This window comes from Qipengyuania aquimaris, assembly GCF_009827445.1.
GTDB classification, from domain to species: Bacteria; Pseudomonadota; Alphaproteobacteria; order Sphingomonadales; family Sphingomonadaceae; genus Qipengyuania; species Qipengyuania aquimaris.
In genome coordinates, this window is the sequence record NZ_WTYI01000001.1 from 1,579,624 (window position 1) to 1,636,958 (window position 57,335).

Consider the following 57,335-nt stretch of genomic DNA (forward strand, 5'->3'; position numbering starts at 1 on the left):
CATCTCACCGGCAACATGGAACGTTACATGTGGAGCTTCGATGGCAAGAAGTTCACCGCCGTCACCGACGATCCGATCCGCTTTGGGTTCGACGAGCGGGTCCGCGTCAAGCTCGTCAACGACACGATGATGGCCCACCCGATCCATTTGCACGGCCATTTCTTCGAGCTGGTGAACGGGGCCGATCACATGCACCAGCCGCTGAAGCACACTGTCGTGGTCCAGCCGGGCGGGAACGCCACTTTCGACCTGACTGCCAACGAGCCGGGCGACTGGGCCTTCCACTGCCACCTCCTCTTCCACATGCACGCAGGCATGATGCAGGTGGTGACGGTGCGCCCCTTCCCCGCACCGGGAGAAGCATGATGCGCGTTGTCGCCCTCCCCCTCGTGCTACTTTCCGCGCCACTCGCCGCGCAGGATCATGCCGGCCATGCCGGCCATTCGGCAGAACCAACTCCTGCGGCACAGGAACCCGATCACTGCGCGATGGGGCACCTGCCGCCGGAAAAGTGTCCGCCAAAGAGTGAAGCTGAACCAGCCGCCGAGATGGACCACTCGGCGATGAATCATGCCCAGATGGACCAATCCGAGATGGACCACTCGACCATGGACCATTCGGCGACGAGCCAGCCATCGGTCGACCATTCCGCCCATGGCGCGATGACCGACAAATCCGCCCCCGGTGCCGCTCCCGAAAGTGCCGTCCCGCCCCGCGCCCTGGAAGGCCCGCGCCACGCGGCCGACCTGATCTGGGGCGAGAGCGCCATGGCCCCCAGCCGCGCGCAGCTGGCCCATGAAAACGGTGGCATGAAGACTGGCATGATCATGCTGGAGCGGCTTGAGGCGCGCGTTCCGACAGATGGCGGCGACACCGGCTATGTCTGGGATGCGCAGGGCTGGTATGGCGGCGATCTCAACCGTTTCGTCTTCAAGTCCGAAGGCGAAGGCGTGTTCGGGGCAGAGCTGGAGGATGCAGAAATCCAGGCGCTTTACAGCCGTGCGATCGGGCCGTTTTTCGACCTGCAGGCTGGCGTGCGCTACGATATCGAGCCCGACAGCCGCGCCCACGCCGTAATCGGCGTGCAGGGTCTCGCGCCCTACATGTTCCATGTCGACGGGGCGGTATTCCTGTCCGACCAGGGCGACCTGACGGCGCGGATCGAGGGCGAATACGACCAGAAGATCACGCAGCGCCTGATCCTGCAGCCGCGCGTGGAACTGGAACTGTCCGCGCAGGACATCCCTGAGCGCGAGATCGGCGCAGGCCTAACCAAGGTCGAGCCGGGCCTGCGCCTGCGTTACGAATTCACGCCCGAATTCGCGCCCTATGTCGGCGTCGAATACGAAGCCAAGCTGGGTGTGACGGCCGACATAGCAAAGGCCGCCGGGGAGGACCCCGACGGCCTTAAACTGTTGGTCGGCCTGAGAGCCTGGTTCTGATCGCTTAACGCGGAGCCATGCGAATAGCGCCGTCGAGACGGACGTCTTCGCCGTTGAAGTAGCCGGTCTCGATCATGCACATGGCGAGATTGGCATATTCTTCCGGATAACCCAGGCGCTTGGGGAACGGCACGCTGGCAGCCAGCGCTTCCTTCACCTGCGGCGGTGCGGCGTTCATCAGCGGGGTATTGAAGATACCCGGCAGGATGGTGTTCACGCGGATACCTTCGCGCATCAGGTCGCGCGCGATGGGAAGCGTCATACCGACCACGCCGCCCTTCGAGGCGGAGTAGGCAGCCTGGCCCATCTGGCCGTCTTCGGCAGCGACCGATGCGGTGTTGACGATCGCGCCGCGATCACCTTCGTCCGTCAGCGGGTCGAGGCTCATCATGCCTGCAGCCGACTTGGCGATGCAGCGGAAGGTGCCGATCAGGTTCACCTGGATCACGAAATCGAAGGCCGAGATCGGGAAGTGCTTGATTTCGCCGGTCTGCTTGTCGCGGCTGGCGGTCTTGATGGCGTTGCCGATACCGGCGCAGTTCACGAGGATGCGTTCCTGGCCGTGGGCCTCGCGCGCCTTGGCAAAGCCTGCGTCGACGTCTTCGTCGCTGGTCACGTTGACCTTGCAGAACACGCCGCCGATGTCTTTGGCGACCGCTTCACCTTTTTCCTCGTTCATGTCGAAGATGGCGACCTTCGCACCCTTGGCAGCGAGCGCACGCGCGGTGGCTTCGCCGAGGCCCGATGCACCGCCGGTGACGACTGCGGGGGTATTTGCTGAAACTTCCATGAAAAATCCTCTCGATTCAGATAATTAAAGCGCCTCGACGATGGTCACGTTGGCGACGCCGCCGCCTTCGCACATCGTCTGCAGACCGTATTTCTTGCCGCGCGCCTTCAGCGCATGGACCAGCGTGGCCATCAGCTTGGTCCCCGATGCACCGAGCGGGTGGCCAAGTGCAATAGCCCCGCCGTTAACGTTGAGCTTTTTCGGGTCGGCACCGGTATGCTTGAGCCATGCGAGCGGCACAGGCGCGAAGGCCTCGTTCACTTCGAACAGATCGATGTCCGAGATCTTCATGCCCGCGCGCTCTAGTGCACGGTCGGTCGCGAATAGCGGCTCTTCCAGCATGATGACCGGATCGCCTGCCGTCACGGTCAAATTGTGGATGCGCGCGAGAGGGGTGAGGCCGTATTCCTTCAGCGCCTTTTCGCTGACCACCAGCACTGCGCTGGAGCCATCGCAGATCTGGCTGCTGGAAGCGGCAGTAATGGTGCCTTCGGGGCTGAGCAGCTTTACCGACTGAATGCTTTCGAGCGTGGCGTCGAAGCGGATGCCCTCGTCCACCGTGTGCATTTCCGTGCCTTCCGGGGTCTCGATTTCCACCGGCACGATCTCGGCCTCGAAAGCGCCCGAACGCGTGGCTTCGATTGCCTTTTCGTGGCTCGACAGGGCGAAGCGGTCGAGATCGTCCTTGGTGAAGCCGTGCTTCTTGACGATCATTTCCGCGCCCATGAACTGCGACCACTGGATACCGGGATATTTCTCTTCCAGGCCCGGCGATTTGTAGTTCCCGAGGCCCTCCTTCATGTGAAACATCGCCGTCGAGCCCATCGGCACGCGGGTCATGCTTTCCACGCCGCTGGCGATGACGATATCCTGCGTCCCGCTCATCACGGCCTGCGCGGCGAACTGGATTGCCTGCTGCGACGAACCGCACTGGCGGTCGATCGTGACGGCGGGCACGCCCTCTCCAAGGTGCTTCGATGCGAGCACGGCGTTGCGCCCAACCTGCATCGCCTGCTCGCCGCCCTGGCTAACGCAGCCCATGACGACATCGTCGATCGCCTTGGCTTCAAGGCCCGAGCGTTCCATCACGGCATCGAGCGACTTCGCAGCCAGATCGACCGGGTGGACCCCGGCAAGCCGGCCCCCGCGCCTTCCGCCTGCAGTGCGTACGGCTTCAACGATATAGGCGGCGGGCATAGTCCATCTCCGGATTCGAGTTGCTGTTTGCCACTGGCTACGTTCCGTTGACGTAAAGGTCAATTGAGAAAGGCGGGTCGCCAAGCGGACGACTGCAGCCATTCGGCAAGTGAAGGTTCACATGCGCTGTCGCGCAAATTTCCGCCGATTCTGAGTGTGTAACATCAAAGTCACACACACTGCACCAAGATACCAAAAGCTAATGCCTATCGTTGCCTCGACAGGCGCACTGGACCATGAACCCTCTGTTTCGGAACCACCGGTCTGTCATAGCGCAGGCGAATGGGGTGCCCCACGGGGTCTCCCACGAAAATGGGGGGAACCGGACGGGTTTCAGCAACTAGAGAGGACAGGAACCTTGAAAATCTCTAATCTTACACGGCTTTCTGCCGCAAGCAGCGTACTGGCAGTAGCCATGGCCGCTGCTCCGGCACTGGCCCAGGATCAGGATGCGGAAGTTGACGCAGTCAGCGCCGCAGACCTGGAACAGGAAAACACGGACCGTTCCGGTGACGCGATCATCGTTACGGGTACCCGCATCAGCAACCCGAACCTCGAACTGGCAAGCCCGGTTGCAGTGGTCGGTGAAGAAGAACTCGCTCTGCAGGCAACTTCGACTGTCGAAGAAACCCTGCGTGAGATCCCGGGTGCAGTTGCGAGCCTTGGCTCGAACCTGAACAACGGTAACGGCGGTTCGACCTTCATCAACCTCCGCGGCGTCGGCTCCAACCGTAACATCACGCTGCTGAACGGCACGCGTCTTGTTCCGGCTGACACCAGCCTGCGCGTCAACCTTGACATCATCCCGACCGCCCTTCTCGAGCGTGTCGACGTCCTGACCGGCGGTGCCGGCTCGACCTACGGTGCCGACGCTGTTTCGGGCGTGATCAACTTCGTCACGAAGACTGACTTCGAAGGCGCAGAACTGACCGTCCTGAACTCGATCACCGAAGAAGGTGACGGTTATGTTGGACGTGCCGACCTTACCCTGGGTGCAAACCTGGAAGACGGTCGCGGTAACGTTGTCCTGAACCTCGGTTACACCAAGCGTGATCCGATCCGTCAGGGCCAGCGTGACTATTCCGAGTTCAACATCAGCTCGTTCTCGGGCAACCCGGGGGGTTCTTCGACCACCACGCCGATCCGTATTTCGGCTGCTGGCGGTGCGAGCGGTATCCTCGGCAACATCTCGACCGACCCGGACACCGGTGCAGAGTCGAACACGGGCTTCCTGCAGCTGGACCCGGATGCCGGCGTTCTGCGTCCCGGCTTCACGCCGTTCAACTTCAACCCGTTCAACTACTTCCAGCTTCCGCTGGAGCAGTACCGCATCTACGCACAGGGTAACTACGAAATCTCGCCTGCTTTCGAGGTTTTCGCAGAAGCCATGTACGTCGACAACGAAGTTCGCACCAACGGCGCGCCCTCGGGCACGTTCGGCGTGACCGCGCCGATCCCGCTGTCGAACCCGTTCCTGCCGCAGGGCATCGTCGACCAGATCTGTGCTGCCGACACGCTGCTTTACGTTCCGGCCATCCCGGACGATCCGGCTACCCCGGAAGACGAATCGGCACCGGCAGTCAGCGCTCCTGGCCAGGTCGAAGCTTTCCTTGACCCGGCAGCTTGCGCCGCGGCTCGTGCAGCAACCGATCCCGACGATCCGAACTTCACCACGGTCAACCTGACCCTGGGCCGTCGTCTTGTCGAATTCGGCGAGCGTCTGTCGGTTCGTGAAACGAAACAGTTCCAGATCAAGACCGGCGTTCGCGGCGAGATCTCTCCGACCCTGAACTACGAGGCATTTTTCTCGTATGGTGAGAGCGATCGTACTCGCAAGCAGTCGGGTAACGGTCTGCGTTCGCGCCTGCTTCAGTCGCTCAATTCGACCAGCACCGACCAGTGCCTCGACACGACCAACGGCTGTGTGCCGATCAACCTGTTCGGCCCGACCGGTTCGGTTCAGCCTGAAGCTCAGGCTTTCATCGACACGGGTAACCAGCAGTCGAACTTCAACCGTCTGACGCAGGCCGGTGCCTACATCGAAGGCGAACCGGGCTTCACTCTCCCCTGGGCGCTCAGCGGCGTGAGCTTCGTGCTTGGTACGGAATACCGCGAATACACCGCTGGTGCATCGTCGGACATTCTGTCGCAGACCCCGTCGGAAGTTCTCGGAAACGGTGCGGCAACGCCCGACTTCACCGGTTCGTACGACGTCAAGGAAGCATACGGCGAACTCGTTGTTCCGCTGGTAGAAGGCAAGTCGTTCTTCGACGAGCTTACTCTCCAGCTGGGTGGCCGTGTTTCGGACTACTCGACCACTGGTACGGAATACACTTGGAAGGTCGGCGCGACCTGGGCTCCGGTCCCCTCGCTGCTCTTCCGCGGTAACTACCAGAAGGTTACCCGTGCTCCGAACATCTTCGAACTGTTCAACCCGCAGGTTACCGGTCTCGCCAACTTCTCGGCTGATCCGTGCGCCGGCTCGGCTCCGCTGAGCAACGCTGACCTGCGTGCAATCTGTCTCGCACAGGGTGCAACGAGCGGTCAGATCGGTGGTATCATCATCGATCCGGCTGGTCAGGTGAACGTGACGAGTGGTGGTAACCCGAACCTTGATTCGGAAGATGCCAACACCTGGACGATCGGTGCGATCTTCTCGCCCGACTTCCTCCCGGGCTTCACGGCAACGATCGACTACTACAACATCGAAGTTACGGACGCGATCACGATCCCGACCGAAGATGACATCTTCGCAAACTGCTTCGGCGTAAACTACGCTGACGGCTCGCTTGCGATCGATGGCAGCTCGGCTTCGGATCCGGCGTGTACCGGTATCCGTCGTAACCCGGCGACCGGCAACCTCTTCGGCGAACTGGCAACGACTCCGGGTCTCCCGCAGGTCCGCACCAACCAGGGTAAGATCTTTACCGACGGTATCGACCTGACCATGGCCTACAGCGCGCCGCTGACGGACTCGATCGACTGGAACTCCTCGTTCCAGGGTAACTGGACGAATAGCTCGACCTTCCAGGCTTCGCCGAACGGTCTCGACCGTGAATGCGTGGGCTTCTACTCGTCGAACTGTGCGTCGCTCCAGCCTGAATTCTCGTTCAACTGGCGCAACACGTTCTCGTTCAACGATGTGTCGGTCTCGGTCGCATGGCGTTGGCTCGACAGCTTCGAGTACGAACCGATCTCCGATCCGTCGCGCTTCGTTGAAGAGTTCACCACCATCGACTCGTACAGCCTGGTCGACCTGAGCGCTCGCGCTAAGGTTCTCGACTCGCTGGACTTCATCTTTGGTATCCAGAACGTCTTCGACAAGACGCCGCCGCTGGTAGGTTCGAACATCGGTTCCACCGGGTTCAACTCGGGTAACACCTACCCGTCGAACTACGACGTGCGTGGCCGTAGCTACTCGCTCACTCTCAAGCTCGGCTTCTAATTTAGAGGCTTAGCAAGAAATCGGGGCGGCGGACGCAAGTCCTCCGCCCCTTTTTTGTGTCCGCCAGCAGGTCAGTCATCCGTGATCGTAAACAACAACTCTCCAGAATGATCAGCCTTCGCCTGACACAGGAACGCGCCTCGATCCCACGAGAAGCGGGTCATCGGCGCGCATGGATTTCTTGAGCGGAAAGCCTTAGCCCTGCAGCAAGTTGACCTCGCTTCCGTGCAGACAATGACTGACGCATGGCAGTGTTGAGACAGGGGAACTGCCTGGCCATAGCAGCTGCGATCCCGGTCCCTTTTGTCGCGAGGTAGCCGCCTCGCATATAATATTCGCAGATTCTGCGAGGTTTGCAGAGGCCTGCAAGGCGTATCATCAGCGAGCTCGTACTTAGCCTTGCCCTGATCGCGTAGAGGCGCAATTCAACCGGCGCTCATAAGAAAACGGCCGACACACCCAAAGGTATGCCGGCCGCTTTTGCATTAGTTTGTGAAGTTCAGATCAGAGGCCGCCGGGACCGCAGTCGTTCTTCAGGAAGTCGAACATCTTGGTGTAGAACTGCTGCTGATGCTCGAACATCAGGGTGTTCGAAAAGTGGTCGGCGCCCTTTAGAGTGAGGAACTGGGCATTCTGGATGCCAGCCTTCTCAATTGCGTCCTTGTAGTCCTCGTAGTGGAAGTAAAGCACGCGGGCATCGACATCGCCATGCACCATCAGGATCGGGATGTTGACCTTCGACACTTCCTTAATGGGATTGATGCCGATCATGCCGCGGCGCTGCGCCCACTCATCGATCGCCTTCGCACCATACGGATTGCGACGCTGCTTGTAGCTCTTCTCCGGATCGGAAACCGCTGCACCAGCAATTACGCACTGATACACGTTCGGCGAACGCGAAGCCGCTACCAGGGCTGAATAGCCGCCATAGGACCAGCCCATGAAGGCCACGCGATCAGGATCTACGAGACCTTTCTCGATGAGATAGAGTGCACCGTCATCTTTGTCGTCTTGCATGGCCAGACCATGTTCGCCATAGCCTGCATCGAAGTGCTTCTGGCCCCAGCCGGTCGAGATGCGGTTCTGCGGGCGAAGGACGGCATAGCCGGCATTCACGAGCATCTGGTCCCATTCATCGTAGCCCACGACGTTGTTGACGTGCGGACCGCCGTTGTGACGGACGATCAGCGGGTACGGGCCCTCGCCTTTCGGGCGCATGAAGTAGGCGGGGATGGTCAGCTTGCCGTCGCGCGAGGGGTAGCGGATGAACTCGACATCCGCCAGCTGCTCGGGCTGGATCAGCGGGTTACGGCTGCCGAGCTTGGTCATCGTGCCATTGTTGACGAGCCAATAGGAGCCCGGATCACGCGGACCACGGTTCGACACAATCATCGTACCGCCATCGGTCGAACGGCTGGTGATGCTGACCTGGTGCGCATTGGGGATCTGGGCCTCGAGCGCGTCGTAGAGCGCCTTTTCACCTTCATCGAACCAGATGGTGCGATATTTGTCCCACGGATAGATCGCGCCGACCAAGGTATCGTCGCCCGGCATCGAGCTGGTGCGAATGCCCATGATATCGGCGGAGTCCGTCGCGGCGAGCTTCTCACCGAACTGGCCGGTGTCGAAGTTGAACTCCCACAGCGCCGCCTTATCTTCGCCGCGGTTGTCGATGACGTAACCGATGCTCGGGTTAGCGGGGTCAAAGCCGTGAAGGCGCATGAAGCCCGACAGCGTACGATACAGGTTTTCGTGCTCGTCCTGGTCGTAGCGCATGAACTCGGTCCACGAATTCTCGCCAGGCTTGCGATAGTAAGTGATCGCTTCCTTGGAGGCACGATCATAGCCCACGGTCCAGCGCGGATTACCTTCGTTGTCGAAGCGAGCGGTCGGGTACTTTTCGCTACCCTTCAGCACCAGCTGCTTCGTGCCCTTGGCAAGGTTCACCTTGTAATAGGAACGCGGACGGAAGGCAGCGTAAGGATCGACACCCGAAGTATTGGGAATAGCCGTGCCGGTTTCGACAAGAATGCTGTCCGGTTCATTTGGCAGCACGTTGGCGACGCCGAAATTACCGTCGATCTTGCTGAACTTGTTGGCCTTCAGGTCGTAAGCGTATCCGGCGTAATCATAGGTGCCCTCTTCGGGCCCGTTCACGCGCGACCGGTTCTGCTGCCACGCCGATCCAAAGATGTAACGATCGCTGACCCACTGCGCGCTGATGATTTCCATCGGGTCCGCATTAAGGACGCGATAGGGCTTCGACATGTCCTCGGTCTTGTAGATCTTCAGGAGGTATTCGCCCTCCTTGCTCTCGACCACATGGACCAGGACGTGCTTGCCGTCTGGAGAAACCTGCACGGCGTTGACGACGTCACGCAGCGCCCAGACTTCGATCGGAACGCTCGGCATGCCGGTAGTATTCTGCTGGGACGCTGCCGGAGCGGCGACAATCCCGAGTGACGCTGCGGCACCGGCAGCGAGCAAGGCGGATTTGAAGATTTTCATGAAGCGACTCTCACAAGATATTCAAAAGGTAGGCCCTTAATAGCAAAGGGCGGCCCCATGTGAAAACACGGAACCGCCCCTTTCTATACTAACTCAGATGAACCGAGTTAGAACTGGTAGTTGACCGTTGCGAAGAATTCGCGACCGTCCAGGTTGTAACCACCACCGAGCGGAACGTTCGAGATCGAGAGGATCTCGTTGCCGTCCACGAGCGGGGGATCACGATCGAACAGGTTGGTCACACCGAGGCGGATCGACCAGTTCTCTGCACGGTAGCGGATCGAAGCCGCGTGCTCGAAATAGTCGTCCGCATATCCGATGTCGCGGCAGAAGATGCCGTCGGCAGGGATGGTGTCGGGACCCGTTCCATCGGGGCCAGCCGAACCGAAGCCGGTGCAGGTGTTACCCACGAAGCCGGTGTCTTCACCATCGGGTCCGAAACCGAATGCATCGGCGAACGGATCGATACCGTCGACGTCCTGCTCCTGCTCGCCGACCCAGCGGGTCTGCCAGGTGAATGCCCACTTGTCGATTTCAGCGGTGAACGTTGCACGGCCGGTCCAGCTCGGGAAGAAGAACTCGCCTTCGAAGCGCGAGATCGTTTCCACACCGAACGGATCGACGAACGAGTTCGAACGCTCGACCAGGTGGTTTGCACGAAGGTCGAGACCAAGATCGACGAGGGTGCCGAACAGTCCGACTTCCTTGCCGAAGTTGGCGTTGAAATCGAAACCACGCACGCTGTCTGCATCGAGGTTGATGAACTCCAGTGCAGCGTCGCTGATCAGGCCGAAGTTGGTCGGAGCCGGATCGATGAACAGCTGGTCACAGAACTGGCTGCGGACGCCGTCCTGGCGAGCGTAGCAGTCGTTGACCGAGAACTGCAGACCCGGACGAATGACCGAATCCTTCACCTTGATGTCGTAGTACGAAGTCGAGAGCGAGACGTCCCAACCGTCACCGAAGGTTTCTTCGAATGCGAAACCTGCAGTGATCGAACGCGACGTTTCCGGATCAAGGTCAAGCGAGCCACTGGTCGAAATTTCAACCGAGTTCGACTGGAACACGCGAGGCGTGTCTGGGTCGCTGTTGTCGATACCTACAGTCGTCGGATCACGACCTTCGCGCTCGCAGTTGGCAAAGATTGCCGGGTCGCGATTGTCGCGCGATGCGTCGTAAGCACCATTGACGAAGGCCTCGGTCGGGACCGCACAGGGATCGAAGACGCCAAGGAAGCCGGTCTGCCCGCGCAGGAAGTTCTCACGCAGGTTCGGAGCGCGGAACGACGTACCGTAGCTGAAGCGCAGCAGCAGTGGCGAAATCGGACGCCAGCCACCCTTGATCGAGAAGGTTCCGGCCGTACCGTAGAACTCTTCATCGGTAATACGACCAGAGACGTTGACCGTCAGTTCCTGAACGAACGGCTTGTTGGCGATCAGCGGAAGATCGATTTCAGCAAACGCCTCGCGGATCCACTTGCTGCCGACGGCACCAAGGTCCGAGATGATGTTGAACTGAAGACCGTTAGCCGCAACGAAGTTCGGCTGCGAGTCGATCGAGTCTTCACGCCATTCGACGCCGATAACGGCACCGACCGGACCAGCCGGCAGTTCGAAGAGGTCGCCGGTTGCGAAAGCCGAGAACAGCTTCTGTTCGTAGACCGTGCGGAACGAACGATCGTCAAACAGATAGGCTTCTTCTTCCGGCGTCAGGGTTGCACGGAACTGACCGATGATATCGTCGCGGAACGGATTGAACGCAATACAACCGTCGAACAGGCCAGGTGCGGCGAGTTCGGGGTTTGCGAGTTCTTCCGGCCCGGCACAAGGCGTCACCGGCGCATCGTAGCCAAACACCGACTGCACGAGCGGATCGGCGGCAAACCGAACACTGGGATCGTAGTCGTCGGCGATACCGTCGTTGTTGAAGTCGACGATGCCGTCGCCGTTGAAGTCACGCGTCGGGTCGATACCGAGCGACAGAGCGTACTTGTCTTCACGCAGACCGCGCGCCGAAGTCGTACCATCCGAACGCGTATAAACGCCGGTGACTTCGAAGCTCCAGCTCGGCGAGATGAACGGCAGGTCGCCGCGCACACCGATCACACCGCGATACTGCTCAAGGTTCGACTTGAAGTTGTCGCGGTCACCGATGAGCGAGAAGCGCGGCAGCACGGGCATGCCGATATTGAAGCCCGGGCTGAAGCCGTTGTTGAACACGAAGGATTCGTCGAAGCAGCTGACGCCGTTCGGCTGGTTCGGGTTACACGGGTTGAACGGGTTGTTGTCCGGAACAACTGCAACCGCCTGAGTGAGGCGCGAATCTTCCGAACGCACTTCCGAACGCGAGTACAGGAACTCGAAGAACGGCGTGATATTGGCTTCGCCCGGAAGGATGTATTCACCGTAGGCGAGCGCATTGTAACGCTTTTCCTTCGGGATGAAGACGCCCTGCGGGAATGCACCGTTGGTGCTGTAGTCGGCGAAGCGAATGTCCTGAATGCCGTCACCGTCGAGATCGACGGGATCGCCATTGAAGAAGGTCGATTCCGTGTAGCCCGGAACGGTCGTGTTGCCCGGCGGATCATAATAGATAACGCCAAACCGACCGAAGTCCGTGATTAGCGAGCGCCCGAGGCCTTGGCCACGGCGCTTACAAGCTTCCGGTGCCTGGGTGATGGTGCCGTCCGACGCAAGCTCTGCATCGATCTGGTCGAGCAGGCCGACAGTGCGGATCGAGCCATCGCTACCGAGTTCGTAGTGGGTTTCACAACCGGCGAGGAAATCGCGGTCCTTGAACCGAATTTCGTCACGGTAGTTGTATTCCGCACCGAAGCCGATGAAGCCGCGGTCGAAGTTGATGCCGTAAGCAGCGCTTACGTTGTAGTCGTTACCGCCGCCCTGTTCGTTCAGGTTGCCGCTGGCGAACAGTTCGAGGCCGTCGAAGTCCTTGCGCAGGATGACGTTAACAACGCCGGCGACAGCGTCAGAACCGTAGACCGACGAAGCGCCGTCGAGCAGCAGGTCGGTACGGTCGACCAGTGCCGAAGGCAGAAGGTTGGTCGACGGCGCGCTCGGAGCACCGGAAACACCGGCAGGCGCGAGACGGCGACCGTTCAGCAGCAGCAGCGTACGGTTTGCGCCGAGGCCGCGAAGGTCGACGGTCTGCTGACCCGGGCCGTTGTCGAGAACGAAGCCCTGGAAGGTAGCGTCGATCTGCTGGCCGGTTGCGGCTTCGTCGCGCTGAAGGATCTGCGAAGGATCGAACAGGCCGGCATCGCGCGTGCTTTCCGCGGTGATGACCTGAAGCGGCGAGATCGAGCTGTAGGTGTCGCGCTTGATGCGCGAACCGGTAACGACGATCGCACCGGGAGTGCTCTGTCCGGTCGCGCCAGTGTCGGTCACATCGACTACGTCCTGTGCGTTCGGATCGTTATTGGCAACGCCGTCAACGCCATCCGACTGAATGACGCATTCGCCTGCCACTTCTTCCTGACCTTCGGGGCATTCTGCGTCCTGCGCATATGCCTGGCTTCCGGCCGTCAGCGCGAGCGCCGACGCCGAGAAGGCGAGCCCCCGGATTGTTTTTGTGTGAATTTTTCGCATTGATTACTCCAGTCGCGACAACTGGAACTGCGTCTCCCATCCGGACGACGAAAAGGACGCACCCCTAGCGGCATCCGTTTCGCTCGAATTGTCCGGGTGGATCGACCCCCAGTCCCAACACACGGGTTTCTGCGGGATTAACGATGCAGTGTCAAAGCACTGGGGCGCTTTAGAATCTCTTGTTGCGCAAATCCCACACATTTGCCGATTGAGCGCAAAACTGTGAAATAATCAGTCGCGGCAAAGGTGAAGGCGAAGAATTTTGTTTCGCCTGCAATCCTATCCAGCGCTTTACACGTTTGAACGACAAGCGAATCACCAGCCCCAACGCGAGGAGAGGCGGGCCATTCTGACCCGCCCCAGATTGGATCGTCAGCTTACCTGCATTTCCAGTGAGCCATCGCCTTCGTCGATCTTGACGGTCGACCCGTCCGGCACTTTGCCCGACAGGATCATATCGGCCAGCGGGTCCTGGACATAGCGCTGGACGGCGCGCTTGAGCGGCCGCGCACCGTAGACAGGATCATAGCCCACACGGCCGAGCCACTTCTTCGCCGCTTCGGTCAGGTCCAGCACGATCTTGCGATCCTTCAGCAGCTTCTGCACGCGTGCGACCTGGATATCGACGATCGGCGCCATGTGTTCCTGCGCGAGGCGATGGAACAGGATGATCTCGTCAAGGCGGTTGAGGAACTCGGGGCGGAAGTGTCCACGCACCACATCCATGACCTGCGGCTCGACATCCTCGACCTTCTGATCGTCGTCCATGTTGGCAAGGTACTGGCTACCCAGGTTGGAGGTCAGGATGATCAGCGTGTTGCTGAAATCCACGACCCTGCCCTGCCCGTCGGTCAGGCGTCCGTCATCGAGCACTTGGAGCAGCACGTTGAATACGTCGCTGTGCGCCTTCTCGACCTCGTCGAACAGCACGACCTGGTATGGCCTGCGCCGCACGGCTTCGGTCAGGACGCCGCCTTCCTCGTATCCGACGTAGCCCGGAGGCGCACCGATCAGGCGAGCGACCGCGTGCTTTTCCATGAACTCGCTCATGTCGATGCGGACCATCGCCTGATCGTCATCGAACAGGAAACCGGCAAGCGCCTTGGTGAGCTCGGTCTTGCCGACGCCGGTCGGGCCAAGGAAAAGGAAGCTGCCGAGCGGACGGCCCGGATCCTGTAGGCCAGCGCGCGCACGGCGGACGGCCTTCGACACCGCGTCGATGGCCTGCGACTGGCCGATCACCCTCTTCGACAGGATATTCTCCATGTCGAGCAGCTTCTCGCGCTCGCCTTCCATCATCTTGTCGACCGGAATGCCGGTCCAGCGGCTCACGACGCCCGCGATGTCGTCTTCGGTCACTTCTTCCTTGAGCAGCGCATTGTCCGTGTGGCCACTCGCTTCCTCGAGACGCTTTTCGAGCTCGGGGATCTTGCCATATTGCAGCTCGCCCGCCTTCTGCAGGTCGCCGGCGCGCTGGGCCTGCTCCAGTTCGATCCGCGCCTGGTCAAGCTCTTCCTTGACCCGCGCTTCGGCGTGGATCTTGTCGCGCTCGTTCTGCCAGCGGGTGGTCAGTTCGGAGGACTGCTGTTCGAGCTCGGACAATTCCTTGCGCAAGGCTTCGAGGCGGTCCTTCGACGCGCTGTCGGTTTCCTTTTGCAGGGCCTGCTCTTCGATACGCAGCTGGATTATCCGGCGGTCGAGGCCTTCGATTTCCTCCGGCTTGCTCTCCACCTCCATGCGGATGCGCGAGGCGGCCTCGTCCATGAGGTCGATAGCCTTGTCCGGCAGGAAGCGGTTCTGGATATAACGGTTCGACAGCTGCGCCGCGGCGACGATTGCGCCATCGGTGATGCGCACGCCGTGATGCAGCTCGTACTTATCCTTGATGCCGCGCAGGATCGAGATCGTATCCTCGACGCTCGGCTCGTCGATGAAGACGGGCTGGAAACGCCGCTGCAGCGCCGGGTCTTTCTCGACATATTTCTGGTATTCGTCGAGCGTGGTCGCACCGATGCAGTGGAGTTCGCCGCGCGAGAGGGCGGGCTTGAGCAAATTGCCTGCATCCATGCTGCCTTCGGACGCACCGGCGCCGATTAGCGTGTGCATCTCGTCGATGAACAGGATGATCTGGCCTTCGGCGCCCTTCACCTCGTCCAGCACAGCCTTGAGGCGTTCCTCGAACTCACCGCGATATTTCGCGCCCGCGATCAGCGCGCCCATGTCGAGCGACATGAGCGTGCGGCCCTTCAGGCTGTCGGGCACGTCGCCATTGGCGATACGCAGCGCAAGGCCCTCGGCAATCGCAGTCTTGCCGGTCCCGGGTTCGCCGATAAGCGCAGGATTGTTCTTGGTGCGGCGGGCAAGGATCTGGACCGTGCGGCGGATTTCCTCGTCACGGCCGATTACGGGATCGAGCTTGCCGTCGCGCGCCGCCTGCGTGAGGTCGCGCGCGTACTTCTTCATTGCATCGTAGCTCTCTTCCGCGCCCGCACTGTCGGCGGTGCGGCCACCGGTAACTTCCTGGATCGCCGCTTCGAGCGACTTGGCGTCGATACCCGCCGACTTGAGCGCCTTGCCGGCATCGTTGTCCGCCAGCGCGAGCGCCTGCAGCAGGCGCTGCACGGGCACGAAGCTGTCTCCGGCCTTCTCTGCCAGCTGTTCTGCCTGGTCGAGTGCACGCACGGCATGGTTGTCGAGGCCGGGCGTCTGCTGCGCACCGCCGCCGGACACGGCCGGGATCTTGCCCAGTGCCGTATCGATTTCGGTAATCGCCACGCCCGGATTGCCGCCTGCACGCTGGATCAGCTGCGCGGCCATGCCCTCATTATCTTCGAGCAGGGCTTTCAGGATATGCGCCGACGTAATGCGCTGGTGGTTCATGCGAATGGCGACCGTCTGCGCGCTCTGCAGGAAGCCCTTGGCGCGATCGGTGAATTTCTCGAGATTCATGCTGGTCCCTCAAAAAGAATTGCCGCCCGGATATGGTGTTGCCAATTTGCAACACAAGCCCTACCCCGCAAAAATATGCGAGGTGTGTTAGTCGAATATAGGGGTGCCTGCGCGCTTGGCGAGGGGCAAGGCGAAATTTATTCCGCAGGGAGCCCTTCGAGGCCCGGCACCATGACCGTGCGGCCACCGCCGAAATCCTCGCGCACCACGATCAGGCCCTGCCGTTCGAGGTGGTCCAGCAGGCGGCGGATGCGTCCGGGCGAGCTGGTGCCGTAGGCGCGGGCCAGCTCGTCCTCGTCGACCTGCGTTTCGCCCGCATGGGCCGCCTTGGCGATCACCAGGAAAGGTCCGAGCAGGTCCTCGTCCACGGCGCTCGCGAGGTGCATGATTTGCGCCTGCAAATCCTCACCCAGATCGGCAAGGCCTGCACCTGCGATAGCAAAGCGGCGGCGGAAGGCGTGCATGTCCGGCATCGGCCCGATCAGCCGTTCGCGGCGGCAACGGGTGAGGAAGGTCTGGTATTGCGCGCTGGCCGACTGGAAGGCGATGCCCTCTTCGCCCGCAAGCTCGCCAATCAATTCCTCGATCCGCCGCGCGACGGCAGAGGTATCGGGCTTCTCCGCCGGCGCTTCGACCTGCCGCTCCTCGGCATGGGCGATGCTGTCCTCCATTTCCTCCATGCGCGGAGCAGGTGGAGGGGCCGGAGGCGGCGTCGGCGTTGCGACATCGCTGGCAAGATCGCGGGTCAGCAGGTCGGCCATGTCTTCGGGCGCGGTATCGGGCAGCGCCATCAGCCCTTCGCTGCGCGCTTGGTGGCCGGTCTTTACCGGGCCGATCTTGCAGGCGACCGGCAGCCGCGTGATCGCAGGCCCGAGGGCGAGGAAATGCCCGCGATCCAGCTCGCGGATACGTTCCGCCTGCCGGCGCTCCATGCCTAGCAGGTCGGCCGCGCGCACCATGTCGATGTCGAGGAAGGTGCGGCCCATAAGAAAGTTCGACGCTTCTGCCGCGACATTCTTGGCCAGTTTCGCCAGACGCTGGGTGGCCACGATGCCGGCCAGCCCGCGCTTGCGCCCGCGGCACATCAGGTTCGTCATCGCCGACAGAGTCATGCGGCGCGTGTCTTCCGCCATTTCGCCCGCTGCGGCAGGCGCGAACATCTGCGCTTCGTCCACCACGACCAGCGCGGGATACCAATGCTCGCGCGGGGCATCGAACAGGGCGGTGAGGAACTGCGCGGCGCAGCGGATCTGCTGTTCGACCTCCAAGCCGTCCAGGTCGAGTACCACGCTGGCACGGTGTTCGCGAATGCGACGGGCCAGCGCTTCTATCTCCGGCGGGGAATAGGCCGCCCCGTCGATCACCACATGGCCGAATTCTTCCGCAAGCGAGGGAAAGTCGCCTTCCGGATCGATCACCACCTGCTGCACCATCCCGGCGCTTTCTTCGAGCAGGCGGCGCAAAAGGTGCGACTTTCCGCTGCCCGAATTGCCCTGAACGAGCAGGCGGGTCGCGAGAAGCTCCTCGATATCGAACTCGACCGGCTTGCCGGACGTTTCATGGCCGATGGTGATCTTGGCAGTCACACGCACATGGCTAGACAGCCGAATCCCCAAAGCGGAATAGGCCGCGACAGGTTTTGCCCAGACCGATTGCACCGCTCGTCGCACGACGCTAGATCGGTTGCGAGAGAGGACTGGATTTCATGACCAAATGGTTCGGGCGCATCGGTTTCGCCCTTTTGTTGCTCGTGCTTGTCGCATTCGTCGCGCTGGCAACCTGGGAACCGCTGTGGGCAGAGCGCGACGATGTCGTCGAGCCGCAGCGCACCTACACCGCAGAGATCATTCGCGACGAATTCGGCGTGCCGCATATCTACGGCGATACCGACGCGGACGTCGCTTACGGCGTCGCCATCGCTCATTCGGAAGACGATTTCTCGACCCTGCAGGACGTGATCGCCATGGCCCGGGGCCGCTATGGCGCGATCGCCGGCCAGGACGGCGCGGCAATCGATTATGTCTACCACTTGCTCGATGCGCGCGGCACAGCAGAGCGCCACTATCCTGACCTGCCCGAAGACACCCGCGCGCTTTTCGATGCCTATGCGGCAGGGCTCAACCAGTTCGCCGAAGAAAACCCGGACGAGCTGAAGCTCGGCAATTTGTTTCCGGTTGAAGGCGAGGACGTGGCGGCAGGTTTCGCGCTGCGCCAGCCCTTCTTCTTCGGCCTCAACGGCGTGATCGAGCCGCTGGTGACAGGAGAGCCGCTGCGGCGCGAATACGGTCCTGACATTCCGGGCTTCCCGCGTTCCACTGATACCGTCGATGCCGCACTGCCCTCGCAAGAGGTGGCAATGTCTCCGCTTGGCAAGGACAACGGGATGAGCGGGTCGAACGCCTTTGCTGTCACGCCGGAGAAATCGGGCGGACCGACCATCCTCGTCTCCAACAGTCACCAGCCCTGGCGCGGCGGCGTGGCGTGGTACGAACTGGTCGTCGAGAGCGGCGAAGGCTGGCACTATGCCGGGGCCAATTTCCCCGGCTCACCCTTCCCCTTCCTCGGCCACAACCGCGATCTGGGCTGGACCAATACGGTCAACTCCCCCGACATGATCGACGTCTACCAGCTGGAAGTGGACGCCGATGGCAATCGCTATCGCTTCGGCGAGGAATGGCGCGAGCTCGAGCGCAAGACGGTGACCCTGCCCGTGCGGCTCGGCCCGCTCGTCCTGCCGATCCAGCGCGAGGTACTGCGCAGCGTCCACGGGCCGGTCATCAAGAACGACAATGGCTATTTCGCTTTTCGCTATGGCGGGATCGACAATCTCGGCCAGCTCGACGCCTATTACCGCCTCAACAAGGCCGAAACGCTGGAAGAGTGGGAGGGCATCCTTGCCCGGATGGACATCCCCTCGACCAACTTCATCTACGCCGACAAGACCGGCAACATCGCTTATGTCTACAACGCCGCCCTGCCCGACCGTAGCGAGGGGCCGAACTGGCGCACCGTGCTGGACGGGAGCGATCCGGCGCTCGTCTGGAACGGTCCTGTCGAATACGGCGAACTGCCTCGTTACCTGAACCCGGCATCGGGCTGGCTCTACAATGCCAACAACGCGCCCTACACCGCTGCAGGGGCGGGAAGCGATCTCTCGCCCGAAAAATTCGCGCCCGAACTCGGTGTCGAACTGAAACAGACCAACCGTTCGCGCAGGGCCTGGAAACTGCTGAGCGAAGCCGACCGGCTCGACCGCGCCACGCTGGAAGAGATCAAGTACGACACCGGCTATGCGCGCGAAGGTTACGTTGCGGACCTGTGGGACGAGTTGGAAGCACTCGACCTGTCGGACGAGCCGCGCCTTGCCGAGGCCCGCAAGCTACTCCTCGACTGGGATTTCACCGCCAACAATATAGGGCGCGGAGACAGCCTCGCCCTGCTGATGATCCGCGAATTCATGTCCTGCCGGTACCAGAACAAGGCCTGCCCCAGCGCACGCGACGAGTTGGTGAAATCGGTCGACCATCTCGAAACGCATTTCGGCCGGATCGACCCGCCGATGGGCGACTTGCTTCGCCTGCGCCAAGGCGATGTTGACCTGCCTCTGGACGGAGGTTCCGACACGCTGCGCGCATCGACGCTGTGGGACGTAGACGAGGATGGTAGGCTGTCGGTCCGCCACGGCGACAGCTTCATCCAGTGGGTCGAGTGGAATGCGGGCGAGCGGGTCACGTCGCGCTCGATCCAGCCCTTCGGTTCCGCCACCACGCGGCCCGATTCACCGCATTATGCCGATCAGTCTACGCTGTTCGTCCAGCACCGTTTGAAACCCGTCCATTTCTGGCGCGAAGACGTGCTGGAGAACGCGAAAAGCCGCAAGATCGTGACGAACCGTCGCTGACGCTCTAGGCTTTCCAAGAACAATACCCTTCGGAGCCCCCATGAAACGCATCCTTTCCGCCAGTGTTATCGCTCTCGCCGTCTCGGCGTGTTCGACCTATTCGCAAGAGCCGGTCGATACCGCTTCTGCCGATGTGGCCGTTGCACAGCAGTCAGTCAGCTTCGAGCCTGCCCCGCTGTCCCAACTGGTCGCGGAAGTGGACCTGCCCTTCGACAAGTTCGTCCTCGACAACGGCCTCACCGTGGTTGTGCACGAAGACCGCAAGGCGCCGCTGGTCGGCGTGTCGGTGTGGTACGACGTGGGCTCCAAGCATGAGCCCAAGGGCAAGACCGGCTTTGCCCACCTATTCGAACACCTGATGTTCAACGGCACCGAAAACGCGCCGGAAGACTGGTTCGAATATATCCAGCAGATGGGCGGCACCGACGTGAACGGGACCACCAACCCGGACCGGACCAACTACTTCCAGACCGTGCCGACCGGCGCGATCGACCGCGTGCTCATGCTGGAAAGCGACCGGATGGGTCATTTGCTCGATGCCGTGACGCAAGAGAAGCTCGATAACCAGCGCGGCGTCGTCCAGAACGAGAAACGCCAGGGCGACAACAATCCCTTCGGCCTGCTGCGCTACGAAATCTTCGAAAACCTGTTCCCCAAGGGCCATCGCTATCACCACTCCACCATCGGCTCGATGGGCGATCTCGATGCGGCGACGATGGACGATGTGCGCAACTGGTTCATCGACCACTACGGCCCGAACAACGCCGTGCTGGTACTGGCTGGCGACATCGACACGGCAACCGCGCGCGAGAAAGTGCAGAAGTGGTTCGGCGATATCGAACGCGGGCCGGAAGTGAACCATCCCGCCGTCGACATTCCGACGCTGGCCGAAGACAAGACGGTCGTCACTACCGATCAAATTTCGACCACGCGCCTTTATCGCATGTGGGCTGTGCCCGGTTCGAACTCTGCTGAATCGGTCCCCATGAACCTCGCCTCTGCCGTGCTGGGCGGACTGTCGAGTTCCCGGCTCGATAACGCACTCGTGCGCGAAGACCCGGTCGCGGTCTCGGTCAGCACTTTCAACTACACGCTGGAGGATGCCGGAATTTTCGTCGTCCAGGCCGATGTCAAGCCGGGCGTTGACCAAGGCGAGGTCGCAACCAAGCTCGACGCACAGATCGCCGATTTCCTCGCCACCGGCCCCACCGAAGACGAGCTTCAGCGCGCCAAGGTGTCGACCATGGCAGGGGTCATCCGCGGGCTGGAATCGGTTGGCGGCTTCGGCGGCAAGGCTCCGCAGCTTGCCGCTGGCGAGCTGTTCGCGAACGATCCCGGCTACGTCGAACGCCAGCTCGACCAGATGGCCGCCGCCACGCCGGAGCAGGTCCATGCGCTGGCTCGCAAATGGCTCTCGCGCCCTGTCTTCAACCTCGTCTTCAACCCGGGTGAGCGCACTGCGGGCGGCGAAGATCGCGGCGGTGCCGTGACCGGACCCGATTCCATAGAAGACATCGCGCAGGCCAATTACTGCGCCGAGGAAACCTGCGACCTGTCGCAGATCGCCACGCAGGCGCAGGCCGATCGCGATACCCTGCCGGAACTCCAGCCGCTGCAAGGCCTCGACTTCCCGGATATCGAGCGCGCGACCCTGTCGAATGGCATGGAAGTCTATTTCGCTCACCGCGATGCCGTCCCGACCGTTTCGGTCCGCGTCGAATTCGATGCCGGCAGAGCTGCCGAAACTGCGGAAACACTCGGCACGCAGCGCCTTTTGCTCAGCACGATGGGCGAAGGGACGGAGCGTCTCGATGCGACCGACTATGCAATCGCGCAGGAACGGCTGGGCGCGAACATCTTCAACGGCTTCGATGCCGACTACACCAACTTCTCGCTCGCCGCGCTGGCCCCGAACCTCGCGCCGTCGCTGGAACTGCTGGCCGAAACCATCCGCCAGCCGGGTCTTCGTGCCAATGTGATCGAGCGTGAGCGTGCGCAATTGCTCAACGCCCTCTCGTCGGAACTGAAGAACCCCAATTCCATCGCCGATCGCACCGGTCGCCGCGCGATTTTCGGACCGCACCCCTATGGCCTGCCGACCTCGGGCGTTGGTTCCGCAGCCCGGCTCGAGGCGTTGACCGAAGCGGACCTGCGCGCCTTCCATGAAACATGGCTGCGTCCCGACAATGCCCGCATCTTCGTGGTCGGCGACACTTCTTTGGCGGACGTCGTTCCCCTTCTCGAAGCGAGCTTCGCTGACTGGCAAGCCCCTGCCACCGCCAAGCCGGATCGCAACTACAGCGCCGCCATTCCCGAGCCGCGCCAGCGCATCATCCTGGTCAACCGCCCCAACTCGCCGCAATCGGTGATCTACGGCGGACAGGTGCTGGGCCTGACCGGCCGCGACGACCTCATCCCCCTCATCGCGTCGAACGAGGCGCTTGGCGGGGGCTTCCTTGCGCGCATCAACATGAACCTGCGCGAAGAAAAGGGCTGGTCCTATGGCGCGGGCAGCCAGATCGCGAGCGGCCTCGACCGCGTCTTCTACGGCGTGCGCGCTCCGGTCCAGTCGGACCGCACCGGGGATTCGATCAGCGAAATTCGCCGCGAAATCAACGATTTTGTGGATGCGCGCGGCGTCCAGCCCAACGAGCTGGAGCGGATCGTCAATTCCAACATGCGCGAATTGCCCGGCCAGTTCGAAACCGCGGGCGATGTGCTTGGCGGGCTCGTCAACATCGTGCGTTACGACCGCCCCGACGATTATTACGAGACGCTGGCCGCGCGTTACAAAACCCTCACCGCACCGCAACTCGATCTCGAAGCACGGCGGAACATAAACGAGGGTGATATCGTCTATATCGTAGTAGGCGACGCCGAAGTGGTCGCCCCGCAGCTCGACACCCTCGGCCTCGAAGTCGAGGTGATCGAACCGCAGGAATGAGCTTGTTGACATCGGTGTAAGTAACGCCGATGTCTGCACCACCAGATCCGGCCCGCACCAGCGGGTCACGCAAAAGGAGAATATGCATGTCCGTAGCCGGTACTTATGACACCGTCGTCAAGAGCCCCATGGGTGACCAAAAGGGCACCTTCACCGTCGTTCCGGGCGATGATGGCAAGACCTTCACCGGCTCGATGGCCGGCGGCATGGGTTCGATGGACGTGAAGGACGGCACCATCGACGGCAACGCGCTGAGCTGGAAGATGGACATGACCGTCCCCATGCCGATGACGCTGAACTGCAACGCCACCGTCGACGGTGACCAGCTGACCGGCACCGTCAATGCCGGCGCATTCGGCGACATGGCGCTGACCGGCGAACGCCAGGGCTAAGCCCGCAGGTCAAACCAGACAAGAAGAGGGCCGTCGGAGCGATCCGGCGGCCCTTTTTGGTGCGACGCGCCATCGCCGTTCGCAGCAATCCTTCGTGCGAACCACATTCCCGCCATCATTGATGATAGGTTGTTCGTGAAAACACGAGTTTCGGGTCGATTCGCTACCAACGGTTTTGCTCCCATTTCAGGGGCCAAGTGGAGGTTTTGCATGACTATCGGACTGAAGCACTTCGTCGCCGGCACCGCACTGGCTGCCATGACCGCCGTTCCGGTTCTGGCCGAGAAAGCCAGCGAACTGACCTATATCAACGGATCATACGGACGCGATGCTGAAAGCCAACTACGCGAACGCGGCTTCGCGCATATCTCCACCCACAAGAACGATATGGGCTACGTCTACAGCTACTGGTGGGACGAGCGTGACGACGACTGCGTGAACGTCGAGGTTTACGATGGCCGGGTGATGACCATCAACGATGCGAGCGACCAGGATTGCGGCCGTCACAAGGGCGATGCCGGAGCGGCAATTGCCGCCGTGGCAGGCGCGGCGATCCTCGGCGCGTTGCTGAGCCACAAGTCGCACCATCATGACGACAACAAACACCACGACGATCGCAACGACGAAGCCCACTACGAGCGCGGCTACCAGGACGGGCTCCACAACGCGGCCTATCACAATTACGACCGATCGGACGCCTATTCCAACGGCTACAGCGCCGGCGTGAACGAGCGCAATGCGAACCTTCGCCATCATCATGGCTACGGCGGTTATCGCCAGGTCGCCCAATTCAAGGATCTGAACGGCGCACGCGCGGCAGGGGGCATGAGCCAGCTGGAAAGGCGTGGTTTTCGCCAAGTCGATAATTTCACCAGCGGCAATACCCGCTATTCGATCCAGTGGCGCCCCCAGTCGCGGCAATGCTTGCAGGTGACCATCGCCGACGGTCGCTTCTACGACATTCGCGACATCGGCCAGCATCCGAATTGCCGCTGAGCGAGGGGGACGAGCGATGAAACTCAAGGCTATCGTGGCGGGCGCTTCGGCGCTCGCCCTTGCCGCATGCGGTGGAAGCACTTCCGAACCCGAGGCAGAACCCGCACCTGCCGAAGAGCTTGCCGTAATCCCGGAAAGCCTCGCCCCGTTCGGCGATGGCTATCCCAATGCGGGAGATCCGTGCCGCAACCTTGGCGAGAGCGTGGCGACTTCGAACTATTTGGACGACAGCGCAGTGCTGGTCGGCTGCCCAAGCGAAGCCTCCGCCGAGGCGCTGGGCGGCAATATCGTCGGCAATGTCGAAGGCGTCCGCCTCGTCAGCGTACCGATGGGCGATGCCAATGCGGGTTTGGAGAGCGATGCCATGGTCGCAGGCACCGATTACAATGCCACGACCATTCTCGACTGCGGCTTCGACAACGCACCGCCCACCCAGAGCTGCGAAGCGGGGGTGAAGCGCAACTGGGGCGAGGACGGCACGCATCTCGTGGAGGTGAGCAAGCCGGATGGAAGCAAGCGTGCGATCTTCTTCAACGGTACCGAACCTTACGCCGCCGACAGTGCGCAGGCGGACGGTTCGGCGGGCTGGGACTTCACCACGACGCGCGATGGAGACCAGGTGACGGTGAAATTCGGGCCTGAGACCTATGTCCTCGTCGACGCACTCATCACTGGTGGCTGAAGCGGATTAGCGCTTCCACAACCAGTAGAGGATGGCCGCATTGATCGTGGGCGCAAGGATCGCGACCCAAGCGCCCACCAGGCCCAGCCTGTCGGCAAGGATGTTCCACGGCAGGCCCAGCGGCATCAGGAACACGCCGGACAGCGGGTCCTGCTCCTGCCCGAACCAGCCGAAGGTGCCCACGGCAAGCAGGAAGAGCGCGATGGCATAAAGCGCTGTGAAGACGATGAAAGCCCACTTCATGTGGCGCAGGCTATCCACAATCCTTCAAAACGCAAAGGGCCGCCGGATCGTCTCCGGCGGCCCTTCGTTTTCGTGGTGTGGGACAGACGTCAGTCGACGATGTCCATTTCCTCGATCAGGCCCTCTGCCCCGTCGACCTTGTCCATCACCCACAGCATGTAGCGGGTGTCGACATGGATCGTGCGCGTGGTGCGCGGGTCGAAGTCCCAGTCCGAATTGACGCTTTCGAACGTGCCGTCGAACAGCAGGCCGACCAGCTCTGCACGCGCGTTGAGTGTGGCCGAGCCGCTATTGCCGCCCGTGCTGTCGAGGTCGGAGAGAAAGTTGACCGGAACCGAACCGATGCTGTCCAGCGCATAGGGCCCGTAATCCTTTTCACGGATTTCTTGCAGCTGCTTGGCCGGAGCGTTGAACGGATCTTCGCCGGTGTCCTTTTCAAGGATGCCTTCCAGCGTCGTGAACGGCAGGTAGGCCATGCCGTCCTTTGGCGATCCGCCCATCACATTGCCATAGGTCACGCGCAGCGTGGAATTGGCGTCGGGATAGGTCGAGAGGCCCTGCGACCGCTGCCACTGGGTGATCGCTTCCATATAGGCGGGGCGCAGCGCCTGCGCACGGCCTGCACGCTCTTCCGCTTCGGCTTCCTGCTCGCGCTCGTATTCGTAAAGCGCGACAGCAAGCTGGATGAACGGGTCTTCGCTCGCCTCGAAATCGGCCGGGCTCGCATCCATCAGCGCAAGGCGCGTTTCGCTGTCGTCCAGCGTGGTGCCTGCATAATAGCTGTCGAGCTTGGCCGAGAGGGCCGCCGCATCGACATCACCAGTGAGACCTAGCGCATCGTCGAAAACGGCCACGCGGTTTTGAGCCGGTTCTTCGAGATAGGTATCGAGGAACAGCAGCCACTGCGCCTTGTCGACCGAAGCCTCGTACCGGCGATCGAGCGCCTGCAGGCCTTGCGCAAAGAACGTCATGTCGCGGTCCTGGTATCCCGGCTCGCGCTGCGCATCGGGCTTCAGCCGCTCCTGTGACAGGCGATAAAGGCGCTGCGCTGCCGAAAGCAGCGAGGGGCGGGTCGCGAAATTGTACCAGAAGGCTTTTTTCGCTGCGGCTGCACCTTCTACCGTCAGTGCCTGAAGGCCGGAGATGGCATCCCCGTAGTTCGTCCGCGAGGGATCGGCCGCGATCCATGCTGCGAGTGCTTCTTCGCGGGCGCGGCGACGGTCGACAAGACCGACACGGCGTGCGCCTTCGAGCTGGCCGCGCGTGTTCTTTTCGAAGTTGTTGAGACCGGCGAGGAGCGATTCGTACTTCACGCGCGCATCCGAACCTTCGGGAGCGGCTTCTTCAATGGTGTCGATCCAGTCGTTCACCAGCGTGACGTAGGTCGGATAGGTCCAGCTGAAGGTGTTTTCCACCTCGGCCAGCGTGGCATAGCGCTGGGTCGATCCGGGATAGCCTGCAGCCATCACGAAATCGCCATCATCGAGACCGGCCGCACTTACCTTGAGATGGTGTTCAGGCTGGTAGGGCACGTTGTCTTCGGAATAGTCCGCTGCCGAACCGTCCGGTCCGACATAGGCGCGGTAGAAGGCGAAATCGCCCGTGTGGCGCGGCCACATCCAGTTATCGATATCGCCGCCATACTTGCCGATGGAATCGGCAGGCGCATAGACGAGGCGCACGTCGCGCACTTCGAGGCGCTTGATCAGCGTGTATTCCGCGCCGCCATAAAAGCTGGCGACCTGGCAACGCGATCCGGCATCCTGTTCGCACTCTGCCGTGATGTCCTTCATGCGCTGTTCGAGCGTGTCGTAACGCTCGGTCGCCGAAAGGGCATCGACGCCGTCGCGCATGCGGGCAGTCACATCGGTGATCTCGGTCGTCACATAGATGCGCGAGCCAGGTGCGGCAGGCAGTTCGTCGCCCTTCGCCTTGGCGAGAAAGCCGTTCTCGAGATAGTTGTTCTCGGCGGTGGAATTGTACTGGACCGAACCACGCGCACAGTGGTGGTTGGTCACCACCAGGCCTTCGGGCGAAACGAAGCTGGCGGAACAGCCGCCGAGCGACACGATCGCACCCATCGGGAAGCCGGTCAGGTCGGTCAGCGTTTCCGGATCGATTTCGAGGCCGGTTTCCTTCAGGTCCTCGGCGATTTCCGGCAGCTGGCCGGGCGTGAACATGCCTTCCTTGGCGGCAATCGGCGCGGTCGCGGTGCAAGCGAGCAGCGCCGCGATGGTGGCGGTCTTACGCATTGATTTTCAGTCCCTCACATGGCGCGCGAGAATGCGCGCGAAACGCGCAGAGGGCTAAGAGGTGGCAAGGTCTTGCGCAAGCAAGACTTCTGTCGGGGACATGGCCGACCGACGAACGGCGTTCAGATGTGGGTGCGAACCGCCTGGTAGGCTGCAGCCGCAACCGTGTTCGCAAGGTTGAGCGAACGCACCTTGTCCGACCGCATCGGCAGGCCCACCAGCTGCGCCTCGTGAGCGGAAACTATGTCGGCGGGCAACCCCTTCGTCTCGCGGCCGAAGACAAGATAGGCGTCCTCGGGATAGTCGGGCTCGTAAAAACTGCGCTTGGCGTATTCCTCGAACAGGAACATCTGGTCTTCGCGCGGGGCGCGCTCGGCAAGGAAGGCGTCCCAGCTGGCGAATTCGACCAGCCGGATATGCGGCCAGTAGTCGAGGCCAGAACGCTTCACTCGCTTGTCCGAAATCTCGAAGCCGAGCGGGTGGATCAGGATCAGCTCCATGTCGAGCGCCACACAGGTGCGCCCCACCGCGCCGGTGTTACCGGGTATCTCGGGATGGACGAGGACGATGGAGGTCATCGCCCTCCCCCTGTTTTTGGCCGGGTGATCAGCCCAGCTTGTCCTTGAGGATCTGGTTCACGACCGCCGGATTGGCCTTGCCCTGCATGGCCTTCATGGTCTGGCCCACGAAGAAACCGAACAGCTTGTCCTTGCCGCCGCGGTATTCTTCTACCTTGTCGGCGTTGGCAGCGATGATTTCGTCGATCGCCGCCTCGATGGCGCCGGTATCGCTGACCTGCTTGAGGCCCTTTTCGTCCGCGATGGCTTCAGGATCGTCGCCGGAGCGAAGGACGTGTTCGTAGATTTCCTTGGCCTGTCCGCCGGAGATCTCGCCCTTGTCCTGCATCGCCAGGATCTTCGCCTGCGCTTGGGCAGTGGCATTGGCCGGATCGGCTTCATCGCCCAGCGACTTCATGACGCCGGGAGCGACCGAAAGCGCCCAGTTCGCCACCTGCGTCGCGACCTTGGCTTCCGGCTTGCCGATCTGGCTGGCCGTTGCCGAAAGCAGCGTTTCGAAGCGGCCGAAGGTTTCGACCTCTGCCGTCAGTTCGCGCGCGTTGTAGGGCGTGAGGCCCAGCTCGTTCTCGTAACGCTGGCGCTTGGCGTCGGGCAGTTCCGGCAGGCTGGCGCGGCATTCCTCGATGAAGCTGTCTTCCAGCTCGAGCGGGAGGAGATCGGGATCGGGGAAGTAGCGATAATCGTGCGCGTCTTCCTTGCTGCGCATGGAGCGCGTTTCGTTGCGGTCCGGATCGTAGAGCCGCGTTTCCTGCACAACGCTGCCGCCGTCCTCGATCAGGTCGACCTGGCGGCGCGCTTCCTGTTCGATCACCGCCATCACGAAGCGGACCGAGTTCACGTTCTTGGTTTCGGTACGCGTGCCTAGCTCGCTGGAGCCGACCTTGCGAACCGAGACGTTGACGTCGGCGCGCATCGAGCCCTGCTCCATATTGCCGTCGCAGCTGCCGACATAGCGCAGGATCGAGCGCAGCTTGCGGACGTAGGCGCCCGCTTCCGCAGGCGAGGTCATGTCAGGCTTCGAGACGATCTCCATCAGGGCAATGCCCGTGCGATTGAGGTCGACATAGGACATGGTCGGATGCTGGTCGTGCATCAGCTTGCCCGCATCCTGTTCGACGTGGATACGCTCGATACCGATGACCTTGTCTTCGGGAATACCGGCCTTCTCGTCCGCCTCGATCACGAGCTGTCCCTCGCCCACAATGGGGTGGTAGAGCTGGCTGATCTGGTAGCCCTGCGGCAGGTCGGCGTAGAAGTAGTTCTTGCGGTCGAACCGGCTCCACTTGTTGATCTGCGCCTCGATCGCCATGCCGGTGCGCACGGCCTGGCGGATGCATTCGCGATTTGGCACGGGCAGCATGCCGGGCATGGCCGCATCGACCAGGCTCACCTGCGTATTGGGCTCGGCTCCGAAAGCGGTGGAGGCGCCGCTGAACAGCTTGGCGTTGGACGTGACCTGCGCATGGACTTCGAGGCCGATCACGACCTCCCATTCGCCCGTTGCGCCCTGAATTGTGTAGCTAGTCATGGTGCATGCCGATAAGCGTTTGCAGCGCACGATGGAAGGGGCTGGATGCGACCGATTGCAAAGTTTCTGGCACGCCGCCTGGCCGCCTTGGCCGGGAGAGAGCTGGTACCTGCCGGAACGCTTGCCGAAATGAGCGACAAGGTGCTGCTCGGTGAAAAGGCGTTGCTGCTCTCGATGGTGGAGGACGGGCGCTTGCGCGAAGCGCTGGATTTGCTCCCGCACAGTCCTTCGCAATTGAACCAGGACTTCTTCGCCCTGTCCGCAACCGGCTGGAAACACAGCGGGTTCTTCGTGGAATTCGGCGCGACCGACGGCGTCACGCTCAGCAACTCCTACCTCCTGGAGATTTACTTCGGGTGGCGCGGTATCCTTGCGGAACCGGGCCGGGTCTGGCGCGGGCGGCTGGAAAATTCCGGACGCAGCGCGGCCAAGGACTACGATTGCGTGTGGTCGAAGAGCGGCGAGACCCTGTCATTCTGCGAAACGGAATGGTCGGAAACGTCCACCATCGAAGCGTTCAGCGCGCGCGACCATCACGAGCGGCGAGCGGCGAGGCGCTATGACGTCAGCACCGTGTCCCTCGGCGACCTACTCGACCGGCATGATGCGCCTGCCACTATCGACTACCTGTCGATCGACACGGAAGGCAGCGAGTTCGCCATCCTTGAGGCCTACGACTTCGCGTCGCGTCCGATCGGCTGCATCACGGTCGAGCATAATTACACGCCCGACCGCGAGCGCATACACGCGCTCCTGACATCGCAGGGCTACGAACGGCGCTTCGAGGACCTGTCGCAGTTCGACGACTGGTACGTCCAAGTCCGCTAGGCGGTTACCACCACTTGTCCGGCTTGGCTTCGAACCCGGAACGCTGCTGGATCGCGAGACCGGCGTTGAGCACGCCCTGCTCGTCGAAGGGCTTGCCGACGATCTGCAGGCCGAGCGGGAGGCCGTCCTCGTTGATCGTGGCCGGCACGCTCATCGCGGGAAGGCCGGCCAGCGATGCGGGAACGGCGAAAACGTCGTTCAGATACATCGTCAGCGGATCTTCGTTGAGCGAACCCAGCGGGAAGCTGGCGGTCGGCGTCGTTGGCGCAAGGATCGCGTCGCACTGGCCGAAAGCTTTCTCGAAATCCTGTGCCACCAGCGTGCGGATCTTTTGCGCCTGCGTGTAATAGGCGTCGTAGAAACCGGCGCTGAGCACATAGGTGCCGATCAGCACGCGGCGCTTCACCTCGTCACCGAAACCGGCGGCGCGGGTGGCAGCATACATGTCCTGCAGGCCGGCGCCCTCGGGCAGGTCGCGCAAGCCGTAGCGCACGCCGTCATAACGCGCGAGGTTGGACGAGGCTTCTGCGGGGGCGATGATGTAATAGGCCGGCAGCGCATACTTGGTATGCGGCAGCGAGATATCGACGATTTCCGCCCCTGCATCGCGCAGCCATGCCTTGCCCTGTTCCCAGCTGTCGAGAATGGCCTGGTCGGTGCCGTCCATGCGGTATTCCTTCGGGATACCGACCTTCTTGCCCTTCAGGTCCGCATCGAGCGCGGCTTCCCAGTTCGGCACGTCCATCTTGAGGGACGTCGCATCCTTGGGGTCGAAACCGGCCATGGCTTCGAGCATGATCGCGCAATCTTCGACCGAGCGCGCCATCGGGCCTGCCTGGTCGAGGCTGCTGGCAAAGGCGACGACGCCCCAGCGGCTGCAACGGCCATAGGTCGGCTTGATGCCGCAAATGCCGGTGAAAGCTGCGGGCTGGCGGATCGAACCGCCCGTGTCGGTGCCGGTGGCGGCGGGCGCAATGCGCGCAGCGACGGCGGAGGAGGAACCGCCGGAAGAACCACCCGGGCTCATCGCGGCATTGGTGCCATCCTTCTTCCACGGCGAATTGACGTTGCCGAAGTAGCTGGTCTCGTTCGAGGAGCCCATCGCGAACTGGTCAAGGTTGAGCTTGCCCAGCATCCCTGCGCCTGCATCCCACAGGTTCTGGCTGACAGTGCTTTCGTACTGCGGCTTGAACCCTTCGAGGATGTGGCTGGCGGCCGTGGTCTGGACGCCGTGGGTTGCAAACAGGTCCTTCATGCCGATGGGCACGCCGCCCATCTTGCCGAGGTCTTCGCCCTTGGCACGCTTCGCATCGACTGCATCTGCCGCGGCAAGAGCATGATCGGGCGTGGTGACGATGAAGGCGTTGAGTTCGGCAGCGGCTGCGACGGCAACATTGAAGCTATCGGCCACTTCGCGCGCGGTGAAATCGCCGCCGGCCACGCCGTCGCGGATTTCCTTCACGCCGAGATTCGTAAGGTCGGTCATTACTCGATCACCTTGGGCACGCCGAAGAAGCCGTGTTCGGCCGCCGGGGCATTGGCCAGCACATCGTCGCGCCGTCCGCCGGACGTTTCGGGAATGGCGTCGACCACATCGTCGCGCAGGCGCAGCGTGTTCGGGATGACCGCGGTCATCGGCTCTACGCCGGAGGTGTCGACTTCGCCCAGCTGCTCCACCCAGTCGAGGATGTTGTTGAGCTCGGGCACCATGCGATCCAGCTCCGCATCCTCCATCCGGATGCGGGCCAGAGAGGCGATTTTCGCCACTTCTTCTCGGGTAACTGACATGGGCGCGCGTTAGCCGTGTGGCGCGCGCGCTTCAAGCAGGCTTTGCGCCTTATTCGACGGGCGCTTGCTGAGGGGCACCCTGGGGGCCGCCGGGACCGCCCTGCGCACCCATCTGGGCCTGCAATTGCATGAAGCGCTGCTGCGCTTCTTCAAGCGACATGATTTCCGTCACTTCGACCTCGAAGATGAGGTCGCTATTGGCCGGAATGTCCGATCCGGGAGGCGGCGTTGCGCCATAGGCCTGCTCTGCCGGAATTTCGATGCGGTACTTGCCGCCCTTCTGCGTCTGCATCAGGCCTTCGGCGAAGCCTTCGATGATGCCGCCCTGCTCGTCGAGCGGGAACGGCGTGCCCGCCGGGAAGATCTCGGGCGGGAACGGGCTCGGCTGCGAACGGTCGAATTCGGTGCCATCGGGCAGCGTGCCCACGTAGTTGGCAAAGACCACATCGCCGATCTGCGGCGAAGGACCGACACCCTCGGTCAGTGTTTCCACTTCCACGCCCTTGGGCACGGCAGCCCACGCCAGGCCTGCACCGAGCAGGATGGCGACGATGACGCCCAGCCAGAGCTTGGTGAGCGAGCCCTTCTTGATGGGGCGGAGCGGTACGCGGGTGATCTCGGTCATGTAAAATTCGCCTGTAATACGCAAAGGGCGCGGATTTCTCCGCGCCCTCATGGCTTAGCTTGCAGAAGCAATCAACGGCTTACTTGATGCCGTCACGCTCCATGCGCTTACGCTCCAGCTTGCGAGCGCGGCGAACTGCAGCAGCCTTTTCACGGGCGCGCTTTTCGCTCGGCTTTTCGTAGTGGCGGCGCAGCTTCATTTCGCGATAGACGCCTTCACGCTGCAGCTTCTTCTTGAGCGCGCGGAGGGCCTGGTCGACATTGTTATCGCGAACCATGATCTGCATAAAATTCAATACCTCGACTTACGGGCCAGAGCCCGCTTCTTGCGGGGTATGCCTCCTTGAATAGGGTTTCGCTTTATCAACGAAAAGCGCGCCGAATCCGTTCCGGACCGGCTCGAATGGCGGCCACATACGGATTCGAGCCATAAAAGGCAAGCGTGCAGTGCCGCCTTTCGCAAACCCGCGCGAGCGGCTAGGGGATCGCGCAATGTCCACCCTCTCCCCCCTTGCCGCAACCCTGCATGTCGCCATCGGCGGCGGTATCGGTGCGGCCATGCGTTACCAGACCGGGCGCGCTATGACGCAATGGCTCGGCGCACCGATCATGGGCGCCTTCCCCTTCGCCACCCTCGCCGTAAACGCGATCGGCAGCCTGCTGATGGGCTTGCTGGCCGGCTGGCTGGTGCGATCGGGAGCCGACACCAGCGAGCAGACGCGCCTGCTGCTTGGCGCTGGCGTTCTGGGCGGCTTCACCACTTTCAGCGCCTTCAGCCTGGAAATGGTGATGCTGATCGAGCGCGGACAATATCTCTTCGCAACGCTATATGCCGTCCTTTCCTTCGCGCTCGGCATCACCGGGCTGATGGTCGGGCTTGCAGTCATGAGGATGGCAGGATGAAAACCTCCGACGAAGTACGCCAGTTCACGGTCGAGGCCGACGATGACGGCATCCGTGTCGACCGCTGGTTCAAGCGGCATTTGCCGCAAGTGGGCTTCGGCACCGTCAGCAAGTGGGCGCGCACCGGCCAGGTCCGCGTCGACGGCAAGCGGGTGAAGCCCGACGACCGGCTCGCACAGGGCCAGCAGATCCGCGTGCCCCCGGGCGGCGACGCGGCGCACAAGAAGCCGAAGGCCAAGCGCGAGTTGAGCCAGGCCGAGATCGAACAGGCGCACGACATGGTCATCAAGAAGACCAAGTCCGCGATCGCGCTCAACAAGCCGGCGGGCCTCGCCACGCAGGGCGGCACGAATACTTTCAACCATGTCGACGGGCTGCTCGATGCCTTCGTCGAGGGCGAGGACGATGTCCGCCCGCGCCTCGTGCACCGGCTCGACAAGGATACCTCCGGCGTCCTGCTCGTGGCGCGGACGCCCGGTAGCGCGGCGTTCTTTTCCAAGCGGTTTTCCGGTCGCAGCGCCAAGAAGATCTACTGGGCGCTGGTGGTCGGTGTGCCGGACATCAAGCAGGGCGTTATCGAGGCACCATTGGCCAAGCAGCCCGGATCGGGCGGCGAGAAGATGCATGTCGACCATGAAGGCGGCGCCCCCGCCAAGACCAAGTATCGTGTCGTGGAGACGGCGGCCAAGACCGCCGCATGGCTCGAACTCCAGCCGATGACGGGCCGCACCCACCAGCTGCGCGTCCATTGTGCGGCCATGGGCCATCCCATCGTGGGCGACGGCAAATACGGCGGTCGCGACGCTTTCCTGACCGGTTCCATCAGCCGCAAGATGCACCTGCACGCGCGGCGCCTGATCATCGACAGCCCGGACGGCGGCAAGCTGGACGTGATCGCCGACCTGCCCGAACACTTCGCCGCCTCGCTCGAACAGCTTGGCTTCGACGAGAACGCCAGCGACGCCACGCCCATGCGTGACGATCCGCCGCCCAAATCGCGCGAAGAGAAGAAGCAGCAGGCCCGCCAGCACGCCAAGAACTACCGCAAGGCCCAGCGTGGCCCGCGCAGGGCGCGTGGCGGAACCGGCGGAAAGGGCCCGGCAAAGGGCAAGGGCAAGCGCTGATGCATCCCAATCCGCTCTTCCGAACCGACGACCGGGAGCTGATCGAGAGCATCGTGGCGGAGGCCGGTTTCGGGATGGTGTTCCTGACCACGCCGGACGGACCGCGCGTCGCCCATGTCCCGTTGATCGCGACCGGCGATGGCGCGTTCCAATTCCATATCGCGCGGTCGAACGCGCTGGCCACACATCTCGACGGGGCGAAAGCACTCATCGTCGTCAACGGGCCGCACGGGTATGTCAGTCCGCGCTGGTATGCCGATCGCGCTTCCGTCCCCACCTGGGATTACGTCGCGATCGAACTGGATGGCAGTGTAACGCGCCTCGATGACGAAGGGCTTGAGGCGTTGCTGCACACCTCCATCACGCAGTTCGAGAACGGTCTGGGCGGAGAGCAGTGGCTGGCGAGCGAAACGCCGGAAAGCCATTGGGCGAAACTGTTCAGGGCAATTGTCGGCTTCGAACTCACAGTGGAGACCATGCGCCCCACGCTCAAGCTTTCGCAAAAGCAGCCAGCCCCGGTGCGCGACCGCATCGCGCAGACGCATGAGGAACAGGGCAACCCGCATCTGGCGCGCTGGATGCGCAAGGTGTCTGCATGACGCGGCTTGCCGTATTCGATTGCGACGGCACTCTCGTCGATGGGCAGGCCGCCGTGTGCGAAACGATGGAGCGCGCCTTCGCGGCCATCGGCAGCCCGCCGCCCGAACGCAACGCCATCCGCCGCACCGTCGGCCTCAGCCTGCCGCTCGCCGTGCGCCAGCTCATGATGGACGGACGCGAAGTCGACCGGCTGCAGGTGGTCGAAGCCTACAAGCGCCTGTTTCGCGAAACGCGGCTGTCGGGAGCGCTGCACGAACCGCTTTACGACGGCATGGCCGACCTGCTTGCCCGGCTTGACGAGGATGGCTGGCTGCTCGGCGTGGCCACGGGAAAGAGCGACCGGGGGCTTCATTCCTGTCTCGAAACGCATGGGATCAAGCAGCGCTTCGTGACGCTGCACGGCGCGGATCGCTATCCCTCGAAACCCCATCCCGCCATGCTCGAAGCCGCTCTCGACGAAGCAGGCGTGGGTGCGGATGACGCAGTCATGATCGGCGACACAAGCTTCGATATCGAGATGGCCGGGGCTGCGGGCGTTCGCGCCATCGGCGTCGCCTGGGGCTATCACGATCCCGCAGAACTCATGGCGGCGGGCGCACAATCCGTCGCCTCCACCATGGAAGAACTGGAGAATATGATCCGTGGCTGATGAAGAGACTGTCGCCCGCCGTTTCTGGGTGATCCAGATGGCCCGCCTGAGCGCCTTCGTCATGGTGTTCATCGGCGCGCTGATCGTCAGCAAGATCATCGATCTGCCCGATTTCGTCGGCTACATCATCCTCGTGATCGGCCTCGCCGAGTTCTTCGTGGTGCCCGCGGTTCTATCCAAGCGCTGGAAATCGGGCGAGTGATGAAACGCTTCTACAAGGACGTGAGTGTCGCTGAGACCGACCTCGGCTGGACGGTCCATCTCGACGGGCGGCCGATCAAGACGCAAGGGGGCCAGCCGCAGGTCCTGCCGAGCGAGGCGATGGCCGAAATGCTCGCCGCCGAATGGCGCGCGCAGGGCGAAAAGATCGACCCGGCCTCCTTCCGCTTTCGCGACATGGCCGACTATGCGCTCGACGTGGTCGCGCGCGATGCGGAGAGCGTGATCGACAAGCTGGTCGGTTATGCCGAGACGGACACACTCTGCTACCGCGCCGATCCCGAAGAGCCGCTCTACCGCCGCCAGCAAGAGGTGTGGGAGCCGATCCTTGCCGCGATGGAAGCGCGCGAAGGCGTGACGCTGCACCGCGTCAGCGGGATCGTCCACAAGGCGCAGCCTGCGACCAGTCTCGACACATTGCGCCAGCGCCTCGCCGCGCTCGGCCCCTTCCACCTCGCCGCGCTGGAACAGCTCACCTCGCTCGCCGCATCACTATGCGTAGGCCTCGAAGCGCTGGAAGAGGCCGCCGACGGCGAAGGCCTATGGGCCGCGGCCAGCCTCGAAGAAGAATGGCAGGCAGACCTCTGGGGCCGCGAGGAAGAAGCCGAAGAACGTCGCGCCAGGCGCAGGGGCGATTTCCTCGCCGCGATGAAGTTTGCAGGGACTGCTGGAGAAGTGGCGCGCTGAAGTCTGAAAGTGGGGTGGAAAGCGGACATTCGCATGGTAAGCAGAGATCATGCGCTGCCTAGCTACGATCATCGCAGGCCTACTATCAGTCGGCGCCCTTCATAGCGGGTGCGCGGAAGACCGTCTTGAAACGCCTGAGTTTTTCCAGTCGAAAACAGGACTGGCGATTTGTCGAGACGCGGTAGTCAGAAATGTCCGTGTTGGTGACTATGATCACGAAACTGACTTCACCTATGGCGTGCGACTAAAAATGTCCGATGAATGCAAGGACAACTTTCTAGAAGAAATCGAAGAGCAGTTGGGTGTCCACTGCCCAACTGTGACCTGTTCGTTCATGGATGCAAACGCGTGGTCCTACGAGATTTCCACTCTGGCTGACGGAGAGATCAACTTCATTCTGCGGGCCACCTGATAGGAAATAAACCGTCCGCAATCGGGTCGTTAGCAGACGTTCGACAACCCTACGGCTTACCCAACCCACTCCGCGACCTGCACCGCGACGTCGTTCGCGGCGCGGTTAAGGGCGGGGCCGACGCCTTGGACGTCGGGCGTCACGCCCGGCACCACGGCTTCGAAGCGGCGGGTTTCGACTGCGCTGCCCTCGCCCGCGCGCACGGCGTCGAAGACGACCACAACGCTGGAAGTCGAGGCGTCATAGCCGAACTGGCGTAGCGTGCCCGAGATGCGGTTGACCGCCATCGCACCCGGATCGTCCCCGTCGACGACCACGCGGCCCGACTGCGTGCGGATGGTTTCCGCGATCAGGCGGCGGAACAGGCGGGCGGGCTTTTCCACCCACACCGCGTCCTTGAGATAGGCGAGTTCGGTGGCGTTGACCTGCACAGGGACGCGCGTCACGTCGAGCGCGGCCGGGGCCTCGAACTCGGTCAGCGCAAGGGCGCTGCCCGCATCGCTCAACCCGCCGGTTCCGGCAGGCGCCGTGGCCGTGGGCGTCAGGGTCAGCAGGCTTTCGGGCGGTTCGGCGCCAAAGCTGATGCAGCCGCCCAGCAACAGGGCCGGGGCAAGGATGGCGAGGGTCTTGGTCATGTTCATCGCGCGATCCCGTCTCATGGTTCGTATTCGGGCAACGGCTGGCTGGAAAGCAGCGAACCTGCGCCCTTCTCGTCGATCTTTTCGGTCACGCTGCGCAGCGCCTTGCTGGTTGCGCGCAGGTCGCGCAGCGTCGCTTCGGCGGCGGGCAGCGTGCTTTCGGTCAGCTGCTTGGTCGCCGGACGCGCTTCTTCGAGCGTCTGTTCCAGCGCCTTGGCCGCGCCGCCAGCCGACGCCAGCGTCTTGCGCAATTCCTGCGCCAGCTGCTCGCCCTCGGTATTGATCAGGCGGTCCGTGGAAGCGGTGACCTTCTCGAACTCGTCCAGCGCTTCGCTCGCTTCGCGCAAGGTGATCTGCAGTTCCGCCATCGTCCGCTCGATCTGCGGAGCGGTCTGCGCCAGGCTGCGCGTCATCTCGTTGGTATTGGCAAGGATACCCGCAATCTCGCCCTGGTTTTCCTCGTCCAGCAGCTGCGTCAGGCGCTCGGTCAGTGTCGCCAGCCGTTCCAGCAGCAGCGGCGCGTTTGAAAGCAGCGCATTCAGGCCACCGTCCTGCGGCGGAATGATCGGCACGCCTTCGGTGCAGGCCGTGGTTTCGCAGGTGATGGGCGGCGCACCGCTGCGCGCGCCATCCAGCAGGATTGTCGAGACACCGGTAAAGCTGCCCTGGATGGTCGCCGTGGTGCCGACCAGGATCGGCACTTCTTCTTTTACGCTGATGCGCACGCGGACGAATTCCGGATCCTTGTCCCACAGCACGATCTGGTTGACCTGCCCTACCGGAACGCCAGCAAAGCTGACCTGGCTGCCATTGGCGAGCCCGGCGACCGACTGCTTGAAGAAGATGTCGTAGTCTTTCTGGGCGCCTTCGCCCCAGCGTGCCAGCCAAACGATGAAGAGCGCTAGCGCGGCCAATACGGCCAGCGTCACAGCTCCCACCCAGATGTAATTTGCCCGCGTTTCCATTGGTTAGGCCTTATCCTTGCCCGGAGGCGTTTTGTCCAACGCTTTGACCGCGTGCGCGGCGACCGGCCGGTCCATGTGCCGGCGCAATTCGTCGAGCGCCTGCGCCGTCAGTGCGGCGCGTCCGCGCGGGCCGTTGAAATATTCCTGTATCCAGGGGTGATCGAGTTCCATCAGGTTCGGAACGGTATCGACGGCGATGACTTTCTTGTCGGCGAGTACCGCCACCCGGTCGCAAATCTCGTGAAGCGTATCGAGATCGTGGGTGATGAGAAACACAGTCAGCCCGAGCGTTTCCTTCAGTTCCTTGGTCAGGCGGTCGAATGCCGATGCACCGATCGGGTCGAGACCCGCGGTCGGTTCGTCCAGGAACAGCAGTTCCGGGTCGAGCGCCAACGCGCGAGCAAGGCCTGCACGTTTCTTCATGCCGCCGGAAAGTTCGCTCGGGTATTTGCTGACCGCTTCTTCGGGAAGGCCCGAGAGCATAACCTTGTAGCGCGCTATTTCGTGGCGCAGGTCGTCGGAGATGTCGGGGTAGAATTGCTTCAGCGGAACCTCGACGTTCTCGCCCACCGTGAGGGTTGAGAACAGCGCCCCGCCCTGGAACAGGACTCCCCAGCGATCGCGCACGCCAAGCACCTCGTCGGGCTCGGCTTCGGTTATCGACTGGTCGAATACATCGATATTGCCACCCGACGGCGGCTGGAGGCCGATGATCGAGCGCATCAGCACCGATTTGCCGGTTCCCGAACCGCCCACGACGCCGAGGATTTCGCCGCGCCGCACCTTGAGGTCGAGGTTCTCGTGTACGGTCTGCGTACCAAAGCGATTGACCAGCCCGTCGACGACGATGGGAAAATCGCCGCGATAGCGTTCGTGTTTAGGCTTGCTGGACCTGGCCATCACGCCCACCCGATTTCAGTGAAGAACACGGCGAAGAACGCGTCGAGCACGATGACGGCAAAGATGGCAGAGACCACGGACAGCGTAGTGCGCTTGCCCACCTCTTCGGAATTACCCTTCACCTGCATGCCGTTGTAACAACCCGCCAGCGCCACGATCAGACCGAATACGGGCGCCTTCACGAGGCCGACCCACAGATCGTAGGTCGGCACCACTTCCTGAATGCGGCTCAGGAATGTCCAGAAGGGAATGCCAAGCATCGTTTCCCCGATGACCGCGCCACCAATGATGGCCATGCAGGAGGCATAGAAGCCGAGCAGCGGCATCATAAGGACCGAGGCGAGGATGCGCGGGATGACCAGCGCTTCCATCGGCGAAATGCCGATCGTGCGCATGGCGTCGATCTCTTCGGTCAGCTTCATCGTGCCGATTTCGGCGGCGAAGGCGCTACCCGAACGGCCGGCAACCATGATCGCCGTCATCAGCACGCCGAGTTCTCGCAGGGTGATTCGCCCGACAAGGTTGATCGTCAGCGTTTCCGCGCCGAATTGTGCCAGCTGGACTGCACCCTGCTGGGCGATGACGATCCCGATAAGGAAGCTCATCAGGCCGATAATCGGCAGGGCAGACACGCCCACCAACTCCATCTGTCGAAACAGCGCTACGGTGCGGAACCGCCCGGGATTACGCAGGAGCGCTCCGGCAGAAATCAACAGCGCGCCGAGGAAGCTAATGACCCCGACGATGCCGGTGCGGGCATTGAAAATCTTTTCGCCCATGGCTTCGGGCACCCGGCTCCAGAACGGCAGGCGCGGCGCGGCGAGCTTTTCTTCGCCGCCAAGACCCGAAATTGCGTCCAGCAAGCGCTGCGCACGCGAGCTTGCCCCGGTGATTTCGGCATCGTGCTCGGTCGCGAGCGTGCAGGCCAGCCATGCACCCACCGTATCGATCTCCGACACGCCGGACAGGTCGATCGTCGCCACGTCGCCATCCATGTCGCGTAAGTCTTCGTCGATCGAGCCGATGGTGGACACGAGATAGGGCCCGGTGAGCACCAGCGCGGAGCCACCGTCCCCCTCGACGATCTCGAATTCTGCAAGCCCTGTCATTCGCCCTCCCGTATGGGCGGATTTCGATCGCCAAACAAGCACGTAAGCGCGCGAAGGCTATATCCCGTTGCATCGCACAATGCGCACTGGCATTGGCAATTGCATGACCACCGAGCTATCCAAGACCTTCGATCCCGCCGACATCGAGCAGCGCTGGTACGCGCATTGGGAGGAAAACGGACTTTTCCGTCCCGAACGCAAGGGTGCGGAACCCTTCACCATCGTGAACCCGCCGCCGAACGTGACGGGCTCGCTGCATATCGGCCATGCGCTCGACAACACGCTGCAGGACGTCGTGATCCGTTACGAACGGCTGCGCGGCAAGGATGCCCTGTGGGTGGTCGGCACCGACCATGCGGGCATCGCGACGCAAATGGTGGTCGAACGCCAGATGGAAGCGAAACAGGACAAGCGCACGAATTACTCGCGTGAGGATTTCGTGGGCAAGGTCTGGGAATGGAAAGAGGAAAGCGGCGGCACGATCACGCGCCAGCTGCGGCGTCTCGGCTGCTCGATGGACTGGTCCAGAGAGCAGTTCACGATGGACGAGCATTTTTCGAACGCCGTGCTCAAGACGTTCGTCGACCTCCATAAGGAAGGCCTCATCTACCGCGACAAGCGGCTGGTGAACTGGGACGTAAAGCTCAAGACCGCCATTTCCGACCTCGAGGTCGAGACGGTCGATGTGAAGGGCGCCTTCTGGCATTTCCGCTACCCGCTCGCCGATGGCGTCACGACGTCGGAAGGCAAGGATTACCTCGTCGTCGCCACCACGCGCCCCGAGACGATGCTGGCTGACATGGCGGTCGCGGTTCACCCCGATGACGAGCGCTACAAGTCGGTCGTGGGCAAGGACATCCTCCAGCCGATCACCGGTCGCCGCTTCAAGGTCGTGGCCGACGAACACGCCGATCCCGAACTGGGCTCGGGCTGCGTGAAGATCACGCCAGGCCACGACTTCAACGACTTCGATGTGGGCAAGCGCGCCGGTTTCGCCGCTGCCGAAATGCTCAACATGCTCGATGCGGAAGGCAATGTCTGCCAGACCGCAGACGGGCTGGTGCCCGACGAGTTCATCGGCCTGCATCGCTTCAAGCGTGACGGCGTCGATGGCGCACGCGAACTGGTCGTGGCGCGCATGAAGGAACTCGGCTTCCTCATTCCGCATGTCACCAAGGACAAGGAAGGCAACGAGCAAGAGCACGATGCCGAACCGCGTACCATCGCGACGCCTTTCGGCGACCGTGGCGGCGTGGTGATCGAGCCGTGGCTGACCGACCAGTGGTACGTTGACGCCGAAACCCTCGCCAAGGCCCCCATCCAGGCGGTCAAGGACGGTACGATCGAGATCGTCCCGAAGAGCTGGGAGAAGACCTTCTTCAATTGGATGGAAAACATCCAGCCATGGTGCGTCAGCCGCCAGCTGTGGTGGGGTCACCGCATTCCGGCGTGGTACGACGAGGACAGCAATCCCTATGTCGCAATGACCGAGGAGGAGGCACAGACGCAGGCAGGTGAAGGCGTCGCCCTCACTCGCGACGACGACGTCCTCGACACGTGGTTCTCTTCCGCGCTTTGGCCCTTCGCTACGCTCGGCTGGCCGGACAACACCGAGCTCTTCGACAAGCATTATCCTAACGACCTGCTGATTTCCGGCTTCGACATCCTGTTCTTCTGGGATGCGCGCATGATGATGCAGGGCATGCATCTGACCGGCAAGGCGCCATGGCCGCGGCTCTATCTCCATGGTCTCGTACGCGCCGCCGACGGAGCGAAGATGTCCAAGTCCAAGGGCAATGTCGTCGACCCGCTCGGCCTGATCGACCGGTACGGTGCCGATGCGCTGCGCTTCTTCATGTCGGCGATGGAAAGCCAGGGCCGCGACATCAAGATGGATGAACGCCGCGTCGAGGGCTATCGCAACTTCGCGACCAAGCTCTGGAATGCGACGCGCTTCTGTCAGTCGAACGGGATCGGCGCGAGCACCAGCATCGCCGCGCCCGCCGCGACGCAGGCGGTCAACAAGTGGATCATCGGCGAAGTCGTCGAGACGAAGAACGCGCTCGAACAGGCGATGGCCGACCTGCGCTTCGATGCCGCCGCGAATACGATCTACCACTTCGTGTGGGACCGGTTCTGCGACTGGTACATCGAGCTGATCAAAGGCAATTTCGACGAGGAAACCAAGGCGGTCGCCGGCTGGGCGCTCGACCAGATCCTCGTCATGCTCCACCCCTTCATGCCCTTCATCACCGAAGAGCTGTGGTCAAAGCAGGGCGACCGACCCGACTATCCGCTGATCACCGCCAAATGGCCCGATCCGCAGGCGGAGGTCGATGCGAGCGCCAAGGCCGAAATCGATTGGCTTATCGCGCTCACCAGCGCGGTCCGCACGGCGAAGAACGAACTCGGCATCGCGCCGGGGGCGAAGCTCGAAGCCTATTGCCCCGCCCCGTCGGCGCTCGGCCGCAAGGTCGTGGAAGAGAACGCCGCCGCTATCGAGCGTCTCGCGCGCCTCACGCCGGTCCGGTTCGAAGAGGCACCCGGAGGCGCGGCAATGCAGGTCGCAGCGGGCGACGATGCTTTCATCGTGCCGCTCGAAGGCGTGATCGACATCGAAGCGGAGAAGGCGCGCCTGTCCAAGGCGATGGAAGCCTCCACGAAGGAAGCCAAATCGCTCGAGGGTCGTCTGAACAACGCGAACTTCGTCGAACGCGCCAAGCCCGAGGCAGTCGAAAAGGCGCGCGCCGACTTCGCGCATCACACGGCCGAGATCGAACGGTTGAAGGCGGCACTGGCGCGGCTGGGCTAGGAAATTTTCCTACCCGGCCCGGCTGTGGCACAAGACAGGCATGAACACCGCTCGCACTCGAATTTCCTGCGCCAAGTGTCGCCCTGGCGGGGACGCTACATTTGCTCGCGAAAACAGAGCTTTGACGGCTGTTTCGCCGGGTGACACGGTGTCGCCTTCGTCGCCTTCGGGGATCGCCCGATGGCGCTAGTTCTCGCCACGGACGATACGGGCGGACCTGAAATCTTCGCTTCCGTGCAGGGCGAGGGGCCGAGCGTGGGCCGGCCCGTCGCCTTCATGCGCCTGTCGCGCTGCAACCTTGCCTGCTTGTGGTGCGACACGGCTTACACCTGGCATTTCGAAGGGGACAACCGCCCGCACCGCGACGATCGGACTTTCGAGCGAAAAGCCAACCAGGTCACTCTGGACGAGGCCGAGGTCGCCGAGCGCATCCTGGCGCTGGGTCAGGACCGGCTGGTCATTACCGGCGGGGAGCCGCTGCTGCAGGCACCGGCGCTCGCCAAGCTGCTTGACCACCTGCCCGATATCAGCGTGGAGATCGAAACCAACGGCACGACCAAGGCTCCGGTCCCGCTCGACATCCGCATTGACCAGTTCAACGTCAGCCCCAAGCTGGCGCATAGCGGCAATTCGGCGGACCTCGCGCTGGTCCCCGAGCGGCTCGACGCTTACGCCACCGACCCGCGCGCCTTCTTCAAATTCGTGATCGCGGAGCCTTCCGACGTGGACGAGGTGCTGGCGCTCCACGAACGCTATCGCTTCCGCCCCGGCCATGTCTTCCTGATGCCCGAGGGCACCGACAGCGAAACGCTGCGCACCCGCGAGAAATGGCTGGCCGATCTATGCTTGAAGCACGGCTTCCGCATGAGCGACCGCCTGCATATTCATTTGTTCGGCGATACCCGTGGAACGTGACTGACGTGCACCGGTCCGTCCGCGACCAGCGGACGCAAGGACGACCGCCCGCCCGCAGCGGGTGCGGCTTGCCGCACGTCTAGCGAGGACGCACCCGCGGAGGCGGGTGCGAAAAGCAAGAAACACTACCCCTGCGAGCGCCAGCGCTGGACGGTCCGCTGGACGATGTCTTCCTCGCCGCCGCTCTGGCTCCACATCTCGACGAAGCTCGGGTCTTCCGACGCCGGGCGCTTGACCTCTTCAAGATTGTCGAAGCTGACGCGGATCGGGATGGCGACACCCTCGCCGCAGATGATGCACTCGCGGTTGCGGAGCGCGGGGATGGCATCGAGGAAACCGCGTGCACCTTCGGGCATCGCGGCGCGCACGAAGTCCTGGTCGCGATCGTTGTTGAGACGCATGGAAATGATCGTACCGCACTGCGACAGCACGCCTTCGGCAAGGTCGGACGGACGCTGCGTGATGAGACCAAGGCTGATGCCGTACTTACGACCTTCCTTCGCGATGCGCGACAGGATCGTGCCGACAGAGTTGCCGTCGGCGTTCTTCTCGCTCGGCACATAGCGGTGCGCTTCCTCGCAGACGAGGAGGATCGGCGTGGTCTTTTCCTCGCGGCCCCAGATCGCGAAGTCGAACACGAGGCGGCTGAGCACGGCAACCACGGTCGAGGTGATGTCCGAAGGCACGCCCGACACGTCGATGATCGAGATCGGCTTTCCGCCTGCGGGCATGCGGAAGATCTTGGAGATGAAGTCGGCCATGGTGTCGGCGACCAGCATGCCGGAGAACATGAACTGGTAACGCGGGTCGGTCTTGAGCTCTTCGAGCTTGTTCTTGATCCGCATATACGGAGCGGAGTTCGTTGCCTTGTCGAGCTTGCCCATCGCGTCCTGGATCGCGTTCGACAGGTCCGACAGCAGGTAGGGAATGGGCGAATCCACCGTGATCTTGCCCATCTGTTCGGCAAGACGGCTCTTTTGGCGTGCTTTAAGCAGGCAGCGGGCCAGAATATCCGCATCGATCTGGCGGTCGTTGCCGTTGCTGGTGAGCAGGACTTCGCAGTGCTCTTCGAAGTTCATGATCCAGTACGGCATCTGAAGGTTCGAGACGTCGAGGATGACACCGGTCTGACGGAACGCGGAAGCGTATTCGCCGTGCGGGTCGATCATGACGATGTGACCTTCGGGCGCAGCCTCGCAGATCCGGTGCAGGATCAGGGCGGCGCTGGTCGATTTCCCCGTACCGGTCGAACCGAGGAGGGCGAAGTGCTTGCCCAGCATGGCATCGACATAGATGCCGGCGCGGATGTCCTTGGTGGGATAGACCTTGCCGATGGTGACCGCGCTGCGGCCATCGCTGGCATAGACCTGTTTGAGGTCGGCGGTGCTGGCGGGGTAGACCAACGCGCCGGGCACCGGGTAACGGGTCACACCGCGGCGGAAACCGTGGAGCCTGCCGGTTAGCTTCTCTTCCACGCCTTCACCGAGGAAGTCGATATTGGCGAGAATGCTGCCAGCCTTGCGGTCGCGCTTCTGGTTGCGAACGCTGGCGAGGAGCCAGCTGTTGCCGACGCGGATCTTGATCTGCGAGCCGACCTGGCCGGCCATGGCAACGGAAGGATCCTTGTCGTCGGCGCATTCGGTCAGGCGCTGTAAATCAATGGCGACCTGCGAGCCGGAGCCGGCGATTTCGAGGACCACGCCGATGGGCTGAATGGCGTTGTCGCCATCGCTTGCCTGCTGGGGCGAATCTTCGGGGTTGGGCTGCTTTTCGGCCTGAGCGGCGACGGGTGCATTTGCCGCCTCTTCCCGGGGAGAAGGTTGCGGCGCGGGCCGTTCGGTCTGTTCCTGGGCGGGAGCGGGCGAGTGGTCCTGCTGGGGAGCGGCAGCTTCCTGCGGGGCCTCCTGCTGGGCGCTGGCCGAAGGAGGCTCGAGCTCCGGCTGCGCTTGCGGCTGGTGCACATAGCCCGAGCGCGAGGTAGCGGGAGCGGGCTGCTGGGCCTGTTCGGACCGGCGGATGCGGTCGCGCAGGCTGTTACCGCGCGGCTGCGGCGGTTCTGCGCCGTCTTCCTTCGCCGGGTCGAAAGTCCGGAAATTGCCCTTGCTCATGTCGTTCATAACTCGGCCCACATCCCTCGTGCAGATCACGCAAAATTGCAGAGGTGGAATGCCGCAGAACGGTTAAAATCGTGTCAACGATGAATGGGATTGTGGCCCTAGAGGCGAGCGAAGAGGCGCCCTGCACCCCAGCCCATCCCGACTGACAGGAGTACCGCGATGAGGCCATAAGCAAGACCCCACTCGTTAGCGCTGTCCTCCACGAAACGCTCGAAGCCGACCTTTTTTACCTCGACCTCCGAGACGGCTGAGGCGATCACGCGGCCCCGTGTCACGGCGAAGGTCTCGGCGGTATAGGTGCCCGTTGTCACGTTGGACGGCAGTTCGATACGCGCCTGGTAGAGCACGCTTTCGCTGATCTGCACGCCGCCGAAATCCTCGCGGTAGAGGCCGAGCCTGCGCTTCAGATCGACGAGACCTGCCGCGAAACGTCGCTGTTCTTCGGGATTGATCGACCCGCTGGGCGACAGCTGGATATAGTCCGTGCCGAATTCGTAGATCGCGGCCGTCTTGTCGTCGACGATTTCGGTGATCGGGCGAGAAGATGCGACGGCGAAATAGCTCGGCACCGAGCGAAAATCACTGCTTTCGGCGTTGGCCCATACGCCGATGAACCGCTCCTTCTCGCGCAGGCGGATCGGCTCGCTCGGCCCCTTGAGGACTACCACGATGTCATAGTCCTGACCCGCACGTCCTGCCGGATCGAGTACTGCGCCGAACAGCAGCAGTTCCTGTCCGACAAAGCCCTGCCTCACCTGCACCTCGTGCTGCGAGATTTCCGGAACGAGGACCGGGTCACGCTGCCCCATCAGGAAGAAAGCAGCGACGAGAAGCAACGCTGCCCTCACAGCGGGTAGACCGTGTAAATTTCATCAGGCCGGTAGAAGAGGCCGAGGAACATGCGGAACGCAACCAGAAGAACGATGGCGGCAAGGACAAGGCGCAGTGCCTCCGGCTTGGCCTTGACCGCGAATTGCGAGCCGATCTGTGCACCCGAGACCGATCCCAGCAGCAACAGCGCGACCAGCACGATGTCTACCGCGCGAGTGGTGACCGAGTGCATGATCGTGGTCGCGATCGTCACGAAAAGAATGTTGAAGAGGCTGGTGCCGACCACGACATTGGCGCTCATGCCCAGGATGTAGAGCATGGCGGGCACGAGAATGAACCCCCCGCCGACGCCCATGAGCATGGTCAATATGCCCACCACGATCCCCACTATCAGGGGTGCAAGCGGAGAAATGTAAAGTCCCGATCCGTAGAACCGCCAGCGAAAAGGCAGGCTGGCGACCAGCGGGTGATGACGACGCCTTGCGGCCTGCGCACCGCCTGTCCCGCGCAAGGTCTGGATCGCTTCCTTCGCCATCAACAGGCCGATCGATCCGAGCAGGACAACGTAGAGCGCGTTGATCACTACGTCGATCTGGCCAATCGAACGGAAGAAATTGAACAGGAGCGCGCCGAAGCCGGACCCGATCACGCCGCCGCCGATCATCACCGCTCCCATGCGGTAATCGACGCCACGGCGCTTGGAATGCGCGATCACGCCGGAAACGCTGGCGCCGGTCACCTGGGTCGATGCCGATGCTGCAGCCACTGTCGGCGGGATCCCGTAAAAGATCAGCAGCGGCGTTGTCAGGAAGCCGCCGCCCACGCCGAACAGGCCGGACAGGATGCCCGTCAGCGCCCCAAGCGCGACGATTACCAGTCCGTCGACGGACAGGTTTGCAATGGGGAGATAGACATCCATTGCCCCGCCCTATCGCAGCGTCACTCTCTATTAAAGCTGAACCGTGTCAAAAGCCCGTTGAAAGGGTGAATGCCGGTCCGTTCCCGGGTTCGGCGTCGCCTGCAACCCGGACGCGGTAATCGAGCGAGAGGCGTGCGGAAACCCCGCCCATGCGCACGTCCATGCTTGCGCTCGGCCCCACGTCCAGGCGGCTTGCACCTTTCTGTGCCCCGCCCCATGCGCCGGCCCCGGCGCTGAGATGGGCCTCGATCTTTTCAAGGTCGAAGCGCGCCACCTCGCGCTCCGCTACTGCCATCCCATCGACGAACGCGCTCGAGTAAGTCCCTGCCACGTAGCCGACCTGACCATAGCCGCGAATTTTCACGCCCAACGGCAAGTCATTTCGCTCTATCCCTGCCGTTGCAAAGAGCGCGGGGCGGATTTCGAGCTGGCCCGATCGATCGGACAATCGCGCCTCTGCATGAAGCTGCACAGGCATCCCAGCAAGCGGACGCGCGCGCAGTCCGAAAGCGGCCTCGCTTTCCCGCGGTTCACGCAGCGCGGCGCTCGTCCTTAGGTAGACCGCTGGCTGGTGACTTGATGAATGGGACAGGCGATAGGAAAGCACACCACCGACCTGGCTCGCACCATAGCTCGATGGACGGTCTCCGCCAGCGAGCGAGCTACGTCCCTCGCCGCGTAGCAAAAGCCAGCCGCCGAAACGCCAAGGCCTGGTTTTCCTTTGCGTCCCTTCCGGCAAAGGGATGGCAGCTTGCGCGCTGCCCTCTTGCCGGTCGAGAGCCGCGGCAACACTTCTGGGCATGGGCAAGCGCGACATCGCGGCCATCCAAACCAAATTGTGACCCGACATGCTGCGGTCCTGGACGAAATGCGGAGGCGGATCTGCACTGGCGGGCAAGATCGCGGGCGGCGGCGCACTTAGCGAAACGGGCATTTCCCTAGGCGCCTTTAGCAGAAGATCCTGTTCGCCCGCGTTCCCGTCAGGCACCGCACGCGCAGCTGGCTCGTTCGCAGCTAATTGCTCGATCACCGGGGTTTCCAGACTACGCAGCAATTCTTGCGGCCAGGGATTTTCCCACGTCATGAGCCTGAGCGTCAACCATCCGGCCAGCAGCACGAACAGGAATACAAGCGGCTGTCCGCGGCGGTCAGTCGATGTGTGGTTCATGCGTACGCTGCCTTGGGCAGCGCGAGGGAGGGATGATCGTGATGTGCGGTCTTGTCCCAGACGACCGGCGCACCGCGCAGGCTGCGCCAATAGGCGGCCAATGCGCGGCGTCCGCTCATAATGGCGATGACATTGGAAACGAGTACTCGCGGAACCGCCATCAGGCCTTGCTTCACACCATATTCTCGACCGGTAAATAGACCGCGCGCGAGCAACCGCCAGACAAGGCCGAACATCGTGAACACCAACAGCCCGCGTAACATTGGCGAAGGCTCCAACGGAGCTACAAAGCCCGCAGTTGCCGAAACTTGCGATAATATCGCCGACAGCACCAAGATATAAGCGATCGCCAGGACCAGGGCAGCCAGGGGGCCACGCCGGTCGCGCAGCGTCATCCAGCGTTCTGCCAGCGTTCCGCGCCAGCCCAGGCGATCCCATCCCTGTAGCGCGATGCCGTGGGTCCAGCGGGTCTTTTGGCGCACAGCAGCTGAAAGATCCGAAGGAAAGAAAGCGCGCGTCGCAACAAGGCGACCATCATGTGTCCTCGCCCTGAGAAACCGTCCGGTTCCCCCGAGTGCGCAGATCCGCTGGCCCAGCTCGTAATCTTCCGTCAGCGAGGCGGAGGCGAAAGGTTCTCCGGCGTGCAGCCTGGCCAGTCGATCCAGCATAGGGCGCCTGATTGCGGAGCCGACACCTGCTCCGGGAACGGAGACGCCAAGCGCGTCGCGCACTACCATCGCCTTGGCGTGGGATTCCGCGAATTCGTCCGAATAGTGGCCGGCTATCCACGGCGAGTCCGATTGCGGCAGGGCCATGACCGGCAACTGGACGAAATCGTCATGCCATATCGCCCGGTCGAGCGTGACCAGGGCTGCTTCGTCGACCATGTCTTCCGCATCGTGCAATACCACCATGTGTGCCTTGGCACGCAGGCGTGTCTCATCGTCACATAAAGCCTGGTAGAGGCGGTTGAGGCAGTGCGCTTTGCTTGTCGGGCCATCCGCTCCGACAATCACCACGCGAATCCTGTCATCACCGCGTGCAGCCACTGAGACAGACGCGATCGTGGCCGGATCGTTACGATAGCATCCCACATAAATGCGCACATCGTCCTGCGGCCAGGATGCAAGCGCGTGGGCAAGGGTCGGTCCGATGACGGTGTCCTCCTCCCATGCGGGAATGAACACGGCAGCCATTCCTGAAAGGTCCTGGAGGGCGTATCCCCTACTTCCGACTTCGGCAGGTTTCGCCCTGCCCGTCAACCTAAGCCAGGCATAGGTGATATCGATCGCGAGTTCGTCGATCAATCCAATGGCGAAGAACACCGCGGCAAGCAGCAACAGCTCGTGCTGAAGCAACGCAAGCCATTCGGCAGACGTAAATTGTGCGACCGGCAACCCTTTATCCCCCTGTCGCTTCCCTAACCTGCAGAATCCACCCTTGCAACGCACGATGGTTTGCGAAAGAGAGCACGCGATATGAGTAACCGACGTTCACCCATCCGCCTCGTCTTCGCACCGGTTCGCGCGCTCTTCGTCAGCGATGCATCAGCGGGCATCCTGCTGATCCTGGTTGCCATCGCTGCAATGCTGGCCGCCAACTCCGCTTTGGCAGAGGATTACCATCACCTGTTCCACGGCGAGTTGTTCAGCGCTGACGTGTTCAAGCTGAACACGCTGCACCTGTGGATCAACGACGGACTGATGGCGATCTTCTTCTTCGTCGTCGGCCTCGAGGTGAAGCGCGAGTGGATCGAAGGGCAATTGTCCGACAACGATCAGCGCAAGATGCCGATCCTTGCCGCTGCAGCGGGGATGATCTTCCCGGCGCTGGTCTACCTGTTTTTCGTCAATGCCGAAGGCGCAGGCGAACTGACCCGCGGCTGGGCGATCCCGGCCGCGACCGACATCGCCTTTGCGATGGGTGTGCTGGGCCTGCTCGGCAGCAGAGTGCCGGCATCGCTACGCCTGTTCCTGTTGACGGTCGCGATCGTCGACGACATTGGCGCCGTGCTGGTGATCGCACTATTCTATACGGCCAACCTCAAGGTCATGTGGCTGCTTGCCGCAGCAGTGGTTGTCGCCATCATGATGGTCATGAACCGAGCACGCGTTTCGGCCTATACGCCGTTCATCCTGATGTCTTTGGTGCTGTGGTTCGTGGTGCTCAACTCAGGAGTGCACGCCACCATTGCGGGCGTCGTCGCTGCGCTGACTATCCCGATGCGCGGCAAGGACGACGACACCATGCTCGAACATCTGGAACACGGTCTTGCCCCATGGAGCGCCTATCTTATCGTCCCGGTATTCGGCTTCGCCAATGCAGGCGTCGAAATCGGCAACCTCGGCATGGAAGGCATTATCGCGCCGCTGCCGATTGCGATCGCCGCCGGCCTCTTCTTCGGCAAGCAGGTGGGCATCCTGTCAGCTATTTACGTGGCCGATAGATTGGGCTTCGCGCCGCGCCCGGATGGCGCAAGCTGGACGGAGATTTGGGGTGTCTCGATCCTGTGCGGAATCGGTTTCACGATGTCGCTGTTCATCTCCGGCTTGGCATTCGCCGGGAACGCGTTGCTGATCGAGGAAGCCAAGATTGGCATCCTGATGGGCTCGTTCGTCTCGGCAGTCGTCGGCTATACCATCCTGCGGATGACGACCGACCACCCCGACGACGAGAGATCGCCCTACCTCGACAAGGCAGACCTCTAGGCCGGAAGGCTCACCAGCTGCCGGTGTTCGGCATGCTGGCCCACGGCTCGGCAGGTTCAAGATAGCCGTCCTGCAGCAACTCGATGGAAATGCCGTCGGGCGTGCGGACGAAGGCCATGTGCCCGTCGCGCGGGGGACGATTGATTGTGTGGCCTGCATCGACCAGCCGCTGGCACGTCTCGTAGATGTCGTCGACGCGGTAGGCGAGATGGCCGAAATTGCGCCCACCTTCATACTGTTCCGGATCGCTGCCGTCTTCCGGCGGCCAGTTGTAGGTCAGCTCGACCTCGGCAGCGCCCTCTTCACCCGGCGCGGCAAGGAAGATCAAGGTGAAGCGCCCCTGTTCGCTGTCCTTGCGGCGCACTTCCTTCAGGCCAATCAGTTCGAAAAATGCGACAGTAGCGTCGGGATCGGTGACGCGGATCATGGAGTGCAGATATTGGGTCATGCGACATAGTTAGGACGCAGCCCGATCAAGAAAAGGGGGCCCGCCCGAAAGGACGCGCCCCCGATCCGTTAGCGTGAGACCTTGTTCTAGAAACTGGCCGTCACGGTTCCCACGATCGCATCGTCGGTAAAGCCGTCGATCGAAGGGCCTTCGACGCCAATATAGGAAATGCCGACTTCAAGCGGGCCAGCAGCATAGCTGGCACCGATCGACCAATCGAGACCGCTGTCGTCCGTATCGCCAGCGAGCAGCGGCGGCGCGAGTACGCCGTCGGTGTACCCGAGGTGCCCGGTGACGGTCAGCGGCGTACCCGGCAAGCCGGTGCTGAGATCGGTGTAAACGTAAAGGTTGTCGTCCCCGCCAAGCGAATCCTGTTCCCAGGCATAGGCGGCGCCGACGGTCGCTTCTGCCGGACCGAGGTTGAAGCCGATCGAAGCGTAGGGTTCCCAGTAATCGGTATCGAGACCGAGTTCTTCGGAGGGATAGAGATAGTACAGCAGGCCGACATCGACGCTGACACCTTCGCTGAGCTGGCCCGACCAGCCGCCGTAAATGTCGAATTCCATCTCGCCATAGGACGGTCCGCCGTCGATCGAGGACGCCCAGACACCGGCGTAAAAGCCGCTGTCATGAGCCACATCGAGACCACCCTGGATTGCAGGATCGCCGCCGGACAGCGAGACCCCGCGGAAGCGGTAGTCAGTCACGAGCGAGACATTGGCCGAAACGGTTACGCCGTCGGCCTCGGCTTCGTCCTGCGCGAGAGCGGGGGAAGAAATGCCGCATGCAAGAGCGGCGAGCGAAACGGCCAGTCGGCCGCGAAAGGACGTGAGCATATTCGAACTCCTTAGGTTCGGTTTGGTGCTTCGTCCCACCTGCGTTTTCGCCGGGTCCCCGTTTTTAGGAAGGGCTCCTCGGTCGAAATCGAAATGATCGTGCAGCAAGCCACGATTCGGCGCAAGATTACTTGCTGAACTTTTCGCTATCGCAATATCAAGCGTGGCTATTGTGCAACTGCGAAGGCGTTAAGCTGCGGCTCAGCGCTTGCTGCTATATCGGCTGTGCATTAGATGCGCACAGCACGAGAGTGCCGCCAGAGAAACCATGATCCAGTCCCTACGCAATCTCTTCCGCAAACCCGACAAGGACCGCCGCATCGCGCGCGTCCCTGAGGGCGAGCGTTGGTATGTGATCGGCGACATTCACGGACGGCTCGACCTGCTTGAGGCGTTGCAGGCTGCCATTGAGCAAGACGATGCGCAGGCGGGCGCGGCAGACACGACGGTCGTCTTCCTTGGCGATCTCGTCGACCGTGGACCCGACAGCGCGGGCGTCATCAAGCTTGCCCGCAAATGGGGCAAGAAGCGCAAGGTCCGCTATCTTGCGGGCAACCATGAAGAAATGTTCCTCGACAGCTTCACCGACAAGGAAACGCTGCGCCACTTCTTGCGTCATGGCGGGCGCGAGACGGTGCTCAGCTACGGAGTGAAGAAGAAGGAATACAACCGCATGCAGCTCGAAGAGGTGCAGAAGGTGATGCAGAAGGCGGTGCCCGCCAAGGATCGTGAATTCCTCGAAAGCTTCGAAGAAATCATCGTGGTCGGCGATTATGTCCTCGCCCATGCCGGGATTAATCCCAAGCGGGCCATCGACGACCAGAAGCGCAAGGATCTGTTGTGGATCCGCGACCGCTTCCTCTCTCATGCAGAGCCGCTCAGCCATGTCGTGGTGCATGGCCATACGATTTTCGAAGAGGTCGAAGATAATGGCAATCGGATCGGGGTCGATACCGGGGCATTTCGTACCGGTCGCCTGACCGCACTTGTTCTCGAGGGTGACAGCAGGCGAACCATCCAGGCCGCCCAGGCCGAAGATGGCAGCATTACCACCTCGTAATTCGCAAGCTCCATTATAAGCGCCAGGGGGCCTGTAAGCCGGGTTCTGTCTCCGCAGACGGTATCCGAAACCGGACCGTATCCGCGGCGGCAGCCATTCGTCTGGGCCGCGGATCGCTCCGCGGCTCAAGCAGCCAACCCGGGCGGTCGCAGCTGTTACACTCGGGGCGAAACACCCCGGCCCTCTTGCGAGAGCGCGCCACCCCTATTCGGCCTTGCTCCGGGTGGGGTTTGCCATGCGGGCGCTGTTACCAGAACCCCGGTGCGCTCTTACCGCACCCTTTCAGCCTTGCCTGATCTCCCGAAAGAGCCATCGGCGGTCTACTCTCTGCGGCACTTTCCCTACGGTTGCCCGCGGCGGGCGTTACCCGCCACCCTCGTTTCGTGGAGCCCGGACTTTCCTCGGATGCGAACACCCGCGGCTGCCCGGCCCCCTGGCACAAGCCCCTATAGGGTCAGAGACGGCTTAGGAAAAGCCGCCTCGTATAACTGTCAGCCTGCATCGCCTCCGATATTTGCCAGCGTCTCGTCAGGCGAAAGCAGATAACGCCAGATGACGGCGCCGATGGCGGCACCCACAAGGGGCGCGAGCCAGAATAGCCAGAGCTGCCCGACAGCACCGGTTTCGGCATAGAACGCAACGCCGGTCGAGCGTGCGGGATTTACCGAAGTGTTGGTAACCGGAATCGAGATCAGGTGGATCAGGGTCAGGCCAAGCCCGATCGAGATCGGCGCGAAACCGCCCGGTACCTTGTCGGAAGTCGATCCCAGAATGATGACCAAGAACGCCGCAGTCAGGACGATTTCAGCCACAAGCGCGGCCTGCATCGAATAACCGCCGGGCGACAGATCGCCGAAACCGTTGGAGGCAAATCCTCCCGGGGTCCAATCGGCGACACCCGAAGCTATGACGAACAGCGTCCCTGCAGCGCAGAAGGCGCCGATAAGCTGCGCGCCCCAATAGGGCAGTAAATCCTTCCAGGCGAAGCGGTTGGCGACTGCCAGGCCCAGCGAAACCGCCGGGTTGAAATGTCCGCCAGAAATTCCGCCTACGGCATAGGCCATGGTCAGAACCGTCAGGCCGAAAGCCAGTGCCACCCCTACAAAACCGATCCCCAGATCGGGGAATGCGGCGGCAAGGACAGCCGCGCCGCAGCCACCGAAACGAGCCAATAGGTACCGAAGAATTCTGCGAAAAGTTTCCTTAGCATTGGAGTTCTCCCTCTCCCGACTTCGGAAAGAGTGCCCAAATACTAACAAAGATCAAATCAGCCTGTTGAAAACTACCGCGTTACGCCCCGGTCACGGTCGAGCAGGAGCTGAAACAGGATCGCTCTTATCTCGCCGTCAATCTCGCCATCGATCTTGCGCGGGCGCCAGCGTCGCTGGAAGGCTTCGACCGCTTTGTGCCCATCGGTAATGTCGTATCCGAACCGTTCGAGCGCGAGATAGAACGCGCCGTCATTGTCGAACGGGTCGCCAAGTTCGATCTTGGGTGTCGGCAGGCATAGCCCGTATTCGGCCAGCCTTTCCCACGGGAAAAGCTCGCCCGGATCGATTTTGCGCGCCGGCGCAACGTCGGAATGGCCCACCACATTGGCGCGGGGGATATTGTGCTCTTTCACCATCCGCGCGACCAGCGGCACGAGTGCTTCGAACTGCGCTTCGCTGAAATCCCTGTAACCGTGCAAATGGCCGGGATGATCCAGTTCGATTCCGATGCTGGCGGAATTCACGTCCTTATGCCCGCGCCAGTAAGAAAGGCCTGCGTGCCACGCGCGCTTTTCTTCAGCGACGAGACGGGTCACCTCGCCCGCTTCGGAAATGAGGTAATGCGCGGAAACCTTGGCTTCCGGATCGCACATACGCTCCAGCGCGACATCGGCGCTGGTCATCTCGGTATAATGGATGACCACCATCGAGACCGGCAGGGTACGCTCGTCGAAATTGGGCGAGAGTCGCTCGCGATGGACGAGTTCGTCTCCGGTCGAGCCGCCCTCGCCGCTCAACCGATCAGCCCTTCCGGCTCGGGCAGGACCGCACCAAGCACCAGGGCTTCGTCGGTGCGCGCATATTGCAGACCGCCACCCGATTCCTCGGCCAGCAGAGCGATCATGTGCGCTGCGGCAGTGCGGCTCGACAGCTCGGAGGACGGCAGGCTGCCTTCGATCGCCTTGCCGATAGTTTCGTCAAAAGCGATCTTGGGCCCGGTGGCGCGAACCACGATCTCGCAATTGCCATCGCGCACTTCCGCGCCGACATCCAGCGTGCCGCCGCGCACCAGCGCATCGATTGCGATCTGGGCGAAGTTGAGCAGGACTTTCACGGACGGCTTGGAAAGATTGGCGGTTTCGATCGCCCAGTTGATCTGGATCTTGTCGTTATCGCCCGCCAGCGCCTCGATCAGCGAACGCGGTTCCGCAACGTCGACGCGGTCGCCGAAGCCTCCTGCTGCACCGAACGCGAGGCGGAAGAACTTGAGCTTGTTGGTGGAAATCGTCGCGCTCTGTTCGAGCAGTTCCATCACGCTCTTGCGCATTTCCGGATCGGTTTCCACCGCCAGCAATTCGAGCCCGTTGCTCAGGGCCCCCACCGGGCTCAACATGTCATGGCAAAGGCGCGAG

The 57,335-nt window shown here is 62.3% G+C and carries 47 protein-coding genes, 1 other RNA gene and 1 pseudogene (2 of these 49 only partly in view); 20 read left to right on the plus strand and 29 right to left on the minus strand.

Annotation, left to right across the window (positions count from 1 at the left end; genetic code table 11):
• Positions 1-366, plus strand: the final stretch of a protein-coding gene (locus GRI34_RS07715) for a copper resistance system multicopper oxidase (RefSeq protein WP_160595434.1). It extends 1,323 nt beyond the left edge of the window; the window shows 366 of its 1,689 coding nt (coding positions 1,324-1,689); its start codon lies beyond the left edge, outside the window; it ends in the stop codon at positions 364-366.
• Complete coding sequence (locus GRI34_RS07720; protein ID WP_160595435.1) at positions 363-1,442, plus strand: copper resistance protein B; 1,080 nt, start codon at positions 363-365, stop codon at positions 1,440-1,442. The genes GRI34_RS07715 and GRI34_RS07720 overlap by 4 nt, the downstream gene beginning before the upstream one ends.
• 4 nt (positions 1,443-1,446) lie before the next feature.
• On the opposite strand, the gene GRI34_RS07725 is transcribed toward GRI34_RS07720, so the two are convergent.
• Together GRI34_RS07725 and GRI34_RS07730 are read right to left on the minus strand one after the other, a co-directional pair.
• The gene (locus GRI34_RS07725) at positions 1,447-2,232 is read right to left on the minus strand and encodes an SDR family NAD(P)-dependent oxidoreductase (RefSeq protein WP_160595436.1); all 786 of its coding nucleotides are present in this window, start codon (positions 2,230-2,232) and stop codon (positions 1,447-1,449) included.
• A 24-nt stretch (positions 2,233-2,256) separates the two neighbouring features.
• A complete protein-coding gene (locus GRI34_RS07730; protein WP_160595437.1) occupies positions 2,257-3,429 on the minus strand; it encodes an acetyl-CoA C-acetyltransferase in 1,173 nt (390 codons plus the stop codon).
• Between the two features lie 358 nt (positions 3,430-3,787).
• Between GRI34_RS07730 and GRI34_RS07735 the strand changes: the two genes are divergently transcribed.
• A complete protein-coding gene (locus tag GRI34_RS07735; RefSeq protein ID WP_234028174.1) occupies positions 3,788-6,874 on the plus strand; it encodes a TonB-dependent receptor domain-containing protein in 3,087 nt (1,028 codons plus the stop codon).
• Between the two features lie 504 nt (positions 6,875-7,378).
• Here the strand turns inward: GRI34_RS07735 and GRI34_RS07740 are convergent.
• The 4 genes from GRI34_RS07740 to GRI34_RS07755 form a co-directional block, all read right to left on the minus strand.
• Entirely contained in the window at positions 7,379-9,382 is a 2,004-nt protein-coding gene (locus GRI34_RS07740; protein ID WP_160595438.1) for an alpha/beta hydrolase family protein, read from the minus strand.
• A gap of 107 nt (positions 9,383-9,489) precedes the next feature.
• Entirely contained in the window at positions 9,490-12,987 is a 3,498-nt protein-coding gene (locus GRI34_RS07745) for a TonB-dependent receptor (protein ID WP_160595439.1), read from the minus strand.
• A gap of 372 nt (positions 12,988-13,359) precedes the next feature.
• A complete protein-coding gene (clpB, locus tag GRI34_RS07750; protein ID WP_160595440.1) occupies positions 13,360-15,936 on the minus strand; it encodes an ATP-dependent chaperone ClpB in 2,577 nt (858 codons plus the stop codon).
• Positions 15,937-16,073: 137 nt separating this feature from the next.
• Positions 16,074-17,522 carry an ATP-binding protein gene (locus GRI34_RS07755; protein WP_160595441.1) on the minus strand — a complete coding sequence of 483 codons (1,449 nt, stop codon included), beginning with the start codon at positions 17,520-17,522 and terminating at the stop codon, positions 16,074-16,076.
• A gap of 119 nt (positions 17,523-17,641) precedes the next feature.
• Here GRI34_RS07755 and GRI34_RS07760 point away from each other — a divergent pair, with 119 nt between their 5' ends.
• From GRI34_RS07760 to GRI34_RS07780, 5 genes are all read left to right on the plus strand, one after another.
• Positions 17,642-19,837: an acylase gene (locus GRI34_RS07760; protein ID WP_160595442.1), complete on the plus strand. Its 2,196-nt coding sequence runs from the start codon at positions 17,642-17,644 to the stop codon at positions 19,835-19,837.
• Positions 19,838-19,877: 40 nt separating this feature from the next.
• On the plus strand, positions 19,878-22,781 hold the full coding sequence (locus GRI34_RS07765; RefSeq protein ID WP_160595443.1) for a M16 family metallopeptidase: 2,904 nt from the start codon (positions 19,878-19,880) through the stop codon (positions 22,779-22,781).
• An 86-nt stretch (positions 22,782-22,867) separates the two neighbouring features.
• A complete protein-coding gene (locus tag GRI34_RS07770) occupies positions 22,868-23,173 on the plus strand; it encodes a hypothetical protein (protein WP_090480638.1) in 306 nt (101 codons plus the stop codon).
• Between the two features lie 210 nt (positions 23,174-23,383).
• Positions 23,384-24,169, plus strand: coding sequence for a hypothetical protein (locus GRI34_RS07775; RefSeq protein WP_160595444.1), 786 nt, complete (start codon positions 23,384-23,386; stop codon positions 24,167-24,169).
• Positions 24,170-24,185: 16 nt separating this feature from the next.
• Positions 24,186-24,851 carry a hypothetical protein gene (locus tag GRI34_RS07780; protein ID WP_160595445.1) on the plus strand — a complete coding sequence of 222 codons (666 nt, stop codon included), beginning with the start codon at positions 24,186-24,188 and terminating at the stop codon, positions 24,849-24,851.
• A 6-nt stretch (positions 24,852-24,857) separates the two neighbouring features.
• Here GRI34_RS07780 and GRI34_RS07785 read toward each other — a convergent pair whose 3' ends face one another.
• From GRI34_RS07785 to gatB, 4 genes are all read right to left on the minus strand, one after another.
• The gene (locus GRI34_RS07785) at positions 24,858-25,094 is read right to left on the minus strand and encodes a hypothetical protein (RefSeq protein WP_160595446.1); all 237 of its coding nucleotides are present in this window, start codon (positions 25,092-25,094) and stop codon (positions 24,858-24,860) included.
• 89 nt (positions 25,095-25,183) lie between these two features.
• Positions 25,184-27,346 (minus strand): S46 family peptidase, encoded by a 2,163-nt coding sequence (locus tag GRI34_RS07790; RefSeq protein WP_160595447.1) that lies wholly within the window; start codon positions 27,344-27,346, stop codon positions 25,184-25,186.
• Between the two features lie 122 nt (positions 27,347-27,468).
• Positions 27,469-27,924 (minus strand): tRNA (cytidine(34)-2'-O)-methyltransferase, encoded by a 456-nt coding sequence (locus GRI34_RS07795; protein WP_160595448.1) that lies wholly within the window; start codon positions 27,922-27,924, stop codon positions 27,469-27,471.
• 28 nt (positions 27,925-27,952) lie between these two features.
• Entirely contained in the window at positions 27,953-29,452 is a 1,500-nt protein-coding gene (gatB, locus tag GRI34_RS07800) for an Asp-tRNA(Asn)/Glu-tRNA(Gln) amidotransferase subunit GatB (RefSeq protein ID WP_160595449.1), read from the minus strand.
• Positions 29,453-29,497: 45 nt separating this feature from the next.
• Here gatB and GRI34_RS07805 point away from each other — a divergent pair, with 45 nt between their 5' ends.
• The gene (locus GRI34_RS07805) at positions 29,498-30,280 is read left to right on the plus strand and encodes an FkbM family methyltransferase (protein WP_160595450.1); all 783 of its coding nucleotides are present in this window, start codon (positions 29,498-29,500) and stop codon (positions 30,278-30,280) included.
• A gap of 4 nt (positions 30,281-30,284) precedes the next feature.
• Here GRI34_RS07805 and gatA read toward each other — a convergent pair whose 3' ends face one another.
• From gatA to rpsU, 4 genes are all read right to left on the minus strand, one after another.
• Positions 30,285-31,766, minus strand: coding sequence for an Asp-tRNA(Asn)/Glu-tRNA(Gln) amidotransferase subunit GatA (gene gatA / locus GRI34_RS07810; RefSeq protein ID WP_160595451.1), 1,482 nt, complete (start codon positions 31,764-31,766; stop codon positions 30,285-30,287).
• Positions 31,766-32,068 (minus strand): Asp-tRNA(Asn)/Glu-tRNA(Gln) amidotransferase subunit GatC, encoded by a 303-nt coding sequence (gatC, locus tag GRI34_RS07815; RefSeq protein WP_090480620.1) that lies wholly within the window; start codon positions 32,066-32,068, stop codon positions 31,766-31,768. The genes gatA and gatC overlap by 1 nt, the downstream gene beginning before the upstream one ends.
• Positions 32,069-32,117: 49 nt before the next feature.
• Positions 32,118-32,693 carry an FKBP-type peptidyl-prolyl cis-trans isomerase gene (locus GRI34_RS07820; protein WP_160595452.1) on the minus strand — a complete coding sequence of 192 codons (576 nt, stop codon included), beginning with the start codon at positions 32,691-32,693 and terminating at the stop codon, positions 32,118-32,120.
• Between the two features lie 79 nt (positions 32,694-32,772).
• On the minus strand, positions 32,773-32,979 hold the full coding sequence (gene rpsU / locus GRI34_RS07825; RefSeq protein WP_006834591.1) for a 30S ribosomal protein S21: 207 nt from the start codon (positions 32,977-32,979) through the stop codon (positions 32,773-32,775).
• Positions 32,980-33,184: 205 nt separating this feature from the next.
• On the opposite strand from rpsU, the gene crcB reads away from it, so the two are divergent.
• Genes crcB through GRI34_RS07860 form a run of 7 tightly spaced genes read left to right on the plus strand, consistent with a single transcriptional unit; the run spans position 33,185 to position 37,286 of the window.
• Positions 33,185-33,595 carry a fluoride efflux transporter CrcB gene (crcB, locus tag GRI34_RS07830; protein ID WP_090480614.1) on the plus strand — a complete coding sequence of 137 codons (411 nt, stop codon included), beginning with the start codon at positions 33,185-33,187 and terminating at the stop codon, positions 33,593-33,595.
• Positions 33,592-34,719, plus strand: coding sequence for an RluA family pseudouridine synthase (locus GRI34_RS07835; protein WP_160595453.1), 1,128 nt, complete (start codon positions 33,592-33,594; stop codon positions 34,717-34,719). The genes crcB and GRI34_RS07835 overlap by 4 nt, the downstream gene beginning before the upstream one ends.
• Positions 34,719-35,318, plus strand: coding sequence for an FMN-binding negative transcriptional regulator (locus GRI34_RS07840; protein ID WP_160595454.1), 600 nt, complete (start codon positions 34,719-34,721; stop codon positions 35,316-35,318). Before GRI34_RS07835 ends, GRI34_RS07840 begins: the two co-directional genes overlap by 1 nt.
• Positions 35,315-35,968: an HAD-IA family hydrolase gene (locus GRI34_RS07845; protein ID WP_160595455.1), complete on the plus strand. Its 654-nt coding sequence runs from the start codon at positions 35,315-35,317 to the stop codon at positions 35,966-35,968. The genes GRI34_RS07840 and GRI34_RS07845 overlap by 4 nt, the downstream gene beginning before the upstream one ends.
• Positions 35,961-36,170, plus strand: coding sequence for a hypothetical protein (locus GRI34_RS07850; protein WP_090480602.1), 210 nt, complete (start codon positions 35,961-35,963; stop codon positions 36,168-36,170). The genes GRI34_RS07845 and GRI34_RS07850 overlap by 8 nt, the downstream gene beginning before the upstream one ends.
• Entirely contained in the window at positions 36,170-36,874 is a 705-nt protein-coding gene (locus tag GRI34_RS07855; protein WP_160595456.1) for an ATP12 family chaperone protein, read from the plus strand. The genes GRI34_RS07850 and GRI34_RS07855 overlap by 1 nt, the downstream gene beginning before the upstream one ends.
• Positions 36,875-36,923: 49 nt before the next feature.
• Positions 36,924-37,286, plus strand: a complete 363-nt coding sequence (locus tag GRI34_RS07860) for a hypothetical protein (protein ID WP_160595457.1) — start codon at positions 36,924-36,926, stop codon at positions 37,284-37,286.
• A gap of 56 nt (positions 37,287-37,342) precedes the next feature.
• On the opposite strand, the gene GRI34_RS07865 is transcribed toward GRI34_RS07860, so the two are convergent.
• Genes GRI34_RS07865 through GRI34_RS07880 form a run of 4 tightly spaced genes read right to left on the minus strand, consistent with a single transcriptional unit; the run spans position 37,343 to position 40,898 of the window.
• Positions 37,343-37,945: an ABC-type transport auxiliary lipoprotein family protein gene (locus tag GRI34_RS07865; protein ID WP_234028176.1), complete on the minus strand. Its 603-nt coding sequence runs from the start codon at positions 37,943-37,945 to the stop codon at positions 37,343-37,345.
• Positions 37,942-38,889: an MlaD family protein gene (locus tag GRI34_RS07870; protein WP_160595458.1), complete on the minus strand. Its 948-nt coding sequence runs from the start codon at positions 38,887-38,889 to the stop codon at positions 37,942-37,944. Before GRI34_RS07870 ends, GRI34_RS07865 begins: the two co-directional genes overlap by 4 nt.
• A gap of 3 nt (positions 38,890-38,892) precedes the next feature.
• Positions 38,893-39,789, minus strand: a complete 897-nt coding sequence (locus tag GRI34_RS07875; protein ID WP_160595459.1) for an ABC transporter ATP-binding protein — start codon at positions 39,787-39,789, stop codon at positions 38,893-38,895.
• Positions 39,789-40,898 (minus strand): ABC transporter permease, encoded by a 1,110-nt coding sequence (locus GRI34_RS07880; protein WP_160595460.1) that lies wholly within the window; start codon positions 40,896-40,898, stop codon positions 39,789-39,791. The genes GRI34_RS07875 and GRI34_RS07880 overlap by 1 nt, the downstream gene beginning before the upstream one ends.
• A gap of 103 nt (positions 40,899-41,001) precedes the next feature.
• On the opposite strand from GRI34_RS07880, the gene GRI34_RS07885 reads away from it, so the two are divergent.
• The gene (locus tag GRI34_RS07885) at positions 41,002-43,710 is read left to right on the plus strand and encodes a valine--tRNA ligase (protein WP_160595461.1); all 2,709 of its coding nucleotides are present in this window, start codon (positions 41,002-41,004) and stop codon (positions 43,708-43,710) included.
• A 180-nt stretch (positions 43,711-43,890) separates the two neighbouring features.
• Entirely contained in the window at positions 43,891-44,625 is a 735-nt protein-coding gene (locus GRI34_RS07890) for a 7-carboxy-7-deazaguanine synthase QueE (protein WP_160595462.1), read from the plus strand.
• 125 nt (positions 44,626-44,750) lie between these two features.
• Here the strand turns inward: GRI34_RS07890 and GRI34_RS07895 are convergent, their stop codons facing one another.
• The 5 genes from GRI34_RS07895 to GRI34_RS07915 form a co-directional block, all read right to left on the minus strand.
• Positions 44,751-46,742: an ATP-binding protein gene (locus GRI34_RS07895; RefSeq protein ID WP_234028177.1), complete on the minus strand. Its 1,992-nt coding sequence runs from the start codon at positions 46,740-46,742 to the stop codon at positions 44,751-44,753.
• Between the two features lie 98 nt (positions 46,743-46,840).
• Positions 46,841-47,551: a TIGR02186 family protein gene (locus GRI34_RS07900; protein ID WP_160595463.1), complete on the minus strand. Its 711-nt coding sequence runs from the start codon at positions 47,549-47,551 to the stop codon at positions 46,841-46,843.
• Between the two features lie 35 nt (positions 47,552-47,586).
• The gene (locus GRI34_RS07905) at positions 47,587-48,492 is read right to left on the minus strand and encodes a sulfite exporter TauE/SafE family protein (protein ID WP_090480570.1); all 906 of its coding nucleotides are present in this window, start codon (positions 48,490-48,492) and stop codon (positions 47,587-47,589) included.
• A 46-nt stretch (positions 48,493-48,538) separates the two neighbouring features.
• A complete protein-coding gene (locus tag GRI34_RS07910; RefSeq protein WP_160595464.1) occupies positions 48,539-49,660 on the minus strand; it encodes a hypothetical protein in 1,122 nt (373 codons plus the stop codon).
• Positions 49,657-51,057: a glycosyl transferase family protein gene (locus GRI34_RS07915; RefSeq protein WP_160595465.1), complete on the minus strand. Its 1,401-nt coding sequence runs from the start codon at positions 51,055-51,057 to the stop codon at positions 49,657-49,659. Before GRI34_RS07915 ends, GRI34_RS07910 begins: the two co-directional genes overlap by 4 nt.
• A gap of 81 nt (positions 51,058-51,138) precedes the next feature.
• On the opposite strand from GRI34_RS07915, the gene nhaA reads away from it, so the two are divergent.
• On the plus strand, positions 51,139-52,368 hold the full coding sequence (nhaA, locus tag GRI34_RS07920; protein ID WP_160595466.1) for a Na+/H+ antiporter NhaA: 1,230 nt from the start codon (positions 51,139-51,141) through the stop codon (positions 52,366-52,368).
• 10 nt (positions 52,369-52,378) lie between these two features.
• Here the strand turns inward: nhaA and GRI34_RS07925 are convergent, their stop codons facing one another.
• Together GRI34_RS07925 and GRI34_RS07930 are read right to left on the minus strand one after the other, a co-directional pair.
• Positions 52,379-52,816, minus strand: coding sequence for a VOC family protein (locus GRI34_RS07925; protein ID WP_160595467.1), 438 nt, complete (start codon positions 52,814-52,816; stop codon positions 52,379-52,381).
• Positions 52,817-52,902: 86 nt separating this feature from the next.
• Positions 52,903-53,652 carry a TorF family putative porin gene (locus GRI34_RS07930; protein ID WP_160595468.1) on the minus strand — a complete coding sequence of 250 codons (750 nt, stop codon included), beginning with the start codon at positions 53,650-53,652 and terminating at the stop codon, positions 52,903-52,905.
• Positions 53,653-53,920: 268 nt separating this feature from the next.
• Between GRI34_RS07930 and GRI34_RS07935 the strand changes: the two genes are divergently transcribed.
• The gene (locus GRI34_RS07935; RefSeq protein WP_160595469.1) at positions 53,921-54,712 is read left to right on the plus strand and encodes a metallophosphoesterase family protein; all 792 of its coding nucleotides are present in this window, start codon (positions 53,921-53,923) and stop codon (positions 54,710-54,712) included.
• Between the two features lie 18 nt (positions 54,713-54,730).
• On the opposite strand, the gene rnpB is transcribed toward GRI34_RS07935, so the two are convergent.
• The 4 genes and pseudogenes from rnpB to GRI34_RS07955 form a co-directional block, all read right to left on the minus strand.
• An RNA gene (rnpB, locus tag GRI34_RS07940) (RNase P RNA component class A) lies at positions 54,731-55,149 on the minus strand.
• Between the two features lie 54 nt (positions 55,150-55,203).
• Positions 55,204-55,922, minus strand: a pseudogene (gene aqpZ / locus GRI34_RS07945) (aquaporin Z).
• A 72-nt stretch (positions 55,923-55,994) separates the two neighbouring features.
• On the minus strand, positions 55,995-56,630 hold the full coding sequence (locus GRI34_RS07950) for an N-acetylmuramoyl-L-alanine amidase (RefSeq protein ID WP_160596448.1): 636 nt from the start codon (positions 56,628-56,630) through the stop codon (positions 55,995-55,997).
• Between the two features lie 86 nt (positions 56,631-56,716).
• Positions 56,717-57,335 carry the 3' portion of a histidine phosphotransferase family protein gene (locus GRI34_RS07955; RefSeq protein ID WP_160595470.1) on the minus strand. It continues 41 nt past the right edge of the window, so the window shows 619 of its 660 coding nt (coding positions 42-660); its start codon lies beyond the right edge, outside the window; the stop codon is at positions 56,717-56,719.

What these genes read in the sequence shown, in the direction of transcription:
- GRI34_RS07720 (WP_160595435.1), top strand. Translation starts at nt 363, where the DNA reads ATGATGCGCGTTGTCGCCCTCCCCCTCGTGCTACTTTCCGCGCCACTC.
- GRI34_RS07725 (WP_160595436.1), bottom strand. Translation starts at nt 2,232, where the DNA reads ATGGAAGTTTCAGCAAATACCCCCGCAGTCGTCACCGGCGGTGCATCG.
- GRI34_RS07730 (WP_160595437.1), bottom strand. Translation starts at nt 3,429, where the DNA reads ATGCCCGCCGCCTATATCGTTGAAGCCGTACGCACTGCAGGCGGAAGG.
- GRI34_RS07740 (WP_160595438.1), bottom strand. Translation starts at nt 9,382, where the DNA reads ATGAAAATCTTCAAATCCGCCTTGCTCGCTGCCGGTGCCGCAGCGTCA.
- GRI34_RS07745 (WP_160595439.1), bottom strand. Translation starts at nt 12,987, where the DNA reads ATGCGAAAAATTCACACAAAAACAATCCGGGGGCTCGCCTTCTCGGCG.
- clpB (WP_160595440.1), bottom strand. Translation starts at nt 15,936, where the DNA reads ATGAATCTCGAGAAATTCACCGATCGCGCCAAGGGCTTCCTGCAGAGC.
- GRI34_RS07760 (WP_160595442.1), top strand. Translation starts at nt 17,642, where the DNA reads ATGACCAAATGGTTCGGGCGCATCGGTTTCGCCCTTTTGTTGCTCGTG.
- GRI34_RS07765 (WP_160595443.1), top strand. Translation starts at nt 19,878, where the DNA reads ATGAAACGCATCCTTTCCGCCAGTGTTATCGCTCTCGCCGTCTCGGCG.
- GRI34_RS07770 (WP_090480638.1), top strand. Translation starts at nt 22,868, where the DNA reads ATGTCCGTAGCCGGTACTTATGACACCGTCGTCAAGAGCCCCATGGGT.
- GRI34_RS07775 (WP_160595444.1), top strand. Translation starts at nt 23,384, where the DNA reads ATGACTATCGGACTGAAGCACTTCGTCGCCGGCACCGCACTGGCTGCC.
- GRI34_RS07780 (WP_160595445.1), top strand. Translation starts at nt 24,186, where the DNA reads ATGAAACTCAAGGCTATCGTGGCGGGCGCTTCGGCGCTCGCCCTTGCC.
- GRI34_RS07785 (WP_160595446.1), bottom strand. Translation starts at nt 25,094, where the DNA reads ATGAAGTGGGCTTTCATCGTCTTCACAGCGCTTTATGCCATCGCGCTC.
- GRI34_RS07790 (WP_160595447.1), bottom strand. Translation starts at nt 27,346, where the DNA reads ATGCGTAAGACCGCCACCATCGCGGCGCTGCTCGCTTGCACCGCGACC.
- GRI34_RS07795 (WP_160595448.1), bottom strand. Translation starts at nt 27,924, where the DNA reads ATGACCTCCATCGTCCTCGTCCATCCCGAGATACCCGGTAACACCGGC.
- gatB (WP_160595449.1), bottom strand. Translation starts at nt 29,452, where the DNA reads ATGACTAGCTACACAATTCAGGGCGCAACGGGCGAATGGGAGGTCGTG.
- GRI34_RS07805 (WP_160595450.1), top strand. Translation starts at nt 29,498, where the DNA reads ATGCGACCGATTGCAAAGTTTCTGGCACGCCGCCTGGCCGCCTTGGCC.
- gatA (WP_160595451.1), bottom strand. Translation starts at nt 31,766, where the DNA reads ATGACCGACCTTACGAATCTCGGCGTGAAGGAAATCCGCGACGGCGTG.
- gatC (WP_090480620.1), bottom strand. Translation starts at nt 32,068, where the DNA reads ATGTCAGTTACCCGAGAAGAAGTGGCGAAAATCGCCTCTCTGGCCCGC.
- GRI34_RS07820 (WP_160595452.1), bottom strand. Translation starts at nt 32,693, where the DNA reads ATGACCGAGATCACCCGCGTACCGCTCCGCCCCATCAAGAAGGGCTCG.
- rpsU (WP_006834591.1), bottom strand. Translation starts at nt 32,979, where the DNA reads ATGCAGATCATGGTTCGCGATAACAATGTCGACCAGGCCCTCCGCGCG.
- crcB (WP_090480614.1), top strand. Translation starts at nt 33,185, where the DNA reads ATGTCCACCCTCTCCCCCCTTGCCGCAACCCTGCATGTCGCCATCGGC.
- GRI34_RS07835 (WP_160595453.1), top strand. Translation starts at nt 33,592, where the DNA reads ATGAAAACCTCCGACGAAGTACGCCAGTTCACGGTCGAGGCCGACGAT.
- GRI34_RS07840 (WP_160595454.1), top strand. Translation starts at nt 34,719, where the DNA reads ATGCATCCCAATCCGCTCTTCCGAACCGACGACCGGGAGCTGATCGAG.
- GRI34_RS07845 (WP_160595455.1), top strand. Translation starts at nt 35,315, where the DNA reads ATGACGCGGCTTGCCGTATTCGATTGCGACGGCACTCTCGTCGATGGG.
- GRI34_RS07855 (WP_160595456.1), top strand. Translation starts at nt 36,170, where the DNA reads ATGAAACGCTTCTACAAGGACGTGAGTGTCGCTGAGACCGACCTCGGC.
- GRI34_RS07860 (WP_160595457.1), top strand. Translation starts at nt 36,924, where the DNA reads ATGCGCTGCCTAGCTACGATCATCGCAGGCCTACTATCAGTCGGCGCC.
- GRI34_RS07865 (WP_234028176.1), bottom strand. Translation starts at nt 37,945, where the DNA reads ATGAGACGGGATCGCGCGATGAACATGACCAAGACCCTCGCCATCCTT.
- GRI34_RS07870 (WP_160595458.1), bottom strand. Translation starts at nt 38,889, where the DNA reads ATGGAAACGCGGGCAAATTACATCTGGGTGGGAGCTGTGACGCTGGCC.
- GRI34_RS07875 (WP_160595459.1), bottom strand. Translation starts at nt 39,789, where the DNA reads ATGGCCAGGTCCAGCAAGCCTAAACACGAACGCTATCGCGGCGATTTT.
- GRI34_RS07880 (WP_160595460.1), bottom strand. Translation starts at nt 40,898, where the DNA reads ATGACAGGGCTTGCAGAATTCGAGATCGTCGAGGGGGACGGTGGCTCC.
- GRI34_RS07885 (WP_160595461.1), top strand. Translation starts at nt 41,002, where the DNA reads ATGACCACCGAGCTATCCAAGACCTTCGATCCCGCCGACATCGAGCAG.
- GRI34_RS07890 (WP_160595462.1), top strand. Translation starts at nt 43,891, where the DNA reads ATGGCGCTAGTTCTCGCCACGGACGATACGGGCGGACCTGAAATCTTC.
- GRI34_RS07895 (WP_234028177.1), bottom strand. Translation starts at nt 46,742, where the DNA reads ATGAACGACATGAGCAAGGGCAATTTCCGGACTTTCGACCCGGCGAAG.
- GRI34_RS07900 (WP_160595463.1), bottom strand. Translation starts at nt 47,551, where the DNA reads ATGGGGCAGCGTGACCCGGTCCTCGTTCCGGAAATCTCGCAGCACGAG.
- GRI34_RS07905 (WP_090480570.1), bottom strand. Translation starts at nt 48,492, where the DNA reads ATGGATGTCTATCTCCCCATTGCAAACCTGTCCGTCGACGGACTGGTA.
- GRI34_RS07910 (WP_160595464.1), bottom strand. Translation starts at nt 49,660, where the DNA reads ATGAACCACACATCGACTGACCGCCGCGGACAGCCGCTTGTATTCCTG.
- nhaA (WP_160595466.1), top strand. Translation starts at nt 51,139, where the DNA reads ATGAGTAACCGACGTTCACCCATCCGCCTCGTCTTCGCACCGGTTCGC.
- GRI34_RS07925 (WP_160595467.1), bottom strand. Translation starts at nt 52,816, where the DNA reads ATGACCCAATATCTGCACTCCATGATCCGCGTCACCGATCCCGACGCT.
- GRI34_RS07930 (WP_160595468.1), bottom strand. Translation starts at nt 53,652, where the DNA reads ATGCTCACGTCCTTTCGCGGCCGACTGGCCGTTTCGCTCGCCGCTCTT.
- GRI34_RS07935 (WP_160595469.1), top strand. Translation starts at nt 53,921, where the DNA reads ATGATCCAGTCCCTACGCAATCTCTTCCGCAAACCCGACAAGGACCGC.
- GRI34_RS07950 (WP_160596448.1), bottom strand. Translation starts at nt 56,630, where the DNA reads ATGGTGGTCATCCATTATACCGAGATGACCAGCGCCGATGTCGCGCTG.